This window comes from Burkholderia sp. HI2714 (assembly GCF_002223085.1).
Taxonomy (GTDB): Bacteria; Pseudomonadota; Gammaproteobacteria; order Burkholderiales; family Burkholderiaceae; genus Burkholderia; species Burkholderia lata_D.
Window position 1 is genome coordinate 1 of sequence record NZ_NKFM01000053.1, and the last position, 57,671, is coordinate 57,671.

General features: G+C 67.3%; 51 protein-coding genes (1 of these 51 running past the window's edge). 20 read left to right on the forward strand and 31 right to left on the reverse strand.

The annotated features are described in order from the left end of the window. Nucleotides 1-168 precede the first annotated feature (168 nt). Both CFB82_RS26775 and CFB82_RS26780 read right to left on the reverse strand, forming a co-directional pair. Entirely contained in the window at nt 169-621 is a 453-nt protein-coding gene (locus CFB82_RS26775; RefSeq protein WP_143750971.1) for a DUF4087 domain-containing protein, read from the reverse strand. After that, nucleotides 597-1,388, reverse strand: coding sequence for a hypothetical protein (locus tag CFB82_RS26780; protein WP_143750972.1), 792 nt, complete (start codon nt 1,386-1,388; stop codon nt 597-599). The genes CFB82_RS26775 and CFB82_RS26780 overlap by 25 nt, the downstream gene beginning before the upstream one ends. A 489-nt stretch (nt 1,389-1,877) precedes the next feature. On the opposite strand from CFB82_RS26780, the gene CFB82_RS26785 reads away from it, so the two are divergent. Together CFB82_RS26785 and CFB82_RS26790 are read left to right on the forward strand one after the other, a co-directional pair. Next, a complete protein-coding gene (locus CFB82_RS26785) occupies nt 1,878-2,465 on the forward strand; it encodes an IMPACT family protein (RefSeq protein ID WP_089485970.1) in 588 nt (195 codons plus the stop codon). 290 nt (nt 2,466-2,755) lie between these two features. After that, complete coding sequence (locus tag CFB82_RS26790; protein WP_089485971.1) at nt 2,756-3,046, forward strand: H-NS histone family protein; 291 nt, start codon at nt 2,756-2,758, stop codon at nt 3,044-3,046. A 55-nt stretch (nt 3,047-3,101) separates the two neighbouring features. Here CFB82_RS26790 and ppk2 read toward each other — a convergent pair whose 3' ends face one another. The 7 genes from ppk2 to CFB82_RS43405 all read right to left on the reverse strand — a co-directional run bounded on the left by ppk2 (nt 3,102) and on the right by CFB82_RS43405 (nt 10,699). Beyond that, nucleotides 3,102-4,052: a polyphosphate kinase 2 gene (gene ppk2, locus CFB82_RS26795; protein ID WP_089485972.1), complete on the reverse strand. Its 951-nt coding sequence runs from the start codon at nt 4,050-4,052 to the stop codon at nt 3,102-3,104. A gap of 89 nt (nt 4,053-4,141) precedes the next feature. Further along, a complete protein-coding gene (locus CFB82_RS26800) occupies nt 4,142-5,533 on the reverse strand; it encodes an OmpW/AlkL family protein (protein WP_089485973.1) in 1,392 nt (463 codons plus the stop codon). A 4-nt stretch (nt 5,534-5,537) separates the two neighbouring features. After that, on the reverse strand, nt 5,538-6,833 hold the full coding sequence (locus CFB82_RS26805) for an HlyD family secretion protein (RefSeq protein ID WP_089485974.1): 1,296 nt from the start codon (nt 6,831-6,833) through the stop codon (nt 5,538-5,540). 12 nt (nt 6,834-6,845) lie between these two features. Further along, nucleotides 6,846-7,850: a hypothetical protein gene (locus CFB82_RS26810; RefSeq protein WP_179255458.1), complete on the reverse strand. Its 1,005-nt coding sequence runs from the start codon at nt 7,848-7,850 to the stop codon at nt 6,846-6,848. Continuing rightward, on the reverse strand, nt 7,847-9,967 hold the full coding sequence (locus CFB82_RS26815) for a peptidase domain-containing ABC transporter (RefSeq protein ID WP_089485976.1): 2,121 nt from the start codon (nt 9,965-9,967) through the stop codon (nt 7,847-7,849). The genes CFB82_RS26810 and CFB82_RS26815 overlap by 4 nt, the downstream gene beginning before the upstream one ends. A 145-nt stretch (nt 9,968-10,112) precedes the next feature. Then, nucleotides 10,113-10,298 carry a hypothetical protein gene (locus tag CFB82_RS26820; protein ID WP_027791386.1) on the reverse strand — a complete coding sequence of 62 codons (186 nt, stop codon included), beginning with the start codon at nt 10,296-10,298 and terminating at the stop codon, nt 10,113-10,115. A 224-nt stretch (nt 10,299-10,522) separates the two neighbouring features. Next, nucleotides 10,523-10,699 (reverse strand): hypothetical protein, encoded by a 177-nt coding sequence (locus tag CFB82_RS43405; protein WP_006479216.1) that lies wholly within the window; start codon nt 10,697-10,699, stop codon nt 10,523-10,525. 278 nt (nt 10,700-10,977) lie between these two features. Here CFB82_RS43405 and CFB82_RS26830 point away from each other — a divergent pair, with 278 nt between their 5' ends. Continuing rightward, a complete protein-coding gene (locus tag CFB82_RS26830) occupies nt 10,978-12,393 on the forward strand; it encodes a TolC family protein (RefSeq protein ID WP_089485977.1) in 1,416 nt (471 codons plus the stop codon). Nucleotides 12,394-12,420: 27 nt separating this feature from the next. Here the strand turns inward: CFB82_RS26830 and CFB82_RS26835 are convergent, their stop codons facing one another. Next, nucleotides 12,421-12,870 carry a winged helix-turn-helix transcriptional regulator gene (locus tag CFB82_RS26835; RefSeq protein WP_069251376.1) on the reverse strand — a complete coding sequence of 150 codons (450 nt, stop codon included), beginning with the start codon at nt 12,868-12,870 and terminating at the stop codon, nt 12,421-12,423. A gap of 353 nt (nt 12,871-13,223) precedes the next feature. Here CFB82_RS26835 and CFB82_RS26840 point away from each other — a divergent pair, with 353 nt between their 5' ends. Beyond that, nucleotides 13,224-14,147, forward strand: coding sequence for an alpha/beta fold hydrolase (locus CFB82_RS26840; RefSeq protein WP_089485978.1), 924 nt, complete (start codon nt 13,224-13,226; stop codon nt 14,145-14,147). An 85-nt stretch (nt 14,148-14,232) separates the two neighbouring features. On the opposite strand, the gene ggt is transcribed toward CFB82_RS26840, so the two are convergent. Beyond that, nucleotides 14,233-15,954, reverse strand: coding sequence for a gamma-glutamyltransferase (ggt, locus tag CFB82_RS26845; RefSeq protein WP_089485979.1), 1,722 nt, complete (start codon nt 15,952-15,954; stop codon nt 14,233-14,235). Between the two features lie 399 nt (nt 15,955-16,353). Between ggt and CFB82_RS26850 the strand changes: the two genes are divergently transcribed. The 3 genes from CFB82_RS26850 (at nt 16,354) to CFB82_RS26860 (ending at nt 23,040) form a co-directional block, all read left to right on the forward strand. Further along, nucleotides 16,354-16,878 (forward strand): metal-dependent hydrolase, encoded by a 525-nt coding sequence (locus tag CFB82_RS26850; protein WP_069251373.1) that lies wholly within the window; start codon nt 16,354-16,356, stop codon nt 16,876-16,878. Between the two features lie 201 nt (nt 16,879-17,079). Beyond that, nucleotides 17,080-21,630: a DEAD/DEAH box helicase gene (locus tag CFB82_RS26855; protein WP_089485980.1), complete on the forward strand. Its 4,551-nt coding sequence runs from the start codon at nt 17,080-17,082 to the stop codon at nt 21,628-21,630. A 135-nt stretch (nt 21,631-21,765) separates the two neighbouring features. Beyond that, nucleotides 21,766-23,040: an APC family permease gene (locus CFB82_RS26860; RefSeq protein ID WP_089485981.1), complete on the forward strand. Its 1,275-nt coding sequence runs from the start codon at nt 21,766-21,768 to the stop codon at nt 23,038-23,040. 150 nt (nt 23,041-23,190) lie between these two features. On the opposite strand, the gene CFB82_RS26865 is transcribed toward CFB82_RS26860, so the two are convergent. The 4 genes from CFB82_RS26865 to CFB82_RS26880 all read right to left on the reverse strand — a co-directional run bounded on the left by CFB82_RS26865 (nt 23,191) and on the right by CFB82_RS26880 (nt 25,869). After that, nucleotides 23,191-23,487, reverse strand: coding sequence for an XRE family transcriptional regulator (locus CFB82_RS26865; RefSeq protein ID WP_011658604.1), 297 nt, complete (start codon nt 23,485-23,487; stop codon nt 23,191-23,193). A gap of 72 nt (nt 23,488-23,559) precedes the next feature. Beyond that, nucleotides 23,560-23,919, reverse strand: a complete 360-nt coding sequence (locus tag CFB82_RS26870; protein WP_011355455.1) for a type II toxin-antitoxin system RelE/ParE family toxin — start codon at nt 23,917-23,919, stop codon at nt 23,560-23,562. 127 nt (nt 23,920-24,046) lie between these two features. After that, nucleotides 24,047-25,033, reverse strand: coding sequence for a pca operon transcription factor PcaQ (gene pcaQ, locus CFB82_RS26875; RefSeq protein ID WP_089485982.1), 987 nt, complete (start codon nt 25,031-25,033; stop codon nt 24,047-24,049). Between the two features lie 98 nt (nt 25,034-25,131). Continuing rightward, nucleotides 25,132-25,869 carry a helix-turn-helix domain-containing protein gene (locus CFB82_RS26880; protein ID WP_069251369.1) on the reverse strand — a complete coding sequence of 246 codons (738 nt, stop codon included), beginning with the start codon at nt 25,867-25,869 and terminating at the stop codon, nt 25,132-25,134. A gap of 120 nt (nt 25,870-25,989) precedes the next feature. Here CFB82_RS26880 and CFB82_RS26885 point away from each other — a divergent pair, with 120 nt between their 5' ends. The 3 genes from CFB82_RS26885 (at nt 25,990) to pcaG (ending at nt 28,152) form a co-directional block, all read left to right on the forward strand. Next, on the forward strand, nt 25,990-26,574 hold the full coding sequence (locus CFB82_RS26885; protein ID WP_089485983.1) for a YiiX/YebB-like N1pC/P60 family cysteine hydrolase: 585 nt from the start codon (nt 25,990-25,992) through the stop codon (nt 26,572-26,574). Between the two features lie 273 nt (nt 26,575-26,847). Next, nucleotides 26,848-27,555, forward strand: a complete 708-nt coding sequence (gene pcaH, locus CFB82_RS26895; protein ID WP_059783752.1) for a protocatechuate 3,4-dioxygenase subunit beta — start codon at nt 26,848-26,850, stop codon at nt 27,553-27,555. 3 nt (nt 27,556-27,558) lie between these two features. After that, nucleotides 27,559-28,152: a protocatechuate 3,4-dioxygenase subunit alpha gene (gene pcaG / locus CFB82_RS26900; RefSeq protein WP_089485985.1), complete on the forward strand. Its 594-nt coding sequence runs from the start codon at nt 27,559-27,561 to the stop codon at nt 28,150-28,152. Between the two features lie 446 nt (nt 28,153-28,598). Here the strand turns inward: pcaG and CFB82_RS26905 are convergent, their stop codons facing one another. Beyond that, on the reverse strand, nt 28,599-29,378 hold the full coding sequence (locus CFB82_RS26905) for an AraC family transcriptional regulator (protein WP_046547608.1): 780 nt from the start codon (nt 29,376-29,378) through the stop codon (nt 28,599-28,601). A gap of 142 nt (nt 29,379-29,520) precedes the next feature. Between CFB82_RS26905 and CFB82_RS26910 the strand changes: the two genes are divergently transcribed. Next, entirely contained in the window at nt 29,521-30,300 is a 780-nt protein-coding gene (locus CFB82_RS26910; protein WP_089485986.1) for an alpha/beta fold hydrolase, read from the forward strand. Between the two features lie 38 nt (nt 30,301-30,338). Here CFB82_RS26910 and CFB82_RS26915 read toward each other — a convergent pair whose 3' ends face one another. The 8 genes from CFB82_RS26915 to CFB82_RS26950 all read right to left on the reverse strand — a co-directional run bounded on the left by CFB82_RS26915 (nt 30,339) and on the right by CFB82_RS26950 (nt 39,683). Then, entirely contained in the window at nt 30,339-31,166 is an 828-nt protein-coding gene (locus tag CFB82_RS26915; protein ID WP_089485987.1) for a M55 family metallopeptidase, read from the reverse strand. Next, nucleotides 31,163-32,245 carry a DmpA family aminopeptidase gene (locus CFB82_RS26920; protein ID WP_089485988.1) on the reverse strand — a complete coding sequence of 361 codons (1,083 nt, stop codon included), beginning with the start codon at nt 32,243-32,245 and terminating at the stop codon, nt 31,163-31,165. Before CFB82_RS26920 ends, CFB82_RS26915 begins: the two co-directional genes overlap by 4 nt. After that, entirely contained in the window at nt 32,245-33,138 is an 894-nt protein-coding gene (gene gsiD, locus CFB82_RS26925; protein ID WP_089485989.1) for a glutathione ABC transporter permease GsiD, read from the reverse strand. Before gsiD ends, CFB82_RS26920 begins: the two co-directional genes overlap by 1 nt. Nucleotides 33,139-33,145: 7 nt before the next feature. Further along, nucleotides 33,146-34,066, reverse strand: a complete 921-nt coding sequence (gene gsiC / locus CFB82_RS26930) for a glutathione ABC transporter permease GsiC (RefSeq protein WP_089485990.1) — start codon at nt 34,064-34,066, stop codon at nt 33,146-33,148. Nucleotides 34,067-34,145: 79 nt separating this feature from the next. Then, the gene (gene gsiB, locus CFB82_RS26935) at nt 34,146-35,708 is read right to left on the reverse strand and encodes a glutathione ABC transporter substrate-binding protein GsiB (protein ID WP_089447484.1); all 1,563 of its coding nucleotides are present in this window, start codon (nt 35,706-35,708) and stop codon (nt 34,146-34,148) included. A gap of 95 nt (nt 35,709-35,803) precedes the next feature. Then, nucleotides 35,804-37,711, reverse strand: coding sequence for a dipeptide ABC transporter ATP-binding protein (locus tag CFB82_RS26940; RefSeq protein WP_089485991.1), 1,908 nt, complete (start codon nt 37,709-37,711; stop codon nt 35,804-35,806). A gap of 29 nt (nt 37,712-37,740) precedes the next feature. Continuing rightward, entirely contained in the window at nt 37,741-38,742 is a 1,002-nt protein-coding gene (locus CFB82_RS26945; protein ID WP_089485992.1) for an isoaspartyl peptidase/L-asparaginase family protein, read from the reverse strand. Next, a complete protein-coding gene (locus tag CFB82_RS26950; protein WP_089485993.1) occupies nt 38,739-39,683 on the reverse strand; it encodes a MurR/RpiR family transcriptional regulator in 945 nt (314 codons plus the stop codon). Before CFB82_RS26950 ends, CFB82_RS26945 begins: the two co-directional genes overlap by 4 nt. Nucleotides 39,684-40,154: 471 nt before the next feature. Between CFB82_RS26950 and CFB82_RS26955 the strand changes: the two genes are divergently transcribed. The 5 genes from CFB82_RS26955 to CFB82_RS26975 all read left to right on the forward strand — a co-directional run bounded on the left by CFB82_RS26955 (nt 40,155) and on the right by CFB82_RS26975 (nt 47,875). Next, nucleotides 40,155-41,426, forward strand: coding sequence for an MFS transporter (locus CFB82_RS26955; protein WP_069251358.1), 1,272 nt, complete (start codon nt 40,155-40,157; stop codon nt 41,424-41,426). A gap of 27 nt (nt 41,427-41,453) precedes the next feature. Beyond that, nucleotides 41,454-43,874, forward strand: a complete 2,421-nt coding sequence (locus CFB82_RS26960) for a glycoside hydrolase family 31 protein (RefSeq protein WP_089485994.1) — start codon at nt 41,454-41,456, stop codon at nt 43,872-43,874. 111 nt (nt 43,875-43,985) lie between these two features. After that, nucleotides 43,986-45,173, forward strand: a complete 1,188-nt coding sequence (locus CFB82_RS26965; protein ID WP_089485995.1) for a porin — start codon at nt 43,986-43,988, stop codon at nt 45,171-45,173. A 316-nt stretch (nt 45,174-45,489) separates the two neighbouring features. Next, nucleotides 45,490-47,511, forward strand: a complete 2,022-nt coding sequence (locus tag CFB82_RS26970) for a BCCT family transporter (protein ID WP_089485996.1) — start codon at nt 45,490-45,492, stop codon at nt 47,509-47,511. Nucleotides 47,512-47,563: 52 nt separating this feature from the next. Then, entirely contained in the window at nt 47,564-47,875 is a 312-nt protein-coding gene (locus CFB82_RS26975) for a hypothetical protein (RefSeq protein ID WP_069251354.1), read from the forward strand. 99 nt (nt 47,876-47,974) lie between these two features. Here the strand turns inward: CFB82_RS26975 and CFB82_RS26980 are convergent, their stop codons facing one another. Next, the gene (locus CFB82_RS26980) at nt 47,975-48,823 is read right to left on the reverse strand and encodes a class I SAM-dependent methyltransferase (protein WP_089485997.1); all 849 of its coding nucleotides are present in this window, start codon (nt 48,821-48,823) and stop codon (nt 47,975-47,977) included. Nucleotides 48,824-49,015: 192 nt separating this feature from the next. Here CFB82_RS26980 and CFB82_RS26985 point away from each other — a divergent pair, with 192 nt between their 5' ends. The 3 genes from CFB82_RS26985 (at nt 49,016) to CFB82_RS26995 (ending at nt 52,244) form a co-directional block, all read left to right on the forward strand. Continuing rightward, a complete protein-coding gene (locus CFB82_RS26985; protein ID WP_089485998.1) occupies nt 49,016-50,479 on the forward strand; it encodes a metallophosphoesterase family protein in 1,464 nt (487 codons plus the stop codon). Then, the gene (locus CFB82_RS26990; protein ID WP_174943822.1) at nt 50,476-51,873 is read left to right on the forward strand and encodes a cytochrome-c peroxidase; all 1,398 of its coding nucleotides are present in this window, start codon (nt 50,476-50,478) and stop codon (nt 51,871-51,873) included. Before CFB82_RS26985 ends, CFB82_RS26990 begins: the two co-directional genes overlap by 4 nt. A 95-nt stretch (nt 51,874-51,968) precedes the next feature. Further along, nucleotides 51,969-52,244, forward strand: a complete 276-nt coding sequence (locus tag CFB82_RS26995) for a hypothetical protein (protein WP_089485999.1) — start codon at nt 51,969-51,971, stop codon at nt 52,242-52,244. 81 nt (nt 52,245-52,325) lie between these two features. Here CFB82_RS26995 and CFB82_RS27000 read toward each other — a convergent pair whose 3' ends face one another. Continuing rightward, nucleotides 52,326-53,810 carry an aminotransferase-like domain-containing protein gene (locus CFB82_RS27000; protein ID WP_089486291.1) on the reverse strand — a complete coding sequence of 495 codons (1,485 nt, stop codon included), beginning with the start codon at nt 53,808-53,810 and terminating at the stop codon, nt 52,326-52,328. 203 nt (nt 53,811-54,013) lie between these two features. Between CFB82_RS27000 and CFB82_RS27005 the strand changes: the two genes are divergently transcribed. Continuing rightward, on the forward strand, nt 54,014-54,364 hold the full coding sequence (locus tag CFB82_RS27005) for a hypothetical protein (protein ID WP_089486000.1): 351 nt from the start codon (nt 54,014-54,016) through the stop codon (nt 54,362-54,364). A gap of 154 nt (nt 54,365-54,518) precedes the next feature. Here the strand turns inward: CFB82_RS27005 and CFB82_RS27010 are convergent, their stop codons facing one another. The 5 genes from CFB82_RS27010 to CFB82_RS27030 form a co-directional block, all read right to left on the reverse strand. Continuing rightward, nucleotides 54,519-54,941, reverse strand: a complete 423-nt coding sequence (locus CFB82_RS27010) for a DUF6691 family protein (RefSeq protein ID WP_089486001.1) — start codon at nt 54,939-54,941, stop codon at nt 54,519-54,521. 1 nt (nt 54,942) lies between these two features. Continuing rightward, a complete protein-coding gene (locus CFB82_RS27015) occupies nt 54,943-55,377 on the reverse strand; it encodes a YeeE/YedE family protein (protein ID WP_089486002.1) in 435 nt (144 codons plus the stop codon). After that, nucleotides 55,367-55,717, reverse strand: coding sequence for an ArsR/SmtB family transcription factor (locus CFB82_RS27020; RefSeq protein ID WP_089486003.1), 351 nt, complete (start codon nt 55,715-55,717; stop codon nt 55,367-55,369). Before CFB82_RS27020 ends, CFB82_RS27015 begins: the two co-directional genes overlap by 11 nt. Nucleotides 55,718-55,812: 95 nt before the next feature. Then, entirely contained in the window at nt 55,813-57,174 is a 1,362-nt protein-coding gene (locus CFB82_RS27025) for an MFS transporter (RefSeq protein WP_089486004.1), read from the reverse strand. Between the two features lie 80 nt (nt 57,175-57,254). Continuing rightward, nucleotides 57,255-57,671, reverse strand: partial view of a 3-hydroxybenzoate 6-monooxygenase gene (locus tag CFB82_RS27030; RefSeq protein WP_089486005.1) — the end only. 792 nt of this gene lie beyond the right edge of the window; the window shows 417 of its 1,209 coding nt (coding positions 793-1,209); its start codon lies off the right edge, out of view; it ends in the stop codon at nt 57,255-57,257.

Consider the following 57,671-nt stretch of genomic DNA (forward strand, 5'->3'; position numbering starts at 1 on the left):
GCAGTTCAGGCAGCGGCCCTCGGGCCGCTGCCTGACGCGCTACAGTTTGTCTCTTTTTCTTCATCGGCATATCCATGGCCTTTACACCTCATGATATGCCCCGCCCACGAAATCACGGATAGGTCCCCAACCCTAATCGAGCCGCAACCGTTGAATAGCCGCCCCCCGCTAATCCGGCGGCTGCCATAAATTCTTGTCCCGCAGACAGCGATCAATCGGAATAAGGCGTGCCCGGCGCATCTTCGTCACGTCGCCACCGTCAACGGACTCGAATACCATGCACGCGCATGTCAGATAATCCTCTTCGCGAACCGATGAATACGTATACGACTTCCTCGTATTCGGATACATGTCCGACTGACGAATGACCGGCCATTGCCCGGCCTCCCTGTCGATCATCCAGATCCGCTCGCTGTCATGAAACTCGATTGCATTGTTCTTCGACGAATTCCTCGATAGATCCAGCCAGCCACATCGATCCCCTGACGCGTTGGCATGGATGGAGCACATCAACACCAACGCCGAATACAACATGCCGATCCATGTCTGAATACGGGGGACGAACCGCCACCGGGTATCGCGCATTGCCACCTCAATCACGGTTTCGGGGCAAATTTCCATTTGCCTTCGCTATATTCCAGCGACACATACTTTTCCAGCCCGCTGCCCCAAATCGTCATATCGCCGAGCCTGCGAAATGGATAATATTCGGCCTCGTTACGGACCTTGTGTCCGTGCAACTGCATATCGATGGAATTTGCCCACTCCTCGAATCCCTGCTCAGCCCGTATCGAATACCTGACATCCGTCCTGTACGCGCCATTAAGATCCTTGTAGACGCTCCCGTTGATCCGCGACCGGTCCGACGAATCGCCGACAAAAAAATCCGCCTCGAGCGACGTGAAGTGATCGTACACATAGCGCCCAAAGCAAAGGGCCTTCGACGAACCTCCGGCCCCGGATGGTCCGGCTTGATTGCGCTGTTCGCGCACATACGGCTTCGCTTGCGGAACAATGTCGTAAATCCGCTTTTCGTGCGGATAGAACTGAACGGGCCCGGCATTCCTGTGCGGCACAACCCTCCTGGCGACGAATCCAGCATCGGCCAGCGCCTCCATCAACGCCAGCGTATATTTGGTCTCGGTGTACACCGGCGCGTCGAAATCGTAGACGACTGGCCAGTTCCGATAATCGTCGCAAACTTCGTCGGTCGTATAGCGCAACGCGTCCTGACGTGCAAACGCTTCTGCCTGAGATTGGGAGGGGGGACTCGGGAACGTGATCGGAGGCTGACTCGATGGCTTGGACCACCCATAGCCTGCGGTGGCGAGCACAACGACTGGAATCATCACTATGGATATCGTCTTGAATCGCGTCTTCGCTTTCACGATCAATTACTCGCTGCAGTTTCCGGAGGGAATCGCGCGATACTAGCACGCAGCCTTGGACGACCCGGTTATCAAGACATCCGCAATACCGAATCAGGACTGGCGTTTTTTTATTCGAGCATCAGAATGCGTGACCCGCCGCTCGCTTTACGTCCAGCAATCAATAGTTGACGGCTCGCGCGGGCAACATCCGATCCTGACCGGCGCATCCGCCAAGCGCCGCACATCGACGGGCATCCGGTATCCGCCGTTACGGGCGACGGCACATTCGCCCCCTCGCACAATTCACATCGGTGCGCGTCGTTTCGATGTATCCAGCACATCACCCGGGTCGATTTCCGATGGCATCGAAATGCTTCGATGCGCACCACGGTAAAATTCTGCTTTCGTCCCGCCCGGGCAACCGACCCACGCCTGCCCGGGTGTGCACCACAAGCATCGACACCCCACCATCATCTTGATTTCCTTACACTTTTCCCCTCGCGACGCATGATGTACTCGCTCGCCACCACCTACATCCGCGAACTCGAGATCCGCAAGAGCCGCTTCATCGCGTACGCGATTCCCGTCGACGACCGCGACGCGGCCATGCAGGCGGTGCAACGCCTGCGCGACGAACATCCAGCAGCCACGCACGTGTGCTGGGCACTGCTGGCGGGCGGCCAGTCGGGGATGTCGGACGACGGCGAGCCATCGGGCACGGCAGGCCGCCCGATTCTCGAAGTGCTGCGCCATCACGATCTCGACGGTGTGCTCGGCGCGGTCGTGCGTTACTACGGCGGCGTGAAGCTCGGTGCGGGCGGGTTGGTGCGCGCGTACACCGATGCGATCGCGTCGGCGCTGCTCGATGCCGAGCGCGTCGAGCGCATCCGCTACACGCGGCTCGCGATCGAGATCGGCTATCCCGAGGAGGCGCGCGTGCGCCGCTGGATCGACCAGGCGGGTTATGAACTGGTGGACAGCGCGTACGGGATGACGGTCAAGCTCGTGATCAAGCTGCCCGAGACCGCCGCCGCGAACGCGCGAACCGAGTTGTTCGACCTGACGCAAGGGCGATCGGGCTTTCCCGATCTGTAACGAGCGGCCGCTATCGTCCTCGCCCCGCCCCTCGCTGCCTGCAAATTCCCCCGAAAAATCAGATACGTCCGATAGAAAAACCGCACGCCGCCACTTAATCTCACCGGGTTCCCGGCGACTCGCGCCGCATACGTTTTATCCGCAGGCCGGCACAGGCGGCACGCAACCGCCACCGGCCGAGTCGGCACGCAACCGCCACCGGCCGAGTCGGCACGCCAAGGCCGGGCGTGCGACGGGCGGTTCGTCACGCGTCGCCAATAATCAAAATTCAGCTACGGGATAACGGACGCATGCATCAAGTGCACACACTGCAAGCCCAGCTTGCGGAACTCGATCGGCGCATCAAGACGGCTCGGCGCCGCGAACGCAATGCGGTGCTGGCGCAGGTACGCGAACTCGTCACGAGCTACGCGCTGACCGCGCGGGAAATCTTCGGGCAGGGTTACAGCGATCGCGCGAAGCTGTTCACCGTCGGCGCGAAGTATCGCGACCCGGCAACCGGCGCGACATGGAGCGGCCGCGGCCGTGCACCCGCATGGATCGTCGGGCGCGACCACACCGCGTTTTTGATCCGGGAGTAATGCGCGCCGCGTTGCGCGGCGCGTCCCTTCATCGCATCGAATCCGCGCCGGCCGCTCAGTAAGTGTCCGGCACGATCATGTTGTCCGGCACAGGTCGACGGATGTAATCCTCGTGATGCTCGCGCGGCGGCAGGTCGATCGGCGCGTGCGGCACCTCGTGATACGGCACTTGCTGCAGCAGGTGGTGAATGCAGTTCAGCCGTGCGCGCTTCTTGTCGACGGCCTGCACGACCCACCACGGCGCTTCCGGAATGTGGGTGCGCTGCAGCATCTCTTCCTTCGCGGCGGTGTAGGCTTCCCAGCGGCGGCGGCTCTCAAGATCCATCGGGCTCAGCTTCCACTGCTTGAGCGGATCCTGGATCCGGCTCTGGAAGCGCACTTCCTGCTCGTGATCGGTGATCGAGAACCAGTACTTGACGATCTGGATTCCGCTGCGCACCAGCATCTTCTCGAATTCGGGCACCGAACGGAAAAACTCCTCGTATTCCTCGTCGGTACAGAAGTTCATCACGCGCTCGACGCCCGCGCGGTTGTACCAGCTGCGGTCGAACAGCACGATCTCGCCGCCGGCCGGCAGATGCGCGACATAGCGCTGGAAATACCATTGCGTGCGTTCGCGGTTGTTCGGCGCCGGGAGCGCCGCCACGCGGCATACGCGCGGGTTCAGCCGCTGCGTGATGCGCTTGATCGCCCCGCCCTTGCCGGCCGCGTCGCGCCCCTCGAAAATGACGACGAGCCGGTGCCCGGTGCTCACGACCCAGTCCTGCAGCTTCACGAGTTCGCCCTGCAGGCGGAACAGTTCGCGGAAATATTGCTTGCGCGCCTCGCGGCGCTCCTGCGAAAACAGCAGGTCGTCGCTGTCGTCGAAGCGGCGATCGTCGAGCTCCATCTCGAGCTCTTCGTCGTAGGCGTCGACCAGATCCTCCTCGAAGCGGCGCTGGCGCGCTTCCATCGATTCCATATCGGTGCGGTCGTCGGTCTCGGTGCGGGTATCGTTGTCGCCCATGGGGCCTCCTTCCATCATTGACGCAGCCAAACTCCAACATTATCCCAGTGTCGCGCGTCAAATTCATGAAAAAAGGGCCGGCGCGCCGGTCAGAAGCGGAACGCGAGCAGCACGCTGGCCAGCACGGGGTTCGCGGAAATATCGAACGTGTTCGACGCGAGCTGCCGGTTCGGCTGGTCGATGTCCAGCGTAATCTTCGTCCGTAACGGAATATAGGTCACCATGCCGGTGATCCAGAACTGGCGCGTGATCTGGTAGCTCGCGCCGACGGTGAACACCGGCTCCCACACGCTCTTCACCTTGGCGGACACATTGGTCTTGCCCGCCAGCAGCAGGTCGCCGCCGGCATCCCAAATGCGCTGGAACAGTGACGGGTCGAGCAGCAGCGACTGGAGGCTGCCGATGTCCGCGCCCGCCGCGAGCAGCCCGCCGAGCGACGCGAGCTTGCGCTGGAACACGGGATTCAGGTTCGTGTTCGTGAAGCGCGTATAGCTGATGCCGATGCCCGCGAACGGGCGGAATCGATCGTCGCGCTCGCCGAGGTAGTACTTGAACACGACGGAGCCGAGCCACGCGCGCGTGGTCGCGAGCGGATTGCTTTGCGTGTTCGCGAGATCGATCAGCGGAAAGCGCCCCTGGACGCCGGAAAAAATCCGGTCGAGCGGCAGCGCGATGCTGCCGTGCCCGCGCAGCGTCAGCACCGGCGGAATGCCCCCGCCGAGTTCGGCCGCCCAGTTCTCCGAGAAAAAGTGGGTCAACGTGAAGGCCAGCGTGTTCGTATTGCTGAGCGACAGGCTCGAACCCCGGTTCTGGAAGCTGTTCAGCCCGAGTGCGTCCGTGTGCGTCGTCACGGGCGTCGATCGGCCGGTCGTGCCGACGAAGTGCCAGCCGAGGCCGACCATGTTGCGATCGTCGCCCATCAGTTGCGTCAGCAACGGCGGCGCCTGGGCGGCCGGCAGATCGGGCAGCCGGGCCGGGTCGATCGGATGCAGTTCGTACGGCATCCGGTCGGCGTGGACGACGCCGCCCGCCGGTGCGTCATCCGCCGTTGCATCGCGTGTCGCGGCCGGCTCACAGCCGCCGGCTGCGCCGTTGTCGTCGAAGCCGATGCCGTCCGCGCCATCGTCGCGCGCTGCCGCGCATGCGTGCCCCGCCCCGCGGGTCCGCTGACCGAGCGTGATCTTGCGCGCCGTGAACGGGACGGCGTCGGGTGGCGGCACATCGCCCGGCTCGCCGCGACCGCGGCGGGCCGGCCCCGCATCGGTCGCCCACGCGCTCGCATCGAACCCGTCCGCGTCGCCGCCCGGCCAGAAGCCGATCCCGTCCGCGCCGGCCTGCCAGCGTGGCTCGGTGTCGCCATCCGGCTGCGGCGCGCCGTGCGCGGCGGCCGCGCAGGCGAACAGCGTCGCGCCGAGCCAGCGCGACAGCGGACGCACGGCGCCCGGCCGCGCGTGGCGGCGGTCCTTGTCCCGGCTCGCCATCCGCTCAGGCCGGCACGCCGAACAGGCGTTGACGGATGCGGTACAGCGGCTCGAACAGCCATTCGAGCAGGCTGCGCCGCTCCAGCACGATGTCGGCCTTCAGCATCATCCCGGCCCGCAGCGACAGCGGCCGCCCGTCGAATGCCGGCGTGCGGTCGGCCAGCTCGACCCAGGTCTTGAAGTAGGTCTGCGGCGTGGCGGCATCGCCCGGCAGGTTCAGCTCCTTCGCGGAAAACGCGACCGGCGAGATCGACAGCACCTTGCCGCGATACGTGCCGAACTTCTCGACCGGATAGCTGGCGTACGCCACCTTCACTTCCTGCCCCTTCTTCACGAAGCCGGCCTTCGACGACGGAATGTAGACCTCGGCGATCAGCCCGTCGGCCTTCGCGGGCAGGATCTCGACGACGCGCGTACCCGGCGGGTCGATCACGCCGCCCTGCACGACGTCGAGCCGCACGATCTGCCCGTCGGCCGGCGCGTACAGCACCTGGTTCACGTTCTCGTCGATGTTGTATTCCTTCGCGTTCAGTTCCTCCTGCTTGATCTTCAGTTCCGCGTTGGCGCCGTCGTACTTGCTCTGCATCGTGTCGAGGTCACCGCGCAGCTTCATCGCGTTCTTCGCGAGTTCGGCGCGGCGCAGCAGCAGGTCCTGGTACGCCTGCCCGGCCTGCAGGTACTGCGTGTTGACCTGGTTGTACTGTTCGAGCGTCACGACCTGTTCGTCGAGCAGCTGCTTCACGCGTGCGCGCCGTTCGCCGTACTCGTCGACGATGCGCTTCTGGTCCTGGATCTGGCGGTCGATCAGCCCGCGGCTTTCACCCTGCGCGGCAATCTGCTGGTTGATCTGCTGCACCGACGACTTGTATTCGAGCCGCGCCGCGTCGATCTGCTGCGTGACCTCGATGCGCTGCCGGTCGAGCGCCGCGCGCATCCCCTGCACGTTGTTCGCCTGGCTCACGAAGCTCGTGTCGCGCGTCACCGCGAGCAGCCGCTGGCCGGCCTTCACGTGCTGGTCCTTGCCGACGTAGACGTCGCGCACGGCCCAGCCCGGCGGCGCGCTGACGCCGATCAGCCCCGAGCGCGGCGTCAGCATTCCCGACACGCTCTCGGTGTTCGCATAGCTCAGCTCGACCAGCGCGGTCACGAACATCGCGAACATCGCGAGCGACAGGTAGCAGAAGAACCGCATCGACACCGGCACGTCGACGACGCCGTGGATCACGGTGCCGAAGGTCGTGCCGCGCGCGAGCTTGCGCGACGGCTTCTGTTCTCGGAGGGCGGAGTTCCAGGTCGGCATGGGGCGGGCTCGTCAGGCGCGACGCCGCGCGGCCGCATCGAGCAGCGGCGCCGGCATCAGGTAAGGCGTGAAGTGTTCCCAGAAATGCCACTGCTCGGGCTGGCGCACGAGCGCCTGCTCGAGCTGGTCGACGATGCGCTGGTGCGTCGCGCGCACGGGCGACGCGTCGTCGTCCGCGCCGAGCATCGGTGCAAGGGGGCTGGCCGCGAGTTCGGTGAAATGCACCGCGCAGCGATCGCGGAACGGCACGCCCGTCGCATACGCGACGAGCAGCGGAATCCCCTGCTCGACCGCGAGCTTCACGCCGCCGCCGGCCATCCGCACCCAGCGGCCGCCGAGCCGGCAGCGGTTGGTCTTGCCGAACTTGCCGTGCAGGTCGGAGAACAGCAGGAATACGGGCGCCTCGCGCCGCAGGCTCGTGATCAGCCGGCGCAGATGCACGCGCTCCTCGATGTCGATGAACTCGACTTCGCCGGCACCGTATTCGGAGACGAGCCGCAGCGCATCGTCGAAGAACGCGCCCGGCGCATCGCGGTGCAGGATCACCATCAGCTTGCGGTCGTCGGGAATCATGAAGCGCAGCTTCGTGACGAACAGCATCAGGTTGCCGAAGTGCAGCCCCGCGAGCATCAGCGGGCCGCCGCGCGCGAGCGCCGCCTGCAGTTGCGCGTCGCCTTCGCACGCCATTCCATCGATCATCGACTTCATCGATTCGAGGCTGTGCGACCGCAGCTTGAGCCCCGCGAACTCCGCTTCGAACAGTTCGCGCACGATCGCCGCCGAGACTTCCCGCACGCGCCGCGGATCGTCGTTCAGGTGCGTGCTCAGCATGAACGCGACCGCGCGCTCGATCGACTCGCGAATACACGGAAAGCAGCGCAGGCATGCGCCCGAGCACCAGCGCATCAGCCGCAGCCCGCGCGCGGGCGACGTGCGCAGCGCGACGGCCCGCACCGCGCGCCGCACCAGGAACGCATACGAGAACGGATTGAGCAGAAAGAGTCGTCCGAGCATCACCGCGTCTCCTCGGCCGAACGCCACGCGTCGGTCGCATCGGTCAATACGCCGTCCTGCATCTCGTAGATCCGGTCGACCCTCGACAGGATCGACGCGTCATGCGTGACGAGCACGATCGTGCACGGCAGCGTCAGCACGTTGCGGCAGATCTCGTGGGTCGTCGCCTGGTCGAGGTTCGACGAAAATTCGTCGAGGATCAGCAGGCGCGGCTCGCAATACAGCGCGCGTGCGATCAGGAGCCGCTGCATCTGGCCGGCCGACAGGAATTTCTGCGTGTCGCCGAGCGGCGTGTCGTAGCGATGGTCGAGCCGCTCGATCTCGTCGTGAACGCACGCGAGCTTCGCCGCATCGAACATCGCGCCGATCCGCGGCGCGGGCGCGAAATTCGTGATGTTGTCGCGGATCGTGCCGCGAAACAGCTGGTCGGACTGCGTGACGGCCGCGAGATGCTTGCGGTACTGCCGCAGGTTCACTTCCGCGAGATCGACACCGCCGACGAACAGCGTGCCGGGCTCCGGCCGCACGAGCCCGCAGATCAGGTTCAGCAGCGTCGTCTTGCCGCTGCCGGTGCGGCCGACGATCGCGATCTTGCCGCCCGCCGGCACGTCGAGCGCGATGTCGCGCAGGATCGGGCGGTTGCCGCCCTTCGGTGTGTACGACAGCGCGCGGATCGCCAGCGCGCCGTCGAAACCGTCGACCGGCCGCACGACCGCGCCCGGCGCGGGCTCCTCCGTCTCGGTCTGCAACACGTCCGCGACGCGGTCCATGTGCACCTGCAGCACCTTGCGGCGCACGTAGAGCTGGATCGAGTCGATGAACTTGTCGGCGAACAGGTTCTTGTACTGGATGAACGCGTAGATCACGCCGATCGTGCTCTGCCCATGCATCACGAGCCACGCGCCGTACGTGACGATCACGAGTTGCTCGACGTGCACGATCCCCTTCGAGATCGCATCGAACAGCAGTTGCAGCCGCTCCTGCTGGCGCATCGCCTGCAGCTTCTGCGTGAACGCGTTCACCCACAGGCTGCTGCGCGCGGTCTCGGCCGACAGCAGCTTGATCGAGTGCGCGGAGCGGATGTTCTCGATCAGCAGCGCATCGGCTTCGGCGCCGCGCGTGAGGATTTGCGACATCGCGTCCTGCAACTGCGGCTGGATCGCGAGCCGGCTCAGCGCGAACAGCACCATCCCCGCGAGACTGATGCCGGCCAGCACCGGGCTGTAGTACAGCATCAGCACGAGCGTCAGCGTGCAGGTGACGATATTGAGCAGCCCGCCGACGAGGCCATCGACGAGAAAGCGCCCGACCTCCGACACCGACGACACGCGCGAGATCGAATCGCCCGTGTTGTGGAACAGGAAATAGCCGATCGGCAGCCGCGCGAGATGACCGACCATGTTCGCCGACAACTGCTGCGACACGATGTTGCGCAGGTAGCTCTTGATGTTGCCGACGAGGTTCGCGTAGAGCGTGTCGAACAGGAACACGATCGCGAACAGGATCGTCAGCAGGTACAGGATGTCGACGTCGGTCTTCTTCAGCGCCTCGTCGATCGTCAGTTGCACGTACGACGGGCCGAGCAGCAGCAGGAGCTGCGCGGCGACACCGCCCGCGATGCCGATCGCGAGGCTCTTGCGGATGCCGGTCAGCCCGTCGAGGTAGTCGCGCAGCCGGATCCGGTCGGCCTGCCCCGCCCGCGTGAAGCCGATGTCCGGATTCAGTTCGAGCGCATAGCCGGTGATGTGCGTGAGCGCCTGCGCGAGCGGCAGCTTCGTCTCGCCGAGCGCGGGATCGACGATGTGCACGCTGCCGTAGCCGACCTTCGTCAGCACGACATAGTGGTTCATCCCCCAGTGCAGGATGCACGGCGTCTTGAGCGCGTCGAGCTCGCCCGCGTCGAACTGCAGCCCGCGCGCACGCAGGCCGAGATCGTTCGAGATCTCCATCAGGTCGAAGAACGACAGCCCGGAATCGATCCGGACCGGATAGCGGTTGCGCAGCGTGCGCAACGTGGTTTCGCGCCCGTGCCACGACGCGATCATCGCGAGACAGGCCAGGCCGCACTCCGTCACCTCGTCCTGCAGGACCGGACGGACTTTACGCGTATTGAAGAGCATGGTCGGGCACCCGGGGCGCGACGACGCGCCGCCCGGGCCTGCCGCTAGCGGGCCCGTGGCGGGTCGTGCGCGATACGCATGGGCGCAGCCGGCACGCTGCCGGCTGCGACGGAAGATCGGTGTTACCGGCTGCTTGGCGGGCCGCTCAGCGCGACGAGCCGAGCGACATCCGGAACTGTTCGACGGCGCGGGTCTGGTACTGGGTCATCAGGCCCTGGAGCGTGGTCCCGATCGACTGGTTGACGAGATCGACCGTATAGGCGGCCGAATTGGAGTAAAGCGACGCGCCGCCGCGAATCTGGCGGGCCTGTTCTTCGGTGATGTCTCGCATTTGTTGTGGCCTTTATATTGTCGGAATGCCCGCGCCGTCAGCCAATTGCTATCTCAATGGCCGTTCACTTTATTACGGGGATAATCCGGAACTCCTGCCTCCTGATAATCGCCCGAACCGAAAGTAATGCATTTCGGATTCGCTTTATTTCCACTGCGGCGATCGATTCTTTTCCTTCTGTTTCGCAGCATTTCGCGCGGGGGGCGCCTCCCCGCGCACGGCGGTTACTTGCCGGTGTTATTGAACGTCTTCGGGTTCTGCAGGTAATTGCCGAGGCTCGGCAGGAACTGGCCGAGCGCGGTCACCACCGGCGCGGCGTCAACAGCGAGGCTACCCAGCGAGCTGATCGCACCGCCGCCATGCACATTCCTGACCTGTTCCGTCGTCATGACCTTCATCATTCTCTCCTCGTAAAAAATAAAGATGACGCAAAGAGCCTTCATTGAAAGACAAACGGCTTTTAATCTCTAGCGACTTGTTAATCTAATAATCACCGCGATTACGAGCCGAAATCAGGCTATCATGCGAGCGCATCGGAATTCAATGGAGGACACACTCTTACAGTGGCGTTTTCCGATACACCACGATTGGCAGGCATTCACGCTGTTTGAATTTCAATTTCAATACGTTTAAATCCCGCCGCAATGCGTTGCGGCACGGGCAGGAGACGGAGACGGCCATGTTTGAAACGAGGCGCGCGAATCGCGGATCGGCGACGCGGAATGCGGGTAATTCCCTATCAAGTTTTTCGACTAGGTGGAATCCCCGACTTGCAACCATGACATTGTTCGCTGTAACGATAGCCGGCCTGTCCGCGAACGCGCGTGCGTTCTGCCTCGACACCGCGTTCCAGTACGCGGTCGTGCACGATCCGCGCTACCTGCAGGCGCGCAGCGAATACGACGCGGCCCGCCAGAAATTCCCCGAAGCGCGCGCGCAGATGCTGCCGCAGGCCGCCGCGCAACTCGAATGGGGACGCTACGGTACGCACGCGAACCTGTTCGGCATCGACGTCAGCGGATCGAGCAATGCCGCATACGGTTCCGCGCAGGTCACGCAGGCGCTATTCAACGTGCCCTACCTGTACGACATGCGGCGCGCGACCGAGTACGAGGAATCGGCGAAACAGAAGCTCGAGGTGGCGCGGCAGGACCTTATCCTGCGCGTCGCGAACGCGTGCTTCGACCTGCTGAGCGCGCGCGAGAAACTGCAGTCGGCCGACGACGAAGTGAGCGCGCTCACCCGGCTCGAAAGCGATACGCGGCGCATGGCGCAGCTCGGGATGAAGACGATCGGCGATACGGCCGAAATCGAGGCGCGCCGCAGCCTCGCGCAATCCGACGAAGCCCTCGCGCAAACCGACGTCGACGCACGCCGTGCGCGCTACGAGACGCTGCTCGGTTCGACGATCGATTTCTCGCGCTGGCCGCGGCTCGCGATGCGCGGGTCGTCGCCGCGCATTCCATCGGGCGAATACGCGCCGCAGGACAACCCCGCGTACCGGCAGGCGTATCGCGACGTCCAGGTCGCGCGGCTCGCCGCGAAGCGCGTCAGCGCCGAGCACTTGCCGACCGTCGACCTGTTCGCGTCGTATTCGCGCGGGCTCAACCCGAACCTGCGCGGGCTCACCGATCGCTCCGACTTCCATCAAAGCGCGGTCGGCGTGCAGGTGACGATCCCGATCTTCTCCGGCGGCAGTGTGTACTACCGGCAGGTGGAAGCCGAGCACGTGACCGAGCAGTACCGCAACCGGCTGCGCGAGGTCGAGGAGCAACTGGGCACCGATCATCGCGAGGCGCTGTCCGCGCTCGAATCGGTCGGCAAGCGTATCCGTGCGCTGCAGCAGTCGCTGCAGGCCGCGCGGCTCGCGTACGATTCGTCGATGAAGGCGCATCAGGTCGGCTACAGCACGACGTACGAAACGCTGAACCTGCGGCGCGACATCTCGGGCATCCGGCAGAAGCTGTTCGACAGCTATCTCGATGCGCTGAAGCTGCAGCTGAAGCTGAAAAGCGTGCTGGGTACGCTCGACGAACAGTCGCTGATCGCGGTGGACAGCTTCCTCGAAAGCAACGCGGCGAGCGACCGGAGTTGAACGCGGCACGAGCGCGGTCGCTGCTCGTCAGTCCGGCGGCGGCAGTACGACCGTATCCTCCGGCCCGAGCACGCGCCCGTCCTGCGAACGTAGTTCGAGCTTCCTGACCGGCAACCCGCTCTTCCGGTCGACGAGCAGCACGTGCGCCTCGTCCGGTTCGAAGAAGAAATCCTCACCCCACTGCCGCAGCGCGACGAGCAGCGGAAACAGGCCGCGCCCTTTCTCGGTCAGCACGTATTCGTGATGCGCGCCGCCGTCCGCGGCCGGCACGATGTCCATGATCCCGTGCGCGACCAGGTTGCGCAGGCGCGCGGCCAGGATGTTCTTGGCCAACCCGAGATTCTTCTGGAATTCGCCGAAGCGGCGCAGCCCGTCGAACGCATCGCGGACGATCAGCAGCGACCACCAGTCGCCGATCGCGTCCAGCGGGCGGGCAACGCCGCAGGGGGAATCCTCGTGCGTGGTTCGTCTGTTCATCGATGCATGGGGCGATGCCGTTCCCGGAATGCGGGCGGAACGGCGGTCGTTTCCGTTGAAATGAATGGTTGCAATATAAAACTCGTCGAGCGAAAGATCAATCGCGCGACGCCCGACTGTTCGCGATCGGCGAACGGAATGGTCGATTCGGGCCAGATTGGCACTTCAACGCCTATTTCCAGCCGATAAATTCCGGCACTGCTCCCTTCCGATGGGTCATCACGCGCCCACGCCCCGGTCATTCGACGGCTATTCCGGCCAACCTTTCGGTTGCACCTTGAAACCAAATATCCTACGCTTCGATTCGGTTTCAATTTGAAACCAAACTGTCCGACTATCCGAAGGAGCGTTCGATGATCCGGTCCGATGCCACGTTCGACGGCACCTTTCCATTCGCCCCGCATTTCGACGACGCATCCGGCTTCCGGATGCACTACGTCGACGAAGGTCCCCACGACGGCGAAACCATCCTGTGCCTGCATGGCGAACCCACTTGGGGTTATCTGTTCCGGCATCTGATTGCCGCGCTGAGTCCGGCGCACCGCGTCGTCGTCCCCGATCACATGGGCTTCGGCAAAAGCGCGACGCCGCAGGACCGCAGCTACTGGCTGCAGGACCATGTCGACAACCTGGAGCGCTTCGTGCTCGCGCGCGGCCTCGATCGCATCACGCTCGTGATGCACGACTTCGGCGGCCCGGTCGGCATGGGGCTGGCCGCGCGGCATCCGGATCGCATCCGGCGGCTCGTGGCCGCGAACGGGCCGACGCCGTTCGGCCAGCCCGACCTGGTCGAGCGACTGAACGCGAACGGTCGCGATGCGCCGTGGTTCCAGTGGATCGCGCGCGCGGCGGCGGACGATACGCTGGAGACGGTGCTCGGTCAGCTCGGCTTCAATATCCTGAGTACGCTGAAGCTGAACGGGTTCGAAAATCACGCGGTTATCAACGACACGTGGATCGCCGCGTACGGTGCGCCGTTCGCGCAGCCGGCCGACTGCGCCGGCGCGATCGGATGGGCCCGCGGGTTTGCCACCGGCGCGCACCGGTTCGAGGCGCCCGATGCGGCGGCACTACGCGCGATACGCGAAAAGCCCGCGCTCGCGATCTGGGGAGACGCCGACCGAACGCTCGGCGCCGAACACTTCCTGCCGCTCTTCACGGCCCTGTTTCCGTCCGCGCCCGTCGAACGGCTGGCGGGCGTCGGACACTACTGCTTCGAGGATGCGCCCGACGCCATCGCGGCACGCATCGCCGAATTCATCCGGACCACCGGTTGAGTGCGTTCCGCAGCCGGCGGCACGACGCCCGGCTGCGGAACACGGCGTGCGCGACCGCCTTTGCAACCGCGCACGCCCCTTCACGTCAGTGAATGATCCGCGTCACGCCTCGCCCGCGCGGGTCGGCCATCGCCTCCGGCGTCTTGCCGTCGATCTTGATCACCTGGATGTCACCGCTGAAATCCTGCCCCTTCAGCGTATAGCCACGCGCCTCGATCTGCTTCGCGAGCTCGCCTTCGATCGGGTGGTACGGCTCCCAGAAGATCGTGTTCGGCGGCAGCAACTGGTGATGGAAGCGCATTGCGCCGACGGCCTCCTTCAACGGCATCTTGAAGTCGTAGATGTTGTTGATCACCTGGAAGATCGACGTGAAGATGCGCGAGCCGCCCGGCGTGCCGATCACGAGCGACACCTTGCCGTCCTTGGTCATGATCGTCGGCGACATCGACGACAGCGGGCGCTTCTTCGGTTCGATCGCGTTCGCGTCGCTGCCGACCACGCCGAACATGTTCGCGACGCCCGGCTTCGCGGAGAAGTCGTCCATCTCGTCGTTCAGCACGATGCCGGTGCCGTCGGCGATCACGCCCGAGCCGAAATAGCCGTTGATCGTGTACGTGTTCGACACCGCGTTGCCCCACTTGTCGACCACCGAGAAATGCGTCGTTTCAGCCTTCTCCGGCATCGTCGTGCCGAGGCCCGGCTGCACGCTCTTCGTATCCGACGGCTCCTTCGGGTTGACTTCACCTGCCCGTTTCGCGATGTACGCGTCGTCGGTCAGCTGCGCGATCGGCACCTTGTAGAAATCCGGATCGCCGAGATACTGCGCACGATCGGCGAACACGCGCTTCTCGATTTCCGCGACGAGGTGGATGTACTGCGGCGAGTTGAGCTTCACGCCCTCGAAGTCCTGCTTGAGGTCGGCCTTCATCTTCAGCAGCTGCACGAGGCCGATGCCGCCCGAACTCGGAGGCGGCGCGGTGATTACGTCATAGCCGTTCCACTTCGCCTGCACCGGTTGGCGCCACACCGCCCGGTACTGCGCGAGATCCTCGGTGGTGATCAGCCCGTTGCCGTCGCCGGTCTTCATCGACGCGGCGATCAGCTCGGCCGTCTTGCCCTTGTAGAAACCTTCCGCGCCGTCGTTCGCGACGCGCGTGAGCACGTCGGCAAGATCCGGCTGCTTGAAGTTCACACCGGCCTTCAGCCCGGAGAAATATTTGTCGAAGTTGGTCTTGCCGCCGAACTCCTTCGATGCGTCGACGCCGCGCTGCGCGAGCTGCTCGTCGACGACGAAGCCGTCGCGCGCATAGTGGATCGCCGGCGCGAGCACCTGCTTCCACTTCAACTTGCCGAAGCGCTTCTGCGCTTCCCACATGCCCGCGACCGTGCCCGGCACGCCGACCGCGCGCGGGCCGTACAGGCTCATGCCCTTGACGACGTTGCCGTCCTTGTCGAGATACATGTCCTTCGTCGCGGCAAGCGGCGCGCGCTCGCGATAGTCGATGAAGTACGGCTTGCCGTCCTTGTAGATCGTCATGAAGCCGCCACCGCCGATGTTGCCGGCTTCCGGATACGTGACGGCGAGCGTGAATGCGATCGCGACGGCCGCGTCGATCGCATTGCCGCCTTCCTTGAAGATCCGCTCCGCGGCATCCGCGCTGTACTTGTCGGCCACCGCAACGGCCGAACTCGTCAGGACGGCCGGCTGCGGCCCCTTCGCATAGACGGGCGCGTTCGGCAGGAAACCGATGCCGGCCACCGTCGCGAGCACGACAGCGGATGATTTGAAGCGATTCAGCGTAGTCATTGCATGTCCCCCATGTGGATCTCCTTCAGGCAGGAAAAGCACCTGTTCCGCTCATGGCCGCTGGCACGCCGACGGCCACATCCGGTTTCGTAGTATAGGGGGACAAAAAGGGTCGAACACGTGACGTGCGACGAAAGCGTATTCGTCATGTGCGCGAGATCATGTCGAGGCGTCCGAACAGGGATGCGGATCGGTCGAAATGGCACGCGGGACACGTCATCACGCAACGCACAAAAAACCGAAAGTTGCGAACCGCGCGGAAAGCCGAACGGGACGTTCAAAAAAATCTGCAAACGTCCCCTCCCGCTGCATGGGCCGATCTGCGAAGATAGCGCCCCGCTTTCGCGGTGCATCATTTTTCGTGCACGCATCGCTTCACGTTTCTTCGTCTCGCTTCCTATGGCATCACACAATGCGCATCATGCGTCCGGCTTCGCGGCCGGTGTCGCCGCCGCCGTCCTCGTCGCACAAACCGGGGCAACCGGCCCGTGGCATTCGGGTCTGTTCGCCGCATTCGCGGCCGGCGTCGCGGGCGGCACCGCGCCCGACTGGCTCGAAGTCGCATGGTGGAGCCGCAAGCGCCGCCTATGGATCACGCATCGCACCGTCACGCACTGGGGCATCGGCTGGATCGCGCTGCTGGCGCTCGGTTGGCACGGGCTCATCCATCATCCGCATCCGCTGTGGGCCGCGCCGCTGTTCGGCTTCGCATGCGGCGGCGTGATGCACCTGCTCGCCGACTGGCCGAACCCGCTCGGCGTGCCGTGGATCTGGCGGCGTCACTCGCTGAACCTGTGGAACAGCGGGCATTGCGACCTGATCGTCGTGGCCGCCGCATGGGGCGGCACGCTGTGGCTCGCACAGTCGCTGTGGTCGCGTGCGCCGCTGCTCGAGCACTGGCTCGGCTGGCTGAATCGCGTTTAGTTGCAATTCGACGCAATTCGGCACGCGATCGGCGTGCCGACGCGCATGCAACTTTCCGTTCATTGAAAGTGCGGCGACGGCCCCCATCTGAGTTCGAATCGTCGCCACCCGTGCCCGGCACGCACGCGCGACGTCTGGCACACTGACGATTCGATTCGCAAGCGCGCGCTCCGCGCGCTTGCACCCCATTTCAACGCTCCGATGGACGTCACCGCTACCCGCCCTGCCGCCAGTGCGCTCGACGTGTTCCACCCGGCCGTCGCCGCGTGGTTCCGGCGCACGTTCGCCGCGCCCACCGGCGCGCAGGCGCTCGCGTGGCCGCACATCAAGGCCGGCCGCTCGACGCTCGTGGCGGCGCCGACCGGCTCCGGCAAGACGCTCACCGCGTTCCTGTGCGCGCTCGACGATCTGGTGCGCGATGCACTGGCGCACGACGGCACGCTGCCCGACGCGACGCTCGTCGTGTACGTGTCGCCGCTGAAGGCGCTGTCGAACGACATCCATGTGAACCTCGATGCGCCGCTCGCCGGCATCGCCGAATCGCTCGCGCAACTCGGCCTGCCGGTGCCGGCGATCCGCACCGCCGTGCGCACCGGCGACACGACGCAGGCCGAGCGTGCCGCGCTGCGCAAGCGCGCGCCGCACATCCTCGTCACGACGCCCGAATCGCTGTACGTGCTGCTGTCGTCCACGTCGGGGCGCCAGATGCTGTCGAACGTGCGCTCGGTCATCGTCGACGAAATCCATGCGCTCGCATCGTCGAAGCGCGGCAGCCATCTCGCGCTGTCGCTCGAACGTCTCGACGCGCTGGCCGGCCATGCGCTGCCGCGTATCGGGCTGTCGGCGACGCAAAAGCCGATCGACGCGGTCGCGCGCTTCCTGGTCGGCGGCCCGGCTGACGCGCCGCGCGACTGCACGATCGTCGACACCGGCCACACACGCGAGCGAGACCTGGCGCTCGAACTGCCGAACGTGCCGCTCGAGCCCGTGATGGCAACCGACGTGTGGGAACAGGTGTACGACCGCATCGCCGGCCTCGCGGCCGCACATCGCACGACGCTGGTGTTCGTCAACACACGGCGCACCGCCGAGCGCATGGCGCGCCATCTCGCCGACCGGCTCGGCAAGGAAGCGATCGCCGCGCATCACGGCAGTCTCGCGAAGGAGCACCGCTTCGACGCCGAGCAGCGCCTGAAGCGCGGCGAATTGAAACTGCTCGTCGCCACCGCATCACTCGAACTCGGTATCGATATCGGCGACGTCGATCTCGTCTGCCAGGTCGGCTCGCCGCGCGGGATCGCCCCGTTCCTGCAGCGCGTCGGCCGCTCCGGGCACCATGTCGGCGGCGTGCCGAAGGGCCGGCTGTTCCCGTTGTCGCGTGACGAGCTCGTCGAATGCGCGGCGCTGCTCGATTGCGTGCAGCGCGGCGAACTCGACACCCTGCGCATTCCCGAAGCGCCGCTCGACGTGCTCGCGCAGCAGATCGTCGCCGAAGTGGCGTGCACGGAATGGCAGGAAGACGCGCTGTATGCGAGCTTCACGCGCGCGGCGCCGTACGCGCGGCTGACGCGCGAGCGCTTCGACGAAGTGATGAAGATGCTCGCCGAAGGCTTCACGAGCCGGCGCGGCGTGCGCGGCGCGTACCTGCATCGCGACGTGGTCGGCGGCACCGTGCGCGGGCGCCGCAACGCGATGATGACCGCCACCACGTCGGGCGGCACGATCCCCGACATGGCCGACTACGCGGTGTTGCTCGAACCGCAGGGCATCCAGGTCGGCACGGTCAACGAGGATTTCGCGATCGAGAGCCTGGCCGGCGACGTGTTCCAGCTGGGCAACCAGTCGTACCGAATCATTCGCGTGGAAACGGGCCGCGTGCGTGTCGAGGACGCGCAGGGCCAGTCGCCGAACATCCCGTTCTGGCTCGGCGAGGCGCCGGGGCGCAGCGACGAGTTGTCGGCGGCGGTCGGCCGGCTGCGTGCGCGGCTCGACGGACTGTTCGCCGACGGCGAGCGGCAGGCGCATGCCGACGGCGGTGAGCGCGCTGACGTCGATACCGGCGGGAAGTCCCCGCCTGCAGTCAAGGCTGCGCCCCAAGCCAAGGCCAAGATCGGTGCAAAATCGACGCCACGCGCCGAAGCCGAAGCCGAAGCCGAAGCCGAAGCCGAAGCCGAAGCCGTGATCAGTGTGCGAAATAGCATCACCCCGGCCAGCGGCCGCCTCGCGCCGGCATTGCGCTGGCTAATCGACGATCTGCACCTGTCGCCCGATGCCGCGCACCAGATCGCCGACTATCTCGCGCGCACGCGCGCCGCGCTCGGCGCGCTGCCGACGCAGGACACGCTCGTGATGGAGCGCTTCTTCGACGAATCGGGCGGCACGCAGCTCGTGATCCATTCGCCGTTCGGCAGCCGCATCAACCGCGCGTGGGGGCTCGCGCTGCGCAAGCGCTTCTGCCGCAGTTTCAACTTCGAGCTGCAGGCGGCCGCGACCGACGACGCGATCATCCTGTCGCTGTCGCTCGCGCACAGCTTCGCGCTCGACGAAGTGTGGCGCTACCTGCGTTCGGCCAGCGCCGAGCACGTGCTGGTGCAGGCCCTGCTCGACGCGCCGATGTTCGGCGTGCGCTGGCGCTGGAACGCGACGACCGCGCTTGCATTGCCGCGCTTCACCGGCGGCAAGCGCACCGCGCCGCAACTGCAGCGGATGAAGAGCGACGATCTGCTCGCGACCGTGTTCCCCGATCAGGTCGCGTGCCTCGAGAACGTCGTCGGCGAGCGCGAGATTCCGCATCACCCGCTCGTCGACCAGACGCTCGACGACTGCCTGCACGACGCGATGGACACCGAGGGCTGGCTTGCGCTGCTGCGCCGGATCGAAAGCGGCGCGATCGAGCTCGTCGCGCGCGACCTGCCCGCGCCGTCGCCGCTCGCGGCCGAGATCCTGAACGCGAAACCCTACGCGTTCCTCGACGATGCACCGCTCGAGGAACGCCGCACGCAGGCTGTGCAGTCGCGCCGCTGGAGCGATCCCGAATCAGCCGACGATCTCGGCGCGCTCGACGCCGATGCGATCGATGCAGTGCGCGACGAAGCCTGGCCACTCGTGCGCGACGCCGACGAAATGCACGACGCGCTGCTCACGCTCGCGTGCATCGCCGATCGCGAAGCACGCGAACGCGAAGGCTGGCTCGACCGGCTCGCGGAACTCGCCGAACGCCGCCGTGTGACGAAACTCGTCGCGCCGGACGGCGCCGCGCTGTGGGTGTCGGTCGAACGGCTCGTGTGCCTGCGTGCATTGCATCCCGACGCGCGCATAGCGCCGGCGCTCAAGGTGCCCGCCGCCTGCGCGCAGCCGTGGGAATCGGATGCCGCACTCGTCGACGTGATCCGCGCGCGGCTCACCGGCTTCGGGCCGCTTGCGCTCGACGCGATCGCGACACCGCTCGGGCTGCCGCCTGCGTCGATCGCGACGGCACTCGCGGCGCTGGAGCGCGAAGGCTATGTGATGCGCGGCCGGTTCACACCGGGCACGACGGTGGACGAATGGTGCGAACGCCATCTGCTTGCGCGCATTCATCGCTATACGGTGAAGCGCTTGCGCCGCGAGATCGAGCCGGTCGAGCGCGCCAATTTCATGCGCTTCCTGTTCCACTGGCAACACCTGACGCCCGACACGCGCGGCACGGGCCGCGATGCACTCGCGGCCGTGGTCGAACAGCTCGAAGGCTACGAGGCCGCGGCGAGCGCATGGGAAGACGCGCTGCTGCCCGCGCGGCTCACCGACTACATGGCGGGCGGGCTCGACGAGCTGTGCCGCTCGGGCAAGCTCGTGTGGACGCGCATCGGCGCACCGGCGCGCGCAGCCGGCACACCCGTGAAGACGACGCCGATCGTGCTGCTGCCGCGCCGCCACCTCTCGGCCTGGCAGGCGCTGCGCGATCCCGACGCGCAACCGGCGCTGTCCGCGCGGGCCACGCAGGTACGCGACGCCCTCGCCGCGCACGGCGCGATGTTCTTCGATGCGCTGCTCGACGACCTGCGCATACTGCCCGTCGAACTCGAACAGGCGCTCGGCGAACTCGTGTCGGCCGGCCTCGTGAATGCGGACAGCTACGCGGGCCTGCGTGCGCTGTTGAAGCCCGCCGTCAAGCGCAGCGCGACCTATGCGCCACGCACCCGGCGCGGCGGTGCGCTGATCGGCGGGATGGACGACGCGGGCCGCTGGGCACTCGTGCAACGTCACGCGCCGCCGGACGATGCGCCCGTGCCGAAACGCGGCCTCGCCACGACCGACCCCGACGCGCTCGAACACATCGCATGGACGCTGTTGCGCCGTTACGGCGTCGTGTTCTGGCGGCTGCTCGAACGCGAAGCCGACTGGCTGCCGAGCTGGCGCGAACTCGTGCGGGTACTGCAGCGCCTCGAAGCACGCGGCGAGATTCGCGGCGGACGCTTCGTCGCCGGGCTCGCGGGCGAACAGTTCGCGCTGCCCGAAGCGATCCCGATCCTGCGCGAAATGCGGCGGCAACCGGGCGACGGACAGTACGTGTGCGTGACGGGCGCCGATCCGCTGAATCTTGCCGGCACGCTGCTGCCCGGCGACAAGGTGCCGGCGCTGGCCGGCAATCGCGTGCTGTTCCGCGACGGCGTACCCGTCGCGTCGCTGGTTTCGGGAACGTTCCACTACGCACCCGAGCTGTCGCCCACCGCGCGCGAGGACGCCCGCCTGCGGCTCGCACGCCACTGCTGACATCGGCTGACACGCGACACCGCACGGACTACTGATCGCCGGGCCGCGCTGCCGCCGTCGTTCGGGTAGCATCGAACGATTTTCCGCGCGGGCGCCCGCGCTCGAACACGACAAGACTTCCGGAGACTGCTGTCCATGCCCTCGCATGCCGATTCGCCCGCTGCTCATCACGCGGGCTCGCTGACCATTTTCCAGGGCGCCGCGCTCTACATCGGCGCCGTGCTCGGCACTGGCGTGATCGCGCTGCCCGCACTGGCCGCCGAGGTCGCGGGCCCGGCCTCGCTGCTCGCATGGGCCGCGTTGGTCGTGCTGTCCGGACCGCTCGCGGCCACCTTCGCCGCACTCGGCGCGCGCTATCCCGATGCAGGCGGCGTATCGACCTACGCGCGGCGCGCATTCGGGCCGAAAGCTGCGGCGATCGTCGGATGGTGTTTCTACTTCGCGGTACCGGCCGGCGCACCGGCTGCCGCCATGTTCGGCGGCGCATACGTCGCGGCCGTCACGGGCGGCGGGCACGCGACGGTCATCGTCACCGCTGCCGCGCTGATCGCGACCGTGTCGGCCGCGAATGCATTCGGCGTCACCGTTTCGGGCCGCATGCAGCTCGTGTTGTCGGCACTGCTCGTCACGCTGCTGCTCGCCGCGGTGCTCGCCTCCGCGCCGCATGCGCGCACCGCGAACCTGCATCCGTTCGCGCCGCATGGCTGGCTCGCGGTCGGCCAGGCTGCCGCGCTGCTCGTGTGGAGTTTCGCCGGCTGGGAAGCGATCACGCATCTCGCTGCCGAATTCCGCCGGCCCGCGCACGACATGCCGCGCTCGGCGGGCATCGCGGTCGTGGTGGTCGGGTTGCTGTATCTGTCGGTAGCGGCCGCGAGTGTGACGGTGCTCGGGCCGTCCGCGGGCGGATCGGGTGCGCCGCTCGCCGAACTGATCGCGGGCGGCATCGGCGGCCATGCGCAGGTGCTGGCCGCCGCGGCCGCACTGTTGCTCACGCTCGGTACGATGAACGCGTATTTCGCGGGCGCGGCCAAGCTCGGCGCGGCGCTCGGGCGCGACGGCGCACTGCCCGCGTGGCTCGCGCAAGGCAGCCAGGTCGGCGGCGTGCCGCGCCGCAGCCTTGGCGTGATCGCCCTGCTCGCGGTGGTCGCACTGGCTGCGACGACGCTGTCGGACGTCGGGCCGAAGCCGCTCGTGCTCGTCACCTCCGGGTGCTTCGTGATGGTGTACGGGCTCGGCGCGGCCGCCGCGCTGAGACTGCTGCCGCGCGGCGGCATCGCGTATCGCTGTGCATGGGTTTCGCTGGTCGCGGTGGCCGGACTGTTCCTGACGACCGGCTGGTACATCCTGTGCCCGCTGCTGCTCGCAGGCGGGGCGCTGCTCTATCTGCAGGTGGCCGGGCCTCGTCGGTGACCCGGCAGGTGCGCGCCGGCCGACACTCGCCTGCTTGCGGCGCCGCGCGGGCCGATCATCACCGAACCGCTGGCCGGATTGCCTGCCACTCCGCCGCACGCGTCATCCGTAGGGCCGCCGCCACGGCCGTCCGTCGATTCTTCGCGGCCGTCAGGCGGGCACCAGCTCGAAGCTGAGCCGTTTGCCGAGCGCGGTGGCCGCGCTCGCGAGCGTCGCCAGCGTGAGGCTCGTGTCGGTTTCGTCGAGCAGACGGTTGAGCGCGGCGCGGCTGGTTTTCATCCGCGCGGCCATCGCGGTTTTCGTGATGTGCTGCGCCTTCATTTCCTGCCCGATCTGCCAGGCGATCACGCGCTTGATCGCGGTGGCGGTGGCCGCTTCGAGATTGCCGTCCTCCTCGAGGAAGGTATCGAAATCGCTGCCGATATGCGGATTGTTCGTGGTCGTCATGGGTACTCCAGTGCATGGCGTTGCCGGCGGCCCGACCGTCGAAGACGGTGCGTTCCGGCGCAACCGGGGAATTCAGATGGCGCGCATCAGCGCTTTCAGGCGCGCGACGGTGACATCGAGATCGTCCGACGGCGTGGCCCGCGACTGCTTGAAGAAGCCGTGCAGCAGGACCATCGTGTCGCCGACGACCGTAAACAGCACGCGGGCGCTTCGCCCCGGCAACATCACACGGATTTCCCACAGATCCTGCGCCATCTTCCGGACCAGCGGCATGCCGAGCGGCCAGCCGAGTTGAACGGTCTTGATCTCTTCGCCGATCGCCCTTCGCTCCGCTTGCCCGAGTGCCTTCAGCCATTCGCGCACCGGCTCGTTGCCACGGGCCGTCTGGAAGAACCGCACGCCGAGCGTGACCTGGATCTGCTGTCTCGTCATCGTCTTGACACCAATCGTACCAAAATCGATACGATATGCCAAGCACCACGAGGCCGGCTACTGACCGGATGGCCAGTCCGGTAGCCGGGAACGGGAGGCGGTCGCGCTTGCCGCGCGGCCCGGCGGCTCAATCGTCGCGACGAGCCGGCTTGCGCGCCGCGCGTGACGTCCCGCGTTCACGCATCTCGCCGAACCGCGACCGCGCGATGTCGCGCACGGCGTCGATCAGCGTCCGCGCGACCGGCGACGGCTGCGCATCGGTGCGCAGCACCAGCCCGACCGGCTCGTCGGTGCCTGCCGACGGCAGCGGCAGGCGTGCCAGCGCCCCGGCCGACAGGTCATATTCGGCCGCATAGAGCGGCACGAACCAGACCGCGTCGTTCTCGAGCGCCAGCGCACGTGCGACCGACACCGACAACACCTCGATGAACGAATCCAGCGGCGGCACGCCGCAAGCGCCGAGCAGTTGCTCGGCCGACTGGCGGATCAGCGTGCCGAATGGCGGCAGCACGACCGGATAGCGCGCAAGCTCGGCCGCCGGCGCCGCATTCGAAAGCAGCGGATGCCCGGCGCGCACGACGGCGACGAGCGGCTCGTTGTACAACTGCTCGAACGCGAGCCCGATCATCCGCTCCGGCTCCGACAGCCGCCCGATCGCGCACTCGATCGCGCCGGACTTCAGGCGCTCGAGCAGATCGGCGTTCGCGGCCGTCGCGATCCGCACGACGACGCGCGGCCAGCGCTCGGCGAGCGCCTTCATCAACGCGGGCGCGAGCGATGCCGCGACGGTCGGCAGCATGCCGATTTCCAGCGTCGCCGCGGCGGCCCCGCCTTCGCGCGCAAGCAGCCCGACACCTTGCCGCAGCGCCAGCACGCACGCGTTCGCGTGCGGCATGAACAGTTGCGCCTCGCGGGTCGGCTGCGCGCCCTGCCGGCCGCGCTCGAACAGCTTCACGCCGAGGATCGCCTCCAGCTCGGCGATCGTCTTCGAAACGGCCGGCTGCGTGATCGACAGGCTTTCGGCCGCCTTCTGCACGCCGCCCAGCTGGGCGACCGCGAGAAAGCACTGCAGATGCCGGAACTTGACGCGGCCGTCGGCGATACGGTTATTCATAACGAGTGGTTATGCAATTGACGATGAAATGCCATTTTGCATAACTTTCCGGATAACCCCAAGCGCTCGACGATGCGTCACGCGTCGCGCGTCGCGCGTCACGCGTTGCGCCGCAGTGCCTGGAAACCGGCCGGCTCCCACATCCGCTTCGCGATCAGCAGGCTGGTGCCGTGTTTCTGCGCGAGCGGTGCGGACGACGATTCCGCGTGCAGCGCGGCTGCCTTGCTGCGCAGCCGGCGCAATTCCAGTTCGAGCTCGGCGGAGGCAGCCTCCGTCAGCATCCCCTGCGAGAACGTCATCGTCTCGCCTTCCCCGTCGAAGCGGCTGTCGAGGAAATCGCCGAGCGCGTGTGCATGGAAATAACGGCGGATCGGCCCGCCGGGCAGCCAGTCGAAATCGCGCGCGACGCGCACGCGAATCCGGTCGCCCGGCAACAGCGCGACGACGTTCATCCGGTCGAGCATCAGCAGGTATTTCACGCACTCGGCCTTCGTCACCTGATAGGCCGACACGATGTCCTGCACGGTCCAGTAGTTGATCGCGCAGACGGCGACGAGCAGCAGCTTGTCGTCGGACACGAGCAGCGCCTCCTGCTGCTCGGTCAGCACGTGCAGCCTCGGCGCCGACGCGGACGCCTCCTGCACGAGCTCGGCCAGCGTATAGCCGAGCAGCTGAGCGATCTCCACGACGCGCTCCAGCGTGAAGCGGCCGCTGGCGAACAGCCGCTTCACGCTGGTCTCGGAAACGTCGAGCGCACGCGCGACGTCGCGGTAAGTCATGCCCTGCGCCTTCAGCTGGCGCTTCAGCATATCGATGAGTTGGGCGGTTTCGGTCATTTTGGTATCGAAAAGTGATGCTCAAGGTCAGATATTAGGCTACCTGCGCACGCAGAAGAACACATTCGGATACTTGTCTGCATAATCCGCTCCGTGCTGTCACTGAACGACGGAGCCGACATGACCACCCGAACCGAAACCGCTGCCTACGAATCGCATCACACCGCCCCGCGCGATGCCCGCGACACCGATCGCACGATGCCGCTCGCCACGGTCCGCACGCTGGCCGCCAGCGCGCATGTCGGGGATCTCGTGTTCATCCGCGTGCCGGCGAATGCGCCGCGCGACGCGGCAGGCGCGACGGGCTCGACGGGCTCGACGGGTGCGTGGGCCAATCGCTTCGGCATCGTCGTCGACACGTCGGGCGACGAGCCCGTGATCGCCGAATCCGCGTTTGCGTGGACGAAGCTCACGCCGCTGTCGCGCTTCGTCGCCCGGACCGACGGCGGACGCATCGCGCTGGCCCGCCGCGTCGCGGCGCCGACCGCCGATGCGCAGCGCCAGGTGCACGCATCCGCCGAACAACGGATCGACGCACTGCTCGGCAACCGCTTCAACCTGCGGACGCGGCGCGGGTTCTGCGCGAGCTACGTGAGCGACGTGCTCGGTGCCGACCGGGATGCGACGCCGGCCGCACTGCTGCGCAGCGGCACGCTGTCACTCGAATTCGACGGGATCGTGTTCGATCCCCGCCGCCAGTCATAACAGGCGCTCAGGGAGACCGGATAACAACAAGAACGACAACACAAAAAAGCGGCGACGGGCTGGCTGGAGGGCCGTGCACGGGGTCGTCACCGACGACGCGAAGCCCGATCGCTTTTTCCGCCGGACAGGCATCCTGTCCGGCGGAATTTTCATTGGCGCATCGAACATAACGAACGGTTATGCGATTCGCGAAAAAAGGTCATTTTGCATAACTTTCCGGATTGGCTACAGTCGTGCCATCCACTTCGCGAAATACCTATCAGGAGACGCCCGATGGATTCCCCCACGATCCTCACGCCGCGCGACTGGCCGTCGCATCCGGCCTATGTCCACCCCGAGTACCGTTCGTCCGTGAAGCGCGGCCCGACGCGCCCGCTGATCCCGCTGAAGGAGAAGCTCCGCGACCAGTACGCGCCCGTCTACGGCGCCGAAGATCTCGGCGCGCTCGACCATGACCTGACGAAGAACGCCGTGAAGAACGGCGAGCCGCTCGGCGAACGCATAGTCGTCACGGGCCGCGTGCTCGACGAAGGCGGCAAGCCCGTGCGCAACACGCTCGTCGAGGTGTGGCAGGCGAACGCAGCCGGCCGCTACGTGCACAAGGTCGACCAGCACGACGCGCCGCTCGACCCGAACTTCCTCGGCGCCGGCCGCTGCCTGACCGACGACGAAGGCCGCTACCGCTTCCTGACGATCAAGCCCGGCGCATACCCGTGGGGCAACCATCCGAACGCGTGGCGCCCGAATCACATCCACTTCTCGCTGTTCGGCGATTACTTCGGCTCGCGTCTCGTCACGCAGATGTACTTCCCCGGCGACCCGCTGCTCGCATACGACCCGATCTTCCAGGGCACGCCCGAGGCCGCGCGCGATCGCCTGATCTCGCGCTTCTCGATGGATATCACCGAAGAAGGCTATGCGCTCGGCTACGAATTCGACATCGTGCTGCGCGGCCGCGACGCTACCCCGATGGAGCGCTGAACCATGACGACGCTGAAGCAAACCCCTTCGCAGACGGTCGGCCCGTACTTCGCGTACGGCCTGTGCCCGCAGCAATACGACTACGACCTGAAGAGCCTGTTCACGCCGACGATCGCCGCGGCACACGCCGAAGGCGAGCACGTGCTGCTGGTCGGCCAGGTGTTCGACGGTGACGGCAACGTCGTCGGCGACGCGGTGCTCGAATTCACGCAGGTGGACAGCGCGGGCCGCTACCCCGCGTCGCGCGACGACATCGCGAAATCCGGCTTCACGGGCTTCGCGCGGGTCGGCACCGGCACCGATGCGCAGCAGCGCTTCGTCGTCGAGACGGTGAAGCCGGGCCGCATCGCCGCCGGCGAAGCGCCGCACATCAACGTGACCGTGATGATGCGCGGGATTCTCACCCACGCGTTCACGCGCGTGTACTTCGACGACGAAGCGGCCGCGAATGCGGCCGACCCCGTGCTGAACGCCGTGCCGGCCGAACGCCGCGCGACGCTCGTCGCAAAACGCGACGCGCAGCCGGGCCGCCCGGTCGTCTACCGTTTCGACATCCGCATGCAGGGGCCGGACGAAACCGTGTTCTTCGACGTGTGACGCGCGGGCCGGCGCACGCCGGCTTCGCTCGCTACCGCACCGCCGCGTGGCGCGATACCAACAGGCATCGCGCCACGCGGCGTTTTTTATCCCTCGTCGCGATCATTCTATGCTGCATTGCAGCATGTCACGTCGCGGGTATCGATGGCCTTGTGACGGGCCTTCAGCCCCGGTATCGAACTTGCGATTGAAACGCATGCTGCGACCGCACACAAGTCGTCAGTCCGGCAGGATATCGTTTGCGCGTTATGCGGCGTATTCTTCGTTATCCGCAACGAGTCAACGAGATTGAATCGCAAAATGCAACAATTACGCATGTAATGCGCGACACCGCCCGGCAGGCTGTGCGCGCATTTTTTCTGACCGAGTGCCTTGAAACGCGTCTGACCGAAGTTGGCAGGCGCGTATTTTTTGCGCGGTTGCCGGCGTGCGCCGATTCCTTCCGGTCAGCGCCGAATCTCCAGATACCGGCTCGGTGTATCGCCCAGAATGCGGCGGAATGCCGACGTGAACGCGCTTGCGCTCGCATATCCGAGATCGAGCGCGACCCGCGTCACCGGCTGCCCGTCGCTCAGGCGCGCGATCGCCGCGAGCATGCACACCTGCTGGCGCCATACGGCAAAACTCACGCCCGTCTGCGCACGGAACTGCCGCGTGAACGTGCGGCGGCTCAAGCCCGCGTCCGCGGCCACCTGATCGAGATCGGCCGCGATCGATGGCGATGCGAGCAGATGCCGGCACACCTTCGCGAGCCGTGCGTCGGCCGGGAGCGGCGCATGCAGGGACAGGCGCGGCATCGTCGCGATTTCCGCGACCAGCAGCGCCATCAGCTTGCCCGCGCGCCCGTCGACGTCGTACAGGGCCGGCAGGTCGATCGCATCGTCGATCAGTTGCCGCAGCAGCGCCGATACGCCATACACACCGCACTGCTCGGGCAGCCCCGCCTCCTGCGCCGCGTCGCCGGACACGAACGTGTTGAGCATCGTGACCGGCCCGGTCATCGTCATTTCGTGCCGCACGCCGGCCGGCACCCAGCACGCGCGCTGCGGCGGCACCAGCCAGCGCCCGTGCGGCGTCGACACGCTGATCGTGCCGCGCGACGCGAACGCGAATTGCCCGCGCCCGTGCGCGTGTTCCGGAAACGTCGTGCCCGCCGCATAGTCGTTCGCGGTCACGACCACGCTTCGCGGAATGTTTTCGTAGGGATCTAGCAGCGTATTTCTCACGGCCCGAATTCCATCATCAATGACCCGATATCGAAGGCGGGTCTCCTTCGCGCGATCTACGATCCGCTCCACCCTTGCGCGACCTGACGGCCGCAAGACCCGTCGGCCTGATCGGCCGGATTACCACTGCATCGGAGCGGACATGCCGAATACGTTTCATCGCGTGGGGGACGGCCCCCACCTTGTTCTTGTACTGCCCGGCTGGTTCGGCGACGCCCATGCGTTCGAACCCGTCGAAGCGTGGCTGTCGCGTGAACACTTCAGCTATGTATTCATGGACTACCGAGGTTACGGCCGCATGCGCGACGCAGCGGGCCACTACACGATCGACGAGATCGCCGCCGACGCGCTCGCGCTGGCCGACACGCTCGATTTCGCGACCTTCAGCATCGTCGGCCATTCGATGGGTGCGATGGCGGCCGAGAAAGTCGCCGTCATGGCGCCCGAACGCGTGCGCGCGCTGGTACCGATCACGCCCGTGCCTTGCGGCGGCCTGCCGTTCGACGCGGAGAAGCGTGCGCTATTCGAACGTGCCGCCGACCACGTCGCCGATCGCCGGACCATCATCGATCGCAGCACCGGCGGCCGGCTGCCCGCCGCCTGGATCGAGTGGAAAGCGGCGTATTCGGCAGCCCGTTCTTCGTCGCCTGCGTTCGGCGCGTACTTCCGCGCGTGGGCCGATACGGATTTCGGCGACGAGATCGCCGGCGTCCATCCGGTGAAAGTGCTGATCGGCGAGCACGATCCGGCGTTCGACGCGGCACTGATGGCCCGCACCTACCTGCGGCGTTATCCGCTCGCCACCGTCGACGTGCTGCGCAATGCGGGCCACTACCCGATGAACGAGACACCGCTCGCGCTGGTCGCGGCGATGGAAGCGTTCCTGCTCGCCGTGACGGCGAACCCGGTCGGCAATCCCTGACGACGCGCGACGTGCAAGCGGCATGGCGGTCACGCGCATCACCGCAGCATGAACGACATCGCCGACAAGCTGTTCAGCGTGCGCACCACATGCTCGACCGAGGGCCCGTCGAAGCGCAGCGTCACCGCATCGACGCGCTCCAGCGACGGCAGCACGCAGAACAGGTCGGCCAGCGCCGCCGTCTGCACGCGCAGCGTGCACGCGGCCGGCGCGGGCCGATGGGCGCCGGCGCGCACGCCTGCCGACAGTGCGTGCGCAACCGCTTCGCGCGCCGCCGCTGCGATCCGCGCACATGACGCGGCGGGCGTGAGCGTATCGCCGCTCGATGCGCCGCCGGCCGTCTTGACCGTCTCGAAATGCGCATCCGGAAACAGCGGCTGCGTTTCCGCCGCGAACACGTCGTCGCCCGTGGCCAGCGCGACATGCGCGCCGTATTCGCGTGCCAGCGCACCGTACAGCCCGGCTTCGCCGAGCTCGACACCGTTCAGCCATACCTGCGTGAACGCAAAGCTGTTGATCGTGTGAGCGAGTACGCCGCGCGTTTGCGATTTCGCGTGATAGCCGATCATGAACACGAGATCGGGCTGCTGTTCGAGGCCCGTCATCAATCCGAGCGTGCGCGGCTTGCCGAGCACGACGCGCGCACGCGCATCGAGCCCGTCGGGCAGCAGGTTGCGGAAACCGCCGTGCGAATCGTTGACCCACACCGCCTGCGCGCCGCCCATGAACGCGCCTTCGATCGCCGCGTTCGCCTCGGCGGTCATCCAGCGGCGCGCGCGCTCGTATTCCGGATTGCCGGCGCGCGTCTGCTCGGTGGCGAATACGCCGGCGACACCTTCGATGTCGGTCGAAATCAGGATCTTCATGACTGGGTAAGACGTCCTTCGTGGCCTTCGTTGAACAGGCGATCGAGATCGGGCACCGCGTCGCGCAGCGATTGCCGCACGTGGCCGTCGCGCCCAACCACCGTCACGGCCTGCAGCAGCGCGTCGGCGATCGCATGCTCGACGCTTTCGGCCGCGGCCATGAACAGCGGATCGAGCGCCGCATCGGCAACGAGGGCCGGCAGCGCGACGGTCGATGCGTCGTGCGCGATCGTGTAGGCGGTGGAGAATGCAAGCGCGATGTCGCCGCTGCCGTGCCCGTAGACCGAGCCCGTGCGGGCCAGCCCCGCCCCGGCGCGGCGCGCGAGCCGCGACAGTTGCCGCGCATCGAGCGGCGCGTCGGTAGCCAGCAACAGGATGATCGATCCTTGCTCGGGCGGCGCCACATGCGCGGCCCCGGCCGCACGCCGTTGCGCGACGATGCGCCCGAGCGGCACACCGCCGAGCGTCAGCATCGGCAGCCGGCCGAAATTCGCGAGCACGAGCGCGCCGACCGTATAGGGCCGACCGGCCGCGACGGCGACGCGCGATGCCGAACCGATCCCGCCCTTCAGGTCGAAGCTCGCCATCCCGCGCCCGGCACCCACCGCGCCGCGTGCGACGTCACGCGATGCCGCGCGGCACGCGTCGTCGTAATGCGCGGCCGTGACCGCGAACGCCTGGATGTCGTTCAGATAGCCGTCGTTGCACTCGAACACGAGCGGGTTGACGGTCGACCAGTCGCGGCCGATCTGCGGATTCGCCGCGATCGCCGCGCGAATCTGCGCCTGCGCGACCGCGCCGACGCCGAACGTATTGGTCAGCGCGATCGGCGTCTCGAGCGTGCCGAGTTCGTCGACCTGCACGAGCCCGACACTCTTGCCGAAGCCGTTGATCACCGCCGCCCCCGCCGGTACCTTGCTGCGGTACAGGTCGCCCGGATGCGGCGTCACGACGGTCACGCCCGTCTGCACGCTGCCGGCATCGAGCGTGCAATGGCCGACCGTCACGCCCGGCACGTCGGCGATCGTGCCGCGCGGCCCGGCCGGCAGCGTCGCCGTCCACATCGGTGCGACGCCCATCAGCGGCGCTCCAGCTTCGGATCGAGCGCGTCGCGCAGCCCGTCGCCGAGCAGGTTGAACGCGAGCACGGTCAGGAAGATCGCCAGGCTCGGGAAGATCGCGATGTGCGGCGCCGTCACCATGTCCGCGCGCGCCTCGTTGAGCATTGCGCCCCACTCCGGCGTCGGCGGCTGCGCGCCGAGCCCGAGGAACGACAGGCTGGCGGCCGTGATGATCGACGTGCCGATCCGCATCGTGAAGTAGACGACGACCGACGACACGGTGCCCGGCAGGATGTGCCGCATGATGATCGTCCAGTCCGACGCGCCGATGCTGCGCGCGGCTTCCACGTAGGTCATGTGCTTGAGCATCAGCGTGTTGCCGCGCACGAGCCGCGCGAACGCCGGGATGCTGAAGATCGCGACCGCGCAGATCACGTTGACCATCCCGTTGCCGAGGATCGCGACCACGCCGATCGCGAGCAGGATGCCCGGGAACGCGAACAGCACGTCGGCGATACGCATCGTGATGCGATCCCACCAGCCTTCGTAGTAGCCGGCGAGCAGCCCGAAGAACGTGCCGACCACCGCGCCGAGCGCGACCGAGAAGAAGCCGGCCGCGAGCGAGATGCGCGTACCCGTGATGATCCGGCTGAAGATGTCGCGGCCGAGCGAATCGACGCCGAACCAGTGCACGGCCGACGGCCCCGCGTTCAGCGCGTCGTAGTCGAAATAGTTCTCCGGATCGAACGGCACGATGTGCGGGCCGACGAACGCCAGCACGACGAGCGCCAGCACGAAGCCGCCCGCGGCGAGCGCGACGGTCTGCTTGCGGAACTTGCGCCAGAATTCGCGCCACGGGGTGCGGATCGCGGTCGATGCGGCCGGCGCCGCGGGCTGGACTGTCGCGTTCATGCGGGCCTCACTTGAACCGGATGGTCGGGTTGATGACCGCATACAGCACGTCGACGGTCAGGTTGATCAGGATGAACTCGAGCGAAAACAGCAACACGATCGCCTGGATCACCGGGTAGTCGCGCATCGTCACCGCGTCGACGAGCAGGCGGCCGAGCCCCGGCCAGTTGAACACGACCTCGACGACGATCGAGCCGCCGAGCAGGAAGCCGAACTGCAGCCCCATCATCGTGACGACCGGGATCATCGCGTTGCGCAGGCAGTGCTTGAGCACCACCATCGGCTCGTGCACGCCTTTCGCACGCGCGGTGCGGACGAAATCCTCGTTCAGCACCTCGACGAACGACGCGCGCGTGAAGCGCGCCATCACGGCCGCGACCGCGGCGCCGAGCGTCAGCGACGGCAGCACGTAGCTCTTCCACGAGCCGTCCGGCACGACCGGCAGCCAGCCGAGCTTCACCGAGAAGACTTCCATCAGCAGCATGCCGAGCGCGAACGCGGGAAACGAGATGCCCGACACCGCGAGCGTCATGCCGAGGCGGTCGGGCCAACGGTTGCGCCACACCGCCGACGCAATGCCGATCGCCATCCCGAAGGCCGTCGCCCATACCATGCTGACGAGCGTCAGCATCAGCGTCGGCATGAAACGTTCGCCGATCTCGGTCGAGACCGGCCGCTTGCTGCGCGTCGACATGCCGAAATCGCCGTGCGCGATCTTCGTGAAGAAGTTCACGAACTGCGCGGGCAGCGGCCGGTCGAGCCCGAGATCGGAACGCACGAGCGCGATCGTCGCGTCGTCGGCTTCGGGGCCGGCCGCGAGCCGCGCCGGGTCGCCCGGCAGCAGGTGGACGAACAGGAACACCAGCACCGCGACGATCGCGAGCGTGGGCAACAGGCCGAACAGGCGTTTGACGAGAAAATTCAGCATGGGGCACCGATCGAATCAGCGTGCCGGCGGCTTGCGCCGCCGGCACCGCATGGCGGACGAACCGCCGTCATCACCACTGTCATTTCAGCGAGATTTCGTCGAAGTTGAACGAACCGTCCGGCATCACGTACGCGCCCTGCAACCGCTTGCTGCGCGCATACACGATCTTCTCCTGCACGAGGAAGATCCACGGTGCATCGGTCCAGATCTGCTTCTGCGCATCGGCGTAGAGGTCGGTCTTCTTCGCGCGATCGACCGTCTCGAGCGCCTTCGTCAGATCGCCGTCGACCGTGTCGTTCTTGTAGTACGCGGTGTTGACGAGCTTCGGCGGCGCCGACGCACCGGCGAGCAGCGGCGTGATCGCCCAGTTCGCTTCGCCGGTCGACGACGACCAGCCGATGTAGTACATCCGCACCGGCGCCTTCGCCGGATCCGGCGCGCTCTCGACCTTTGCGACGCGCTCGCCGGCCTCCAGCGCCTGCACCTGCACCTTCACGCCGACCTGCGCGAGCTGCTGCTGCACGAACTGGATCGCCTTCTGCGACGTCGAGTTGTTATACGCGGACCACAGCGTCGTCTCGAAGCCGTTCGGATAGCCGGCCTCCTTCAGCAGCGCGCGTGCCTTCGCCGGGTCGTACGGCCACGGGCCCAGCTTCGTCGCGTATTCGACACCCTGCGGCACCACGCCGGTGGACGGCGTCGCGAAGCCGGAGAACGCGACCTTCGCGAGCGCTTCCTTGTTCACCGCGTAGTTCAGCGCCTGGCGCACCTTCGGGTTGTCGAACGGCTTCTGCAGCATGTTCAGCGACACGTAGCGCTGCACGATCGACGGCCGCTCCACGATGTCGACCTTCGGGTTGCCCTTCAGGTCGACCGCCTGCTCGAACGGGATGCGGAACGCGAAATCGGCTTCGCCGGTCTTGATCAGCGCCGCACGCGTGTTGTTGTCGACCACCGGCTTCCAGTCGATCGCGTCGATCTTCGGATAGCCCTTCTTCCAGTAGCCGGCGAACTTCTTCACCTTCAGGTCGTCGGTCTGCTTCCATTCGACGAACTCGAACGGGCCGGTGCCGACCGGATGCAGCGCGATGTCGCGGCCCCACTTCTTCAGCGCGGCCGGCGAGATCATCACGGCCGACGGGTGCGCGAGCGTGTTGATCAGCGCCGAGAACGGCTCGCGCAGCGTGATCTTCACCGTGTACGGATCGACCACTTCGGTCTTCTCGATCACGCGGAACATGTTGTAGCGCTTCAGGTGGTTCGCGGGATCGGTCACGCGGTCGAAGTTCGCCTTCACGGCCGCCGCGTTGAAATCGGTACCGTCATGGAACTTCACGCCCTGGCGCAGCTTGATCGTGTACGTCTTCGCATCGGGGCTCGCGTCGTAGCTCGTTGCCAGCACGTTGACGAGCTTCATGTCCTTGTCGAAGCCGAACAGCCCCTGGTAGAACGACTTGACGACGGCCTGCGACACCGTATCGTTCGCGTCGTACGGGTCCATCGTCGTGAACGTCGAATCCACCGCCATCACCGCGGTCTGCTGCGCGAACGCGGGCACCGCGGCCGACAGCGCGAACGCGCCGGCAAGCGCGACGAAACACGCGCGCGGACGAAACATCGGGAACGGATGCTGCTTGGTCATTTTGCTGGGCTCCTATCGGTGAATCGGTGACGCCTCACGGGCGTTTCGGTTTCGACTTCCTGCACGCTCGCGCATCGCCGTGGCGACGCATTTCTTCAGTAAGCGCCGCCGACGCGATGCGTCGCGACGTAATGATCGGGGCCGACCGCGACGAGCGGCGCGACGGCGGGCTCGTCGCCGACCGCGCGGATCGGGCTCGGGATTTCGTCCGCCGCCAGCTGGCGCGGCGCATGCCTGCGTGCCGGATCGGCCACCGGTACCGCGCTCATCAGCTTCTTCGTGTACGGGTGCTGCGGCGCCTCGAACACCGCGCGGCGCGGGCCGATCTCGACGATCTGGCCGAGATACATCACCGCGACACGATGGCTGATGCGCTCGACCACCGCCATGTCGTGCGAGATGAACAGGTACGCGACGCCGAGCTCGCGCTGCAGGTCGAGCATCAGGTTGACGATCTGCGCCTGCACTGACACGTCGAGCGCCGACACCGATTCGTCGGCGATCACGACCTTCGGGTTCAGCGCGAGCGCGCGCGCGATCGCGATCCGCTGGCGCTGGCCGCCCGAGAATTCATGCGGATAGCGGCGCGCGGCCTCGGGCGGCAGGCCGACCTTGTCGAGCAGCCAGTCGACGCGCGCCTGCGCTTCGCGGCCGCTCGCGACGCCGTGCACGAGCAACGGCTCCATGATCGAGAAGCCGACGGTCAGGCGCGGGTTCAGCGACGCGAACGGATCCTGGAAGATGAACTGGATGTTCCGGCGCAGCGCCTGCAGGTCCGGGCCCTTCAGCGCACTGATGTCGCGGCCGTCGAACTCGATCGAGCCGCTCTGCGATTCGACGAGGCGCAGCAGCGAGCGGCCGGTGGTCGACTTGCCGCAGCCCGATTCGCCGACCAGCGCGAGCGTCTCGCCCGCGCGCAGTTCGAAGCTCACCCGTTCCACCGCATGCACGTATTGCGACACGCGGCCGAACACGCCGCTCTTCACCGGGAAGCGCGTCACGAGATCGCGCACGCGCAGGATCGGCGACGCGGACGGATCGACGGGCCGCTGCGCAGCGTCGTTCGCCGCGGGTGCGGGCGACGCCGCCGGTGCGGCCGCGTTTGCGCCGTCAACCTTCAGCAGCGGGAATTTCTCGGGCGCATCGGTGCCCTGCATCGAGCCGAGTTTCGGCACGGCCGCGAGCAACGCGCGCGTGTAGCGATGCTCAGGCGCCGCGAAGATGCGATCCGATTCGCCCTCCTCGACCTTCTCGCCGCGATACATCACGAGCACGCGGTCGGCCACTTCGGCCACCACGCCCATGTCGTGCGTGATGAAGATCACGCCCATGTTCATTTCGTCCTGCAGCCCGCGCACCAGTTGCAGGATCTGCGCCTGGATCGTCACGTCGAGCGCGGTCGTCGGCTCGTCCGCGATCAGCAGCGACGGCCGGCACGACAGCGCCATCGCGATCATCACCCGCTGCCGCATCCCGCCCGACAACTGGTGCGGATAGCGCGCGAACACGCGGCGCGCCTCCGGGATGCGCACGAGTTCGAGCAGCCGCAGCGTTTCCGCGCGCGCTTCCGACGTGCTTTTCGACTGATGCAGCGCGATCGCCTCGCTGATCTGGTCGCCGACGGTGAACACCGGGTTCAGCGACGTCATCGGCTCCTGGAAGATCATCGCGATATCCGCGCCGCGAATGCCGCGCATCGTCGCGCCGCTGGCCTGCGCAAGATCGACAATCGCGCCGCCGCGCCGGCGGAACGCGATCCGGCCGTTCGTGATCGCACCGCCGCCGTGCTCGACGAGCCGCATCAGCGCGAGCGACGTGACCGACTTGCCCGAGCCCGATTCGCCGACGATCGCGAGCGTCTCGCCGCGGTCGACGTGAAACGACACGTTGCGCACCGCGTCGAACGTCGCGCCTTCGCGGCGGAACGTGACCGACAGGTCGTCGACGGCCACCACGCGCTGCTCGGGCAGCACCAGGCCGGACGGGTTACGGCTCGAAGTCATCGTGGGTCTCCTCCTCGTGCGGTCCGGAATCAGGCCGTGTCGTCGTCGCGATAGATGCCGACCACCGGCGCTTCGCCGACGCGCGCATAGCCGCGGTACATCCCTTCGGTGTTGAACGGCATCGCGACGTTGCCCTGCGCATCGACCGCGATGATCCCGCCGCGGCCCGCGAGTCGCGGCAGCTTGTTCATCACGACGTCGTTTGCGGCGTCGGCGAGCGATGCGCCGCGATACGCGATCTGCGCGGCGACGTCATGCGCGGTCGCGAGCCGGATGAACATCTCGCCGGTGCCCGTCGACGACACCGCGCACGTTGCGTCATCCGCGTAGCAGCCCGCGCCGATGATCGGCGAATCGCCGACACGCCCCGGCTGCTTGTTCGTGATGCCGCCCGTCGACGTCGCCGCCGCGATGTGGCCGTGCTGGTCGCATGCGACCGCGCCGACCGTGCCGTGCTTGCGGTCCGGATCGAGCGGTTCGGCCCGCTGCTGCTGCGACGGTGATGCACCGAACGTGAACGTCGCCGCGTCGTGGTCGAGCATGACGCCCGCCGCTGCGCGCGCCTTGACCCACTGGGCGCGACGCGCCTCGGTGTCGAAGTAGCCCGGTTCCGCGAGTTCGAGCCCCTGCGCGGCCGCGAACGCATCGGCGCCCTCACCGGCGAACAACACGTGCTCGCTCGCTTCCATCACGCGCCGTGCGGCCAGCACCGGATTGCGCACGCGCGTCGCGCAGCAGATCGCGCCGGCGCCGAGCGTCGCGCCGTCCATCACCGCCGCGTCGAGCTCGTGCTTGCCTTCGGCCGTATAGACGGCGCCGCGCCCGGCGTTGAACAGCGGGCAATCCTCGAGCATCCGCACCGCGACGGTGACGGCGTCGAGCGCGCTGCCGCCATCGGCCAGCACCTGCTGCGCGGCCGTCAGGATGGCGGTCAGTTCGGCACGGTACTGACGTTCGGTGTCGGAATCCATCGCCTCGCGCAGGATCGTGCCTGCGCCGCCGTGAATCGCAACGATCGCGGGTGAAGTCATGTTTTTTTCGGACGGTGAGTAGAAGGGTTGGCGGCCGGCAGCGTCGCTTGCGGCTGGACGAGCCACGGCAGCAGGAATTCGGTCATCTCGGCCGCGGATTTCGCGGACCGGTGCGTGCGCAGCGCGACCGCGTCGATCAGCGCCTCGATCATCGCGAGCACGGCCGCTTCCGACGTCGCCGCGAAGCGCCGCTCGGCCGTGACGTACAGGTTCAGCGACGCGATCGGCGCAAGCGGCGATTGCGGGCCGTCGGAGATACCCAGTACGCGTGCACCGCGCGCTGCCGCGCGCCGGGCCAGTTCGATCGTGTCCTTCACGTAGCGCGGAAACGCGAGCGCGATCACGAGATCGCGCGAGTCGGCCGTATAAAGCCGCCGCGCCGCGTGCGACGGGCCGCCGAGCAACGCGAGCGACTGCACGTTGTCATGGCAGACGGACAGCCCATGCTCCATCAGTCCGGTCAGAAACGCGCTCGATCCCGCACCGAGGATCAGCACGCGCCGCGCGCCGACGATCGCCTCGACCGCGGCCTCGACATCGGCTGCGTCCAGTTGCGCGCGCGTGTTCTCGATGTTCGCGACGGCCTGGTCGAATACCGCGTCGATCCACGCCGCACCACGCACGCCGGGCTCCTGCTCCTGCGCGGAACGCAGCCGCTCGACCGGCCCGAGCGTCGCCTCGAAGCCACGCACGAGCGCCGCGCGCATCGCCGGATAGCCGTCGAAACCGAGCGCCTTCGCGAAGCGGTTCGCGGTCGCGATCGACGCGTTCACGGCCTGCGCGAGTTCGTCGATGCGCATCGTCGCCGCGCGGAACGGATTCGCGAGCACGAATTCGCCCATGCGGCGGTGGATCGGCGTCATCAACGGCATCGCCGACGCGATCCGCTCGGCAATCGCGGGTTCGTCGTAACTGGCGTCGTGCGGAGCGAGAGGCGTCATGCGAAGGGTTGTTGCAAGGATGATGAAAATGAATTTACACAACTCCCGCCTCGAAAAGAAATAAATTTTCATCAGGGTTGTCACGCTCCGCCCCGCGCCTTTCGATCACCCGACGCTCGCACAGCCCCGCCGCACGGGCCTTCAGCGCGTGATCGCCGTGCGTCGCCCTGCACGCCGCGTGATCTCGCTCATCGGGAAAACCCCGAGCAAGTTCGTTCGAATGCAATTTCACGTTGACCGGATTCGAATTCGAACATAGGATGTTCGAAAATGATCAGTCGTCAGATAACATGCAGCTTCACCGACGACGAAATGTTCGCTTGAACACCATGATTCCGATGAAATCCGGGAAAAATGGCGCCCATCAAGATCGGACATCGTACAAATAAAGCGAAACAGGCCATCCCGAACGGATGGTCGTCATGGATCGGACCGGCGCCACACGCCGGCCCTGCCCGACAGGAGACAGCAGTGAAGACAGTCAAGGCGTTGCGCTGGTGGATCATCGTGCTCGTATGTCTGGGCACGATCCTCAACTACCTCGCACGGAATTCCCTCGCGGTGCTCGCCCCCGAGCTGAAGCAGGTCTTTTCGATCTCGACGCAGCAGTATTCGTACATCGTCGGCGCGTTCCAGATCGGTTACACGATCATGCAGCCCGTGTGCGGCTTCGTCGTCGACCTGATCGGGCTGCGGCTCGGGTTCGCGCTGTTCGCGATGCTGTGGTCGGTGGTCGGCGTCGCGCACGGCTTCGCGTCGGGCTGGCTGTCGCTCGGCATCCTGCGCGGCTTTCTCGGGCTGTTCGAAGCCGCCGCGATTCCATCGGGGATGAAGGCGGTTGCCGAATGGTTTCCCGATCGCGAGAAATCCGTCGCGGTCGGCTATTTCAACGCGGGCACGTCGCTCGGTGCCGCGATCGCACCGCCGCTCGTCGTGTTCCTGTCGATGCGGTTCGGCTGGCAGGCCGCGTTCATGGCCACCGGCGCGCTCGGCTTCGTGTGGGCCGCGCTCTGGTACGCGCAGTACCGGTCGCCGGCCGACCATCCGCGCATCACGCCGCAGGAGCGCGCGCTGATCCGCGACGGCCAGGCGACGATGCCGCCCGTGTCGAAGCGTCGTATTCGCGACGTCGTCACCGCGCGGCGCTTCTGGGCCATCGCGCTGCCGCGCTTCTTCGCCGAACCCGCGTGGCAGACCTTCAGCTTCTGGATTCCGCTGTATCTCGCGACCGAGCGCCACATGGAACTCAAGCAGATCGCGATCTTCGCGTGGATGCCGTTTCTCGCGGCCGACCTCGGCGGCATCGCGGGCGGCTACCTGTCGCCGTATCTCGCGAAGCGGTTCGAGCTGCCGCTCGTATGGTCGCGTGTCGCGGGCATCGCGCTCGGCGCGGTGCTGATGCTCGGGCCCGCGATGATCGGGCTCGTCGCGTCGCCGTACACGGCCATCGCGCTGTTCTGCGTCGGCGGCTTCGCGCACCAGATGATCTCCGCGCTCGTCAACACGCTGTCGGCCGACGTGTTCGATCCCGAGGAAGTCGGCACCGCGAGCGGCTTCGCCGGGATGGCCGCGTGGATCGGCGGCCTCGGTTTCTCGCTGCTGGTCGGCGCGCTCGCCGACAAGATCGGCTATGCACCGCTGTTCGCGTGCCTCGGCCTGTTCGACATCATCGGCGTCACGCTGCTCGCGGTGCTGATCCGCGGGCAGTCGAAGCAGGAACGCCTGCTCGCCCGGCACGCCTGACCTTCGCCCTTACCAGGAATCGCACTCATGACTTCGCTTCTTCATCCGCCCGTGTTCCGCGTCGCCGGCCAGCACGCGAACCGTGTGCTGCTCGCGTCCGAGGCGGGCGCAACCGTCGAGATCTTCGTGCTCGAGGACGACATCGTGCGGGTGCGTGTGCTGCCCGATGCGACGGCACGCAACCCGCGCACGTGGTCGATCGCGCCGGGCCTCGACGACGTGCCGCTCGACGGGCGCGACCGCCTCGATCTCGACGGCTTCGCGCTGCCCCCCTATACGCTCGTCGAAGACGACGATGCCGTGTGCATCGAGACCGCGCAGATTCGCGTCGCGGTCCGCCGGCAAGGCGGCCATTGCACGTGGTCGATGCGCGGCGCGGACGGCACGTGGCGCGTCGCACTCGCCGACCGTGCGACGCAGGCGTACAACTTCGGCTGGTGGGACGATCGTGCGTATCACTACGTCGCCCGCGAGCGCGGCGACAAGGTATTCGGCCTCGGCGAACGCGCGGGCGAGCTCGACCGCACCGGCGCGCGCTTCGAGATGCGCAACATCGACGCGATGGGCTACAGCGCGAAGCACACCGACCCGCTGTACAAGCACATTCCGTTCACCATCACATGGTCGCCCGCTGCCTGTGAGGGGTTCGGGCTGTTCTACGACACGCTGTCGGACTGCGCGTTCGACATGGGCCGCGAGCTCGACAACTATCACGGCCCGTACCGCTATTTCGTCGCCGAGCACGGCGATCTCGACTACTACTTCATCGCGTCGCCCGACACGCCGCTCGCGGCCGCGCGGCGCTTCACGTGGCTCACCGGGCGCCCCGCGCGCACGCCGAAATGGGGGCTCGGCTATTCGGGCTCGACGATGAGCTACACCGATGCGCCGGACGCGCAGCAGCAGATGAACCAGTTCGTCGAGCAATGCGACACGCACGACATCCTGTGCGATTCGTTCCACCTGTCGTCGGGCTATACGTCGATCGGCGCGAAGCGCTACGTGTTCAACTGGAACCGCGACAAGTTTCCCGATGCGAAGGGCTTCGTGAAGCATTACCGCGACCACGGCATCCGCCTGTGCGCGAACATCAAGCCGTGCCTGCTGCGCGACCATCCCGCATTCGAAGACGCGGCCACGCGCGGGCTGCTGATCCGCTCGGCGTCCGGCGAGCCGGCATGGGTGCAGTTCTGGGACGAGGTCGGCGCGTATCTCGACTTCACGCAGCCCGACGCGTACCGCTGGTGGCGCGAGCAGGTCACGTCGGCGCTGCTCGAATACGGGATCGAGTCGACCTGGAACGACAACAACGAGTACGAGATCTGGTCGCCCGACGCGATCGCGCACGGCTTCGGCCAGCCGTATCCCGCGCGCGAAGCGAAGGTGCTGCAGACGATGCTGATGATGCGCGCGTCGCGCGACGCGCAGCGCGCGCATGCGCCGGCGCAGCGGCCGTTCCTCGTCTCGCGCTCAGGCGGCGCCGGCATGCAGCGCTATGTGCAGACCTGGTCCGGCGACAACTACACGTCGTGGGAAACGCTGCGCTACAACCTGAAGATGGGCCTCGGGCTCGCGTTGTCCGGCGTGTCGAACATCGGCCACGACATCGGCGGCTTCTCCGGGCCCGCGCCGTCGCCGGAACTGCTGCTGCGCTGGGTGCAGTTCGGCATCTTCATGCCGCGCTTCAGCATCCACTCGTGGAACGACGACGGCACCGTCAACGAACCGTGGATGTATCCCGAGATCACCGCGCAGATCGCGTCGCTGATCAAGCAGCGCTACCGGCTGCTGCCCTACCTCTACCACCTGCTGTGGCTGTCGACCGCGCGCTACGAGCCCGTGCTGCGGCCGACCTTCGCCGATTTCCCCGGCGATGCGCGCTGCTACGACGAATGTGACGACATGATGCTCGGCGACGCGCTGCTCGTCGCGCCGGTCGTCGACCCCGGCCTGACGGCGCGCACCGTCTACCTGCCGTCGGGCGCGCGCTGGATGTGCTGCACGAGCGCGCAAGCGTTCGACGGCGGCGCGAGCGTGACGCTGCCCGCGCCGCTCGACTCGCCGGTGATGCTGCTGCGCGAGGGCCGCGTGCTGCCGCTGAACGTCGCGGAACAGCATTTCGGCGCGCGTGCCGACACGCGCGGCTTCCTCGTCGCGCCGCGCATCGAGGATGGCGTCACCTACGGCGAATGCGTCGAGGACGATGGCGAGACGGAAGCATGGCGCGACGGCGAATACGGGCTGTGGCGCATCGAGACCGGCCGCGAAGCGTCGGGCACGCTCGGCGTATCGGTGCGCTGGGACGGCCGTCCGGCACGCCCGGCCGACCGCGTCGAGATCCTGTTGCCCGCGTCGCTGCAAGGCCCGGTCGCCGTACGCGGCGCGCACGTCGAGCAGGATGCGCAGGATGGCGCATGGCGCCGCCTCGTCGTCGCATTCGACAGCTGAACCGCGTCACCCACGCAAGACGGGCCGTTCACGCGGCCCGCCGCCCGCCATAGAGGAGGCGACCGAGCCTCCCGCTCACCTTGAAAAGATGAAGAGATCTGGAGATCGTCAATGAAAGCACCCGTCAACCGCTATGCAATCCTCATTTTTTCGGCCGCATCGCTCGGCACGACCACCGCGCACGCGCAGAGCAGCGTGACGCTGTACGGCGTCGTCGACGATTCGCTCGCGTACGTGAACAACCAGCAGGGCCACTCGAACGTCTACATGCGCGACGGCAACCTGTATGCGTCGAAGTTCGGGCTGCGCGGCGACGAGGATATCGGCGGCGGCACGCATGCGATCTTCGACCTGCAGTCCGGCTTCAACCTGAACAACGGCGCGCAATCCGCTGCCGGCCTGATCTTCAATCGCCAGGCGTTCGTCGGCCTGCGCAACGATCACTACGGCACGATGACGGCCGGCCGCCAGTACACGCCGTACTTCCTGTTCGTCGGCCCGTACGCGTCGAGCAGCTGGCTGACCGGCGCGACGGGCGCGCATCCGGGCGACATCGACGGCCTCGACACGACGATCCGCGTGAACAATTCGGTTACCTATACGTCGCCGACCTTCGCCGGGCTGACCGCGAGCGCGATGTATGCATTCGGCGGCATTGCCGGCGCGACCGGCAAGGGCAACACGTTCAGCGCCGCGCTGCGTTATGCGAACGGGCCGATCGGCATCGCGGCCGGCTACCTGCGCATCAACAGCTCGGGCTCGTCGGCCGGTTTCCTGAATCCGGCGACCGCCGCGTCGGGCAGCTTCGCGGTATCCGTGCTGAACCAGGGCTATCTGACCGCGAAGGCCGTCGAGCAGGTCGCGGCGGCCGGCAACTACACGCTCGGCGACCTGACGATGGGTCTCAACTACTCGAACGTGAAGTACCTGCCCGGCAACGGCTCCGCGTTCACGGACACGGTCGTGTTCAACACCTACGGCGCGCTCGCCGCGTACCGCTTCACGCCTGTGTTCTCGGTGGCCGGCGCGTTCGCGTACACGCTCGCATCGAAGGCGAACGGCATCAACAGTGCGGCCCGCTACCAGCAGGTTTCGCTGAAGGAGTCGTACAGCCTGTCGAAGCGCACGACGCTCTATGCGCTGCAGGCGTACACGCATTCGAGCGGACAGACGCTCGGTGCGCAAGGCGCCGGCCACGTGATCGACGCGGCACCGATCGTCGGCGATTCGCAGCAACTCACACCGTCGACGACGCGCGGCCAGTTCGTCGGCATGGCCGGGATCGCCGTCACGTTCTGAACCCTCGCGGCAGCGCCTTCGGCGCGCTGCCCCTGCCCCGCGCGACACGCATTTCGCGCATTCCATGCGTGCAGTCCGGGCGCCTGGCACACGGCAGCCGTGGCGTTTTAAGCGGCTCGTCCGCCCGCCGCGCGAACCGCGCGGGTTTTCTCGATCCCCCCGACACCTTACAATTCGTCAGGTTTTCCTTTCTGCATGCCCCTTCTTGCAGTCCTGACACCGCGGTACACTCGACGCACGCCGTATCAGGGTCCGACGCGCGACACACGCGCCGGGCGGCGTCGCGCCTCGTTGCGCCCACAACTGGATGCCAGTCATGCCAGATTCCCGTCCCTCGCCCCGCACGACGTTCAAGCCGCAGGTCGTCCTGCCCGCGCTCGCGGTCATCGGCGCACTGCTCGTCGTGTGCGCGCTGCACCCGAACGAAGCCGGCGCGCTGTTCTCCGCCGGCCAGCAATGGGTCATCGCACGCTTCGACTGGTTCTACGTGCTCGCCGTCACCGGCTTCCTCGTGTTTCTCGTGCTGATCGCCGCCAGCGACTTCGGCAACATCCGGCTCGGCCCCGACGACGCCGAACCCGAATTCAGCTTCGTGTCGTGGACGGCGATGCTGTTCGCGGCCGGCATGGGCATCGGCCTCATGTACTTCGGCGTCGGTGAGCCGATGCAGCATTTCCTGAAGCCGCCGACCGTCGACCCCGGCACGCCCGCCGCCGCGCGCGAGGCGATGCTGATGACGTTCTTCCACTGGGGCTTCCATGCGTGGGCGATCTACGGGCTGATGGGGCTCGTGCTCGCGTATTTCGGGTTCCGCTACAACCTGCCGCTGACGCTGCGCTCGGGGCTGTATCCGGTGCTGCGCGAGCGCATCAACGGCTGGATCGGCCACACGGTCGACGCGTTCGCACTGGTCGGCACGGTCGCCGGCATCGCGACGACGCTCGGCTACGGCGTGATGCAGATCAGCGCCGGCCTGCATACGGTCGTGGGCTGGGACACCAGCGGCAACGCGTTCCGCATCGGGCTGGTCGTGCTGGTCGTGCTGCTCGCGGGTGCTTCCGCCGCGAGTGGCCTCGACAAGGGCGTGCGGCGGCTGTCCGAGCTGAACCTGCTGCTTGCGTTCCTGTTGCTCGCGTTCGTGGTCGTCGCGGGACCGACGTCGTTCCTGCTGCGCGCGCTCGGCGACAACATCGGCCAGTACCTGTCGCATCTCGTCGACCTGTCGTTCCGCACCTATGCGTACGCGTCGCCGCGCGAGGAAGGCTGGTTCGGCGGCTGGACGATCCTCTACTGGGCGTGGTGGGTGTCGTGGTCGCCGTTCGTCGGCATGTTCATCGCGCGCATCTCGCGCGGCCGCACGATCCGCCAGTTCGTGATCGGCGTACTGCTCGTGCCGACCGCGTTCAACCTCGTATGGATGACGGTGTTCGGCAACAGCGCGATCTGGCTCGATACGCACGGCGCGGCCGGCGCGCTCGCGCAGACGGCCACCAACGTCGACGCGCTGCTGTTCCGTTTCTTCGACTTCCTGCCGCTATCGCAAGGACTGTCGATCGTCGCGATCGTGCTGATCGCGGTGTTCTTCGTCACGTCCGCCGATTCGGGCGCGTTCGTGCTCGACCAGATCGCGACGCGCGGCAACGCGCACTCGCCCGTGTGGCAACGGCTGTTCTGGGCCGCGCTGCTCGGCGTGACGGCCGCGGTGCTGCTCGTCGCCGGCGGGCTCGGCGCGTTGCAGGCGATGACGCTGATCGCCGCGCTGCCGGTCGCGATCATCATGCTCGCGCTCTGCTACGGGCTGTGGCGCGGGCTCGCGGCCGACCGCGTGCACTATTCGCAGGACGTCGCGCCGGCAACGAGCTTCTGGACCGGCCAGCACTGGCGCCACCGCCTGACGCACATCCTGCGGCAGACGACCGAAGCCGAAGCGCGCCAGTTCGTCGCCGAGACGGTCGAGCCCGCGTTGCGCAAGGTCGCCGACGAGCTGCGCGCGAGCGGCGTCGATGCGAACGTGCAGCGCGACAGCGACGATGCCGTCCGGCTCACCGTGCCGACCGCCGACCACCGCGATTTCGTGTACGGCGTGCGCGTGACCGTGAAATCCGCGGCCGCGTTCCTGGTGCGCGAGGCAGCCGAGCCGGAAGCGGAACGGGCACACGTGTACGGGATCGTCACGTTCTTCGAGGACGGGCGGCTCGGCTATGACGTCGAATACCTGCGCGGCGACGAAGTGATTGCCGATGTGCTGCGCCAGTACGAACGCTACGTGTCGCTCGCGGCCGACAAGCGTACGCATCTGCTGAGCCGCGCGCCGGGGCATGCGACGGAGGCCGAATGAACGCCGCCCTTGCCACGCCGGGGCGGTTCGCCATCCACGATGGAGCCGCACCATGACCGGACTCCTGCAAAGCCGCGCCTCCGACGTCATCGCGCTCGGCACGCTCGCCGTGCTCTACCTCGGCGGCGCCGGCATCGCGCTGTGGCGAATCCGGGCCGCGGCGCCCCGCGGCAAGGTCTACTGGATCGTCTGCGCGGCGCTGCTCGTCGGCGGCGCCATCGCGATGGGCATCAACCTGTCGCCGATGCCGGACACCGGAGACATGCCGCCCGGGTTTGCACTCGGCGTCGAAGCCGTCCTGCTGGGTCTCGCCTTGGTCGCCGGCGGTTGCGCGTGGTTGATGCTGCGCGCGCGGCGACACTGACGCGCGTGCATTACGCGGCGCGGCTTCGTCCCGCGCGAACGGCCACGCGCGGGGCGAACCGGCAGGCCCTTCCTTGACCCACCGCTCTACCGCAACGCGTTACGCGGACGGTGCCCGCGCCGTCACGAGCCAGCATGCCGCGTCGAAGCGCACATCGGCACCCTCCACGTAAGGCGCGAACGCCGCACGCATCGTGTCGACCACGCGCCGCCGCGTTGCCTCGTCCACCTCCAGCAACGCCAGCCCGACCGGGCCCAGCCGCGAAGTGTAGTCGTCCAGCGCGGAAGCAGGCAGCGCGCACGCCGGATCGACCGGCTCGATCGCGATGTCCGCCCAGCCGCTGTCCGACAGCACCGACGCCATTCGCTGCCGGTCGCCGAACGCGAATTGTCCCGGCGCGCCGGGCCGCCGTGCGGGCAGGTTCGGCAGCAACGGCGCGGCGGCCCGCTCGGCAATCGTCATGAACGGATTGTCGGCCGCGCTGCGCCATGCGATGAACCGCATCTGCGCATTCGGCCGCGCCGCATGCCGCAGATTCGCGAACGCCCTGACCGGATCGTCGAAGAACATCACACCCAGGCGCGACACGATCAGGTCGACGCTCGCGGGCTCGAACGCATGGGTCTGCACATCCGCGCGCACGAAACGGGCATGAATGCCGCTGCGTTCGGCGCGCGCCTGCGCGGCGTCGATCATCCGGGCCGAGATGTCGATGCCCGTGCATTGCGCGTCAGCCCCTAGCCGCCGCGCGATCGCGAGCGTGACCGCGCCCGTGCCGCAGCCGACGTCGAGCACGCTGCGCGCGGACGACGTGGCCGCCGCATCCACGAGCAACTTCTCCAGCGGCTCGAACATCCGGTCGATCGGCGCCTGCGTGTCGACCCAGGCACGCCCCGACGGGCCGTTCCAGAGCGCGGATTGTTCGTCATTGGGCTGGCTGGTTTCCATCGTCGAATCCCCCTTCTGGTTCTTTCATCGTGCCTCGCACTTTGCTGCTTCAAGCCGGCTTGAAGTCAAGGCCCTCCGGCCGCGACCTGCCATCGCGATATCGATGCCCGGCCCGTATGCAAGCGCCCCCGTCTTTTCATATTTCTTACATTCGCGCTGCGTATCGTTGACGACTTTCCTACGGTGCCTCCCATGCGACGACTCCTCACGCGCGCGCTGCTCGTGCGCTGCGCTCCCCTTGCTGCCCTCGCCGCGCTCTCCGCGTGCTCGAACCACATCGATTCGCCGGCCGATCCGGCGAGTGCGTCGGTCAACGTCCAGGCCGCATGGGTCGAGATCGGCGAGGCGAACCAGGCGATCGCGCGCGTCATCACGAACTACACGCCCGCGTCGGCCGGCGATCCGCTGTGCCCGCAACTGACCGTCGACGGCAAGCTGTCTCGCATGTCCGTACGCGCGGGCGCCGCAACCCTCGCCCAGCGGCCGACCGCCAGCGATCCGTCCGATTCGAAGCCGTCGAGCTTCCCGGTGTCCGTCTGCGAGATGACGCTGCCGGCCGGCGCGCAGGCGGCAAGCGTCGCGGGCCGCACGCTGCCGCTACCGAAGGCGCAGCCGCAACGCATCGCGATCATCGCCGACACCGGCTGCCGCATGAAGAAAGCCGACAACGCTTGGCAGGCGTGCAACGACGCGACGGTGTGGCCGTTCGACACGATCGCGGCCAGCGTCGCGAAGCTGTCGCCCGACCTCGTGATGCATATCGGCGACTACCACTATCGCGAGAACGCGTGCCCGCCGGACATCGCCGGCTGCAAGGACAGCCCGTGGGGCTATGGCTGGGATACGTGGCAGGCCGACCTGTTCCGTCCGGCCGCCCCGCTGCTCGCGAAGGCGCCGTGGGTCGTCGTGCGCGGCAATCACGAGGAATGCGCGCGGGCGGGCCAGGGCTGGTTCCGCTTCCTCGATCCGCGCCCGTATTCGGCCGCGCGCTCGTGCGACGATCCGGCCAACGACAACAACGCGAACTATTCGGAACCCTATGCGGTATCGCTCGGCGGCGGCTCGCAGGTGATCGTGTTCGACACCGCGAAGGTCGGCCGCACGCCGCTCAAGACGACCGACGCGCAATTCGGCATCTACCAGAAGCAGTTCCAGACGGTCGCCGCGCTCGCGTCGAAGGCCGGCATGACGACGACGATCTTCACGAACCACCATCCGATCCTCGCGTTCGCGCCGATCGCCGGCAGCACGCCCGCGCCGGGCAACCTCGCGCTGCAGTCGGTGATGTCGAGCCTCAACGCGCAGGCGTACTACCCGCCCGGCGTGCACGTCGCGCTGCATGGGCACGTGCACGACTTCCAGGCGATCAACTTCTCGTCCGGGCATCCGGCGACGATCGTGTCCGGCAACGGCGGCGACAATCTCGACGTCGCGCTGCCCGACCCGTTCCCGGCCGGCCTGACGCCCGCACCGGGCGCCGTGATCGAACGGCTGTCGCACAACAACAGCTTCGGTTTCCTGATCATGGAACGTCGCGCCGCCCCGGCGACCGGCTGGGTGTTCCACGCATACTCGGCAGCCGGCAAGCTGCTCGCGTCGTGCAACCAGTCGGGCACGACGCTCGCCTGCGACAAGACGGGATTCATTGCGCCGTGAGTGAAGTGGTTCGATGTGACGACCGCCATGCGGGCGGCCTGCAAACGCTGCGTACGCTGGCCACGACGGCCGTATTCGCGGGCCTGGCGCTCGCGGCCCACGCCGCACCGGCCGAAACGGTCCTGCTCCCCGGCGCGCCGCCTTCGCGAGTCGTCGACACGATCGGCAACGGCACGCCGCAGGTGACGGGCAAGATCGATGCGGCAACCGCGCGCTTCGCGCCCGACCCGACGCTCGTCGCGCTCGGCCGCCGGATCTTCTTCGATCCGCGGCTGTCCGAGCCGCGCGGCATGTCGTGCGCGGGCTGCCACGATCCGGGCCGCGCGTTCGCGCCGACGCTGTCGGCCGCCTCGCTCGCGGGGCCCGGTGTGCCGGAAGGCAGCCGGCCCGGGCGTTTCAGCCAGCGCAACGCACCGTCGCTGCTCTATGTGCGTTACGTGCCGCGCCGCCACTTCTACCAGGATGACGACGCGCCTGCGCCGTCGCCGTTCGGCGGCCTGTTCAGCGACGGCCGCGCCGATACGCTCGCCGAGCAGATCCGCGGGCCGCTGTTCGATCCGAACGAGATGAACAACCGGTCGCGGGCCGCACTGCTGCGCAAGGTCGACGCGACCGAACTCGCGCCCGATCTGGCCGCGCGTTTCGGCGCGCCGGTGCGGCGCGATCCCGAGCAACTGGTGCGTGCGCTGGGCCTGGCCGTCGAGGCCTATCTGCAGAGCGACGAGATGGCGCCGTTCACGTCGCGCTTCGATGTGTTCCTGCGCACGCGCAAACCGCTCGCGCCGGCCGAGATGCGGGGCCTCGCGCTGTTCCGGAATCCCGACAAGGGCAACTGCATGAGCTGCCATACGCTGTCGGAGACGTCGAGCCGCCCGGAGCGTTCGCTCTTCACCGATTTCGGCTACGACGCGATCGCGGTGCCGCGCAACCGCGCGCTGCCGGCGAACCGCGATCCGCGCCATTTCGACAACGGGCTGTGCGACACCGCACGGCGGCTGCGCTGGCCCGAGCCGACGCAATGGTGCGGCTACCTGCGCACGCCGGGGCTGCGCAACGTCGCGATCAAACAGACGTTCATGCACAACGGCGTGTTCTCGACGCTGCGCGACGCGGTCGCGTTCTATAACACGCGCTCGACCGACCCGGGCTTCTGGTATCACGGGGCCAGAACGTTCGACGACGTGCCGGCCGCCTACCGCGGCAACATCAACGTCAACTCGACGCCGATGAACCGCCGGCCCGGCACGCCGCCCGCGCTGAGCGACGCGGAAATCGACGACATCGTCGCGTTCCTCGGCACGCTGACCGACGCGCGCTATACGAAGGTAGCTGCCCCTGTTGCACCCGCTGCCCCTGCTGACCGGATCACGCGAACCGCCGTGCCGGCTCGCTGACCTGGCCGAACGGCCAGCCTGGACGCACCCGCTTGCGGTCACCGCAAACACTGGTTATATTTACAGTGCTGTATTTATGAACAGTGAGGTGCGCGATGGAACATCTGGTCCGTATCGTCAACGAAGCTGATCGCCAAGTGCTGGCGTGGCTCCGCGCTCAGGTCGGTGATACCCGCGTCGAGCGCGCGGCTCGCCAGCTCGGGCATACGCGCAAGCCATTCCCGTCCGCCGTATGCCGGTATCTGGGCATGAGCGCACCGGCCACGCTGCGCCAGGCCGAACGGCCGCGCGCCGCACGCGATTTCTCGGTCGGCGATCGTTACCTGTCGTTGATCCGCCAGCACCTCGCCACGCACTCGGCCAGCCGATGAAATGGCGGCGGCTGGCCACGTCGGTGGCCCGGAAAGCCGGGCGCCTTGCGAATTCGCAAGCCCGGCCGGTCGCCACCGCGCTTACGTGGCCGCCATGGCTTCCCGTACGAGGCGGCCGAGCGTTTCGAACGCCGCTTCGTGCGCCGCATCGAACACGCGCGTGCAAGCGAGCCGGATATAGCCGTCGAAGCGGTCGGAATTCGAGAAGATCGAGCCGGGCGCGATCCTGACCCCCTGCGCCAGCGCGGCGTCGAACAGCACCTCGGAGCGCACGCCGTCCGGCAGCGCGATCCACAGCAGCATCCCGCCCGGCGGCTGGTTCATCCGCGTTCCGGCCGGGAAATGCCGCGCAATCGCATCGATCGTCACGTCGCGCTGCACGCGCAACTGTTCGCGAAACCGGTGCAGATGGCGATCGAACGCGCCCGTGCCGACGAATTCGGCAGCAACGGCCTGCAGCAACGCGGCGTTGTGCCGGCTGTGCGCGAACTTCAGCATCTTCACGCGTGCGTGCCAGCGCCCCGCGCTTATCCAGCCCAGCCGCATCCCGGGGGCCAGCACCTTGTTGAACGACGGGCAGTAGATCACCGTGCCGTCGCGGTCCCATGCTTTCACCGGCTTGACCGGCTGCGGCGCCTCGACGAGCTCGCGATAAGGCTCGTCCTCGATCACGGCCACGCCATGGCGCGAGCAGAGCGAGACAAGCGCCGCCTTGCGCTCGTCGGGCATCACGCAGCCGAGCGGGTTCTGCAGGTTCGGCACGACGACCACGGCCCGAATGTCCGGGTACGCGGTCAGCGCCACTTCGAGCGCCTCGATCGACAGGCCGGTCGTCGGGCTGGCCGGAATTTCGAGCGCGCGCAGGCCGAGACTTTCGAGCAACTGGATCAAGCCGAAGAAGGCCGGCGATTCGATCGCGATCGTGTCGCCGGGGCGCGCCACCGCGCGCAACGCGAGACTCACGGCATCGACGCCGCCGCTCGTCGACATCACGTCATCCGGCGTCACCGCCACGCCGTACGACAGCGCGCGCTTGGCCATCGTCTGCCGGAATTCGGGCGAACCGCCGACGGGCCCCGCATCGGTCAGCAAGGTGGGCTTGCGCCGCAACAGCCGGATTGCGAGCGCCTGCAGGCGCTCGGCCGGATACAGCGTGGCCAGCGCGGACGCGCCGCCAAGGTTCAGCGCATCGGGCGCCGTGTTCGCACGGTCGATCACGCGCGACACGCGTTCGTGCAGCCCCGCGAACGGCGGCTCGACGCTCAGCGGCGGCCCGTCGCTTTCCGGCAGCGTTTCGAGCGCGGCCGACGCGCGGCGCCGCACGAAGTAGCCGGAGCGCGGCTTCGCCTCGCACCAGCCGGTATCCTCGAGCCGCCGGAACGCCTGGATCGCGGTCGACAGGCTCACGCCGTGCTGTGCCATGAACGCGCGCACCGACGGCATCCGGTCGCCGGGCGACAGCGTGCCGGCCGCGATGATGCGGCGGTAGTGCTCGGCGAGCCGTTCGTAAAGCGGCTCGCCGTCCATTGGCAACGGCGGGCGGGATGAATCGGTGAAAGGCGTCATGCAGCCGATCGTGCCCGCGCGGCCGATCGCACGCCAGATACAGATTCCGGGGAAACCCACCGATACAGCGACGCAAAATCGTCGCCTGCACCGCAACAGATTCCCGGCCCCTGAATCTGTCGTGCCGGTGCCGGTTTCCCTAACCTGATTGCACGCTGTCGCCTCGCCGTCGCGAGGCCGCGCAACCGGGAAAGGGAATCGCCATGCAGACGCATCACATTCGGCTCGACGCCGGACAAAGCCACTTTGCGTGGTTCGACAAGGGCAGCCAGGTGATCGTGCTGGACGGCGCGCTGGCGGTCACGCTGCGCCACGGCGGGCTCGACTGGCTGCCCGACGCGCCGCAGCACATTCGCCGCCTGCTCGACGAAGGCGAATGCCTGACGCTCGAGACGGCCGGCCACGTGGCGCTGTCGGCCGGCGGCACGGGCGCGGTCAGTACGACGGTCGTGGAACCGAACGAACAATCCGGCTTGCTCGCGGCATGGCGCGCGATCCTGCGCCGGCTGTCCGGACGGATACGCGGTGGCCATCACGTGCGCGAGCATTCCTGAAATGGCGAGATGTCGCGTCACAGTGGCGCGTCAGGCTGCCCCCGCATCATTCAGAAAAAGTCTGGCGCGATCCCGTTCGACCGCGCTCATACGAATCAACCGACTTTGACCGGTTCAACCGTCGCGCCCTACCTGCTACGCGACGGTCACGACATCACCGCACGCTCCTGCGCCGCTCGACCCATTCGAACACCGCCATCCCGGCCAGCATCGCGACGACGAACACGATCCCCTTCGCCGACCCGAAGCCGATCGACACGATCGCGGGTCCCGGGCAGAACCCGGCGATCCCCCAGCCGATACCGAACACGGCACTTCCGGCAACCAGCCGCACGGTGATCGCCCGCGCGGCCGGCAACTGCATCGGCAAGCCGAGCCACGTCCGCGCCCTGCGCTTCGCCCATGCGAACGCGAACACGGCCACGCCCGTCGCGCCGGCCATCACGAACGCGAGCGACGGATCCCAGCGGCCCGCCAGGTCGAGAAAACCCAGCACCTTCTGCGGATTGGCCATGCCCGACACGATGAGGCCGACGCCGAACAGCAGCCCCGCCAGAAACGCGAATCCTGCCTGCATGTCAGCCTCCCAGCACGTGTCGTCGCACGAAGACGGTCACGAAGCCCGCGACCATGAAGACCACCGTCGCGACCACCGAGCGCAACGCACCGCGCGACATCCCGCACACGCCGTGGCCGCTCGTGCAGCCGCCCGCATACCGCGTGCCGACGCCAACCAGCAGCCCGGCCGCCATCAAGTCGAACCACCCTGCGTCGACCTGCGGCGTCAGGCTGTTTCCGGCGACGTGCATCACGACCGGTGCGGCGATGAGTCCGACGACGAACGCGGCGCGCCAGTCGCGCTCACCGGCGCGCGCCGTGAACAGACCACCGACGATGCCGCTGATACCGGCAATCCGGCCGTTGAACGCGACGAGCCACGCGGCCGCGAGCCCGATCAGCACGCCGCCGGCCAGCGACAACCACGGCGTGAAATGAAGCGCATCAAGCTGCATCGCGCCGCCCCTTCGCGGCCGGGCCGCAGAACTGTTCGTACAACACGCCCATCACCGCGACCGCGGCCGGGCTGTCGAGCGAATAGTGAATGTTCTTGCCGTCGCGGCGCGTGCGGACCAGCGCGTTGTCCCGCAACACGCCGAGCTGCTGCGACAGGGTCGGCTGGCGGATATCCAGCGCTGTCTCGAGATCGCTGACGCACCGCTCGCCTTGCGACAGTTCGCAGAGCAGCAGCAGCCGGTCGGGATTCGACATCACCTTGAGCAGCGCGCAGGCCGATTCGGCGGCCGCGCGCATCGGGTCGGGTTCCAGCAACCCGGCGGAAAGATCGTCGTTCATTGGCGCGGGAGGACAATTAAAGAATCAATATTATATCAATTCATATAATGATACTCCCGCCGCTTGCCGACAGGCGGCCTTGCCCCCTCCTTCGCTCAGGCCTGCTCGCCCGCCATCGCCTTCGCGGCCGGCATGCGCGCCGCATCGGCACGCACCACGCCGAGCGCCAGCACCGCGATCCCCGCGATCACGCACGGCGCCGCGACGACCGCAAACGCAGTCGACAACGGCACGCCCATCGCCAGCATCGCGCCGCCCGCCATCGATCCGACGACCGAGCCGCCACGGCCGATCCCGTTCGCCCAGCTCACGCCGGTGGTGCGGCACTCGGTCGGATAGAACGCGGCCGACAGCGCATTCGCGCCGACCTGCGAACCCGACACGCAGAAGCCGGCCGCGAACACGGCGAGCGCGGCGCCCCACGGCGATGCGGCAAACACGCCGATCGCGGCGACGAATACGCCGGCCGCCGCATAGCTGCAGGCCAGTACGCGATGCGGATCGAAACGGTCCATCAGCCCGCCGAGGACGATCGCGCCGAGCGTGCCGCCGATCTGGAACATCGCGGTCACGCGCGCGGCCGTCTGCAGCGTCGCGCCGGTCGTGCGCAGCAGCGTCGGCAGCCAGCTCGACAACAGGTAGATCACGAGCAGGCTCATGAAGAACGTCAGCCACAGCAGCAGCGTGCCGCGCAGCAGGTCGGCGCTGAACAGGCGGCCGAGCGGCGACCCGGCCGGCTTGCCGGCGGGCGCGATGAACGACGCGTTCGCAAGATGCGGATCCGGCGCGATACGACCGAGCATCGCCGCGATCCGTTCGCGCGCCGCGCCTGTATTGACGAGATAGCGCACCGACTCCGGCAGCCGCCACGCGAGCACCGGCAGCAGCAGCAACGGCGCGGCGCCGCCGACGACGAGCACCGCACGCCAGCCGTGGTGTTCGATCAACGACGCAGCCGCGAGCCCACCGAGCGCGGAGCCGATCGTGAAGCCGCAGAACATCGTCGTCACCAGCAGCGAACGGCGCCGCGCCGGGCAGTATTCGGACGTCAGCGTGATCGCATTGGGCATCGCGCCGCCGAGCCCGAGCCCGGTCACGAAGCGCCACGCGATCAGCTCGGTCAGGCCGCCCGCGCTCGCCGATGCGGCGCTCGCGATGCCGAAGCACGCCACGCAGGCGAGCAGCAGCCGCTTGCGGCCGAACCGGTCGCCGAACGGCCCGAACACGAGCGCGCCGGCCATCAGCCCGGCGAGCCCCGCGCCGAACACCGGTGCGAGCTGCGCGGGCGACAGGCCCCATTCCGCACGGATGACGGGGGCGATGAACCCGATCGACGCGGTATCGAACCCGTCGATCGCGACGATCAGAAAGCACAGGACGACGATCGCGGCCTGAAACGGCGCCACGCGATGCCGGTCGATCCATTCGCTGACGTCGATGGACAGCGTATCGGCCATGATGGTGTCTCCTCCAGGAAGGCGGTCGCGCGTCGTGTCGTTGAAATGCGCGCCGCCGGAATCGGGCCAACCTCGCCGCGTTACGCGACGGACTTCAGGCAATCCTCCGCGCGCCAGCCGTGCAGCCAGTCGAGCGCATCGTAGAACTGCGCCTGCGTGCGGCCGACCCAGAGCCCGTTGCGCACTTGCCGCTCGACGCCCTTCGCGTGATAGATCCGCCCCATCTCGCGCGCCGAATACAGCACGCGCGCGGTACGCGGAATCCGCACACGTTCATACAGCGCGAACGCGGCCTCGAAGTCGCCATCGGTCCGGGCCACGGCCGCGCCGAGCGTCACCGCATCCTCGAGCGCCTGGCACGCGCCCTGCGCGATGTATTGCGTCATCGGATGCGCGGCGTCGCCGAGCACCGTTGCACGGCCTTCGCTCCAGCGTTCGACCGGATCGCGATCCGCGGTCGCCCAGCGCTTCCACGACGTCGGCCGGTCGAGCATCTG

Coding starts and splice junctions, on each gene's coding strand:
- CFB82_RS26775 (WP_143750971.1), bottom strand. CDS start 621: ATGGAAATTTGCCCCGAAACCGTGATTGAGGTGGCAATGCGCGATACC.
- CFB82_RS26785 (WP_089485970.1), top strand. CDS start 1,878: ATGATGTACTCGCTCGCCACCACCTACATCCGCGAACTCGAGATCCGC.
- CFB82_RS26790 (WP_089485971.1), top strand. CDS start 2,756: ATGCATCAAGTGCACACACTGCAAGCCCAGCTTGCGGAACTCGATCGG.
- ppk2 (WP_089485972.1), bottom strand. CDS start 4,052: ATGGGCGACAACGATACCCGCACCGAGACCGACGACCGCACCGATATG.
- CFB82_RS26800 (WP_089485973.1), bottom strand. CDS start 5,533: ATGGCGAGCCGGGACAAGGACCGCCGCCACGCGCGGCCGGGCGCCGTG.
- CFB82_RS26805 (WP_089485974.1), bottom strand. CDS start 6,833: ATGCCGACCTGGAACTCCGCCCTCCGAGAACAGAAGCCGTCGCGCAAG.
- CFB82_RS26815 (WP_089485976.1), bottom strand. CDS start 9,967: ATGCTCTTCAATACGCGTAAAGTCCGTCCGGTCCTGCAGGACGAGGTG.
- CFB82_RS26820 (WP_027791386.1), bottom strand. CDS start 10,298: ATGCGAGACATCACCGAAGAACAGGCCCGCCAGATTCGCGGCGGCGCG.
- CFB82_RS43405 (WP_006479216.1), bottom strand. CDS start 10,699: ATGATGAAGGTCATGACGACGGAACAGGTCAGGAATGTGCATGGCGGC.
- CFB82_RS26830 (WP_089485977.1), top strand. CDS start 10,978: ATGTTTGAAACGAGGCGCGCGAATCGCGGATCGGCGACGCGGAATGCG.
- CFB82_RS26835 (WP_069251376.1), bottom strand. CDS start 12,870: ATGAACAGACGAACCACGCACGAGGATTCCCCCTGCGGCGTTGCCCGC.
- CFB82_RS26840 (WP_089485978.1), top strand. CDS start 13,224: ATGATCCGGTCCGATGCCACGTTCGACGGCACCTTTCCATTCGCCCCG.
- ggt (WP_089485979.1), bottom strand. CDS start 15,954: ATGACTACGCTGAATCGCTTCAAATCATCCGCTGTCGTGCTCGCGACG.
- CFB82_RS26850 (WP_069251373.1), top strand. CDS start 16,354: ATGGCATCACACAATGCGCATCATGCGTCCGGCTTCGCGGCCGGTGTC.
- CFB82_RS26855 (WP_089485980.1), top strand. CDS start 17,080: ATGGACGTCACCGCTACCCGCCCTGCCGCCAGTGCGCTCGACGTGTTC.
- CFB82_RS26860 (WP_089485981.1), top strand. CDS start 21,766: ATGCCCTCGCATGCCGATTCGCCCGCTGCTCATCACGCGGGCTCGCTG.
- CFB82_RS26865 (WP_011658604.1), bottom strand. CDS start 23,487: ATGACGACCACGAACAATCCGCATATCGGCAGCGATTTCGATACCTTC.
- CFB82_RS26870 (WP_011355455.1), bottom strand. CDS start 23,919: ATGACGAGACAGCAGATCCAGGTCACGCTCGGCGTGCGGTTCTTCCAG.
- pcaQ (WP_089485982.1), bottom strand. CDS start 25,033: ATGAATAACCGTATCGCCGACGGCCGCGTCAAGTTCCGGCATCTGCAG.
- CFB82_RS26880 (WP_069251369.1), bottom strand. CDS start 25,869: ATGACCGAAACCGCCCAACTCATCGATATGCTGAAGCGCCAGCTGAAG.
- CFB82_RS26885 (WP_089485983.1), top strand. CDS start 25,990: ATGACCACCCGAACCGAAACCGCTGCCTACGAATCGCATCACACCGCC.
- pcaH (WP_059783752.1), top strand. CDS start 26,848: ATGGATTCCCCCACGATCCTCACGCCGCGCGACTGGCCGTCGCATCCG.
- pcaG (WP_089485985.1), top strand. CDS start 27,559: ATGACGACGCTGAAGCAAACCCCTTCGCAGACGGTCGGCCCGTACTTC.
- CFB82_RS26910 (WP_089485986.1), top strand. CDS start 29,521: ATGCCGAATACGTTTCATCGCGTGGGGGACGGCCCCCACCTTGTTCTT.
- CFB82_RS26915 (WP_089485987.1), bottom strand. CDS start 31,166: ATGAAGATCCTGATTTCGACCGACATCGAAGGTGTCGCCGGCGTATTC.
- CFB82_RS26920 (WP_089485988.1), bottom strand. CDS start 32,245: ATGGGCGTCGCACCGATGTGGACGGCGACGCTGCCGGCCGGGCCGCGC.
- gsiD (WP_089485989.1), bottom strand. CDS start 33,138: ATGAACGCGACAGTCCAGCCCGCGGCGCCGGCCGCATCGACCGCGATC.
- gsiC (WP_089485990.1), bottom strand. CDS start 34,066: ATGCTGAATTTTCTCGTCAAACGCCTGTTCGGCCTGTTGCCCACGCTC.
- gsiB (WP_089447484.1), bottom strand. CDS start 35,708: ATGACCAAGCAGCATCCGTTCCCGATGTTTCGTCCGCGCGCGTGTTTC.
- CFB82_RS26940 (WP_089485991.1), bottom strand. CDS start 37,711: ATGACTTCGAGCCGTAACCCGTCCGGCCTGGTGCTGCCCGAGCAGCGC.
- CFB82_RS26945 (WP_089485992.1), bottom strand. CDS start 38,742: ATGACTTCACCCGCGATCGTTGCGATTCACGGCGGCGCAGGCACGATC.
- CFB82_RS26950 (WP_089485993.1), bottom strand. CDS start 39,683: ATGACGCCTCTCGCTCCGCACGACGCCAGTTACGACGAACCCGCGATT.
- CFB82_RS26960 (WP_089485994.1), top strand. CDS start 41,454: ATGACTTCGCTTCTTCATCCGCCCGTGTTCCGCGTCGCCGGCCAGCAC.
- CFB82_RS26965 (WP_089485995.1), top strand. CDS start 43,986: ATGAAAGCACCCGTCAACCGCTATGCAATCCTCATTTTTTCGGCCGCA.
- CFB82_RS26970 (WP_089485996.1), top strand. CDS start 45,490: ATGCCAGATTCCCGTCCCTCGCCCCGCACGACGTTCAAGCCGCAGGTC.
- CFB82_RS26975 (WP_069251354.1), top strand. CDS start 47,564: ATGACCGGACTCCTGCAAAGCCGCGCCTCCGACGTCATCGCGCTCGGC.
- CFB82_RS26980 (WP_089485997.1), bottom strand. CDS start 48,823: ATGGAAACCAGCCAGCCCAATGACGAACAATCCGCGCTCTGGAACGGC.
- CFB82_RS26985 (WP_089485998.1), top strand. CDS start 49,016: ATGCGACGACTCCTCACGCGCGCGCTGCTCGTGCGCTGCGCTCCCCTT.
- CFB82_RS26995 (WP_089485999.1), top strand. CDS start 51,969: ATGGAACATCTGGTCCGTATCGTCAACGAAGCTGATCGCCAAGTGCTG.
- CFB82_RS27000 (WP_089486291.1), bottom strand. CDS start 53,810: ATGACGCCTTTCACCGATTCATCCCGCCCGCCGTTGCCAATGGACGGC.
- CFB82_RS27005 (WP_089486000.1), top strand. CDS start 54,014: ATGCAGACGCATCACATTCGGCTCGACGCCGGACAAAGCCACTTTGCG.
- CFB82_RS27010 (WP_089486001.1), bottom strand. CDS start 54,941: ATGCAGGCAGGATTCGCGTTTCTGGCGGGGCTGCTGTTCGGCGTCGGC.
- CFB82_RS27015 (WP_089486002.1), bottom strand. CDS start 55,377: ATGCAGCTTGATGCGCTTCATTTCACGCCGTGGTTGTCGCTGGCCGGC.
- CFB82_RS27020 (WP_089486003.1), bottom strand. CDS start 55,717: ATGAACGACGATCTTTCCGCCGGGTTGCTGGAACCCGACCCGATGCGC.
- CFB82_RS27025 (WP_089486004.1), bottom strand. CDS start 57,174: ATGGCCGATACGCTGTCCATCGACGTCAGCGAATGGATCGACCGGCAT.